At 63.0% G+C, this 55,842-nt stretch carries 54 protein-coding genes, 1 tRNA gene and 2 pseudogenes (1 of these 57 only partly in view); 31 read left to right on the top strand and 26 right to left on the bottom strand.

Annotation, left to right across the window (positions count from 1 at the left end):
• The 3 genes in view from FXB38_RS02945 to pxpB are tightly spaced (at most 28 nt apart) and all read right to left on the bottom strand, a layout consistent with a single transcriptional unit that may run on beyond the window.
• Positions 1 to 183 carry the 5' end (the start) of a LamB/YcsF family protein gene (locus FXB38_RS02945; RefSeq protein WP_148749274.1) on the bottom strand. 585 nt of this gene lie to the left of the window's left edge, so only the first 183 of its 768 coding nucleotides appear in the window; its start codon is at positions 181 to 183; its stop codon lies beyond the left edge, outside the window.
• Positions 184 to 211: 28 nt separating this feature from the next.
• Positions 212 to 1,249, bottom strand: coding sequence for a 5-oxoprolinase subunit C family protein (locus tag FXB38_RS02940; RefSeq protein ID WP_148749273.1), 1,038 nt, complete (start codon positions 1,247 to 1,249; stop codon positions 212 to 214).
• Positions 1,246 to 1,977 (bottom strand): 5-oxoprolinase subunit PxpB, encoded by a 732-nt coding sequence (pxpB, locus tag FXB38_RS02935; RefSeq protein ID WP_148749272.1) that lies wholly within the window; start codon positions 1,975 to 1,977, stop codon positions 1,246 to 1,248. The genes FXB38_RS02940 and pxpB overlap by 4 nt, the downstream gene beginning before the upstream one ends.
• 247 nt (positions 1,978 to 2,224) lie before the next feature.
• Between pxpB and FXB38_RS02930 the strand changes: the two genes are divergently transcribed.
• Together FXB38_RS02930 and FXB38_RS02925 are read left to right on the top strand one after the other, a co-directional pair.
• Positions 2,225 to 2,923 carry a ribonuclease activity regulator RraA gene (locus FXB38_RS02930; protein ID WP_148749271.1) on the top strand — a complete coding sequence of 233 codons (699 nt, stop codon included), beginning with the start codon at positions 2,225 to 2,227 and terminating at the stop codon, positions 2,921 to 2,923.
• A 19-nt stretch (positions 2,924 to 2,942) separates the two neighbouring features.
• Complete coding sequence (locus FXB38_RS02925) at positions 2,943 to 3,347, top strand: (R)-mandelonitrile lyase (RefSeq protein WP_148749270.1); 405 nt, start codon at positions 2,943 to 2,945, stop codon at positions 3,345 to 3,347.
• Here FXB38_RS02925 and FXB38_RS02920 read toward each other — a convergent pair whose 3' ends face one another.
• From FXB38_RS02920 to FXB38_RS02910, 3 genes are all read right to left on the bottom strand, one after another.
• Positions 3,348 to 3,704, bottom strand: coding sequence for a hypothetical protein (locus tag FXB38_RS02920; protein WP_148749269.1), 357 nt, complete (start codon positions 3,702 to 3,704; stop codon positions 3,348 to 3,350). It abuts the gene before it with no gap.
• Between the two features lie 90 nt (positions 3,705 to 3,794).
• Positions 3,795 to 4,700 carry a DUF2147 domain-containing protein gene (locus tag FXB38_RS02915; RefSeq protein ID WP_148749268.1) on the bottom strand — a complete coding sequence of 302 codons (906 nt, stop codon included), beginning with the start codon at positions 4,698 to 4,700 and terminating at the stop codon, positions 3,795 to 3,797.
• Positions 4,701 to 4,868: 168 nt separating this feature from the next.
• The gene (locus FXB38_RS02910) at positions 4,869 to 5,663 is read right to left on the bottom strand and encodes a transporter substrate-binding domain-containing protein (protein ID WP_187434625.1); all 795 of its coding nucleotides are present in this window, start codon (positions 5,661 to 5,663) and stop codon (positions 4,869 to 4,871) included.
• Positions 5,664 to 5,776: 113 nt separating this feature from the next.
• On the opposite strand from FXB38_RS02910, the gene FXB38_RS02905 reads away from it, so the two are divergent.
• Positions 5,777 to 6,274 (top strand): DUF1993 domain-containing protein, encoded by a 498-nt coding sequence (locus FXB38_RS02905; RefSeq protein WP_148749356.1) that lies wholly within the window; start codon positions 5,777 to 5,779, stop codon positions 6,272 to 6,274.
• Here FXB38_RS02905 and FXB38_RS42540 read toward each other — a convergent pair whose 3' ends face one another.
• From FXB38_RS42540 to FXB38_RS02875, 6 genes are all read right to left on the bottom strand, one after another.
• Complete coding sequence (locus tag FXB38_RS42540) at positions 6,275 to 6,760, bottom strand: hypothetical protein (protein WP_187434624.1); 486 nt, start codon at positions 6,758 to 6,760, stop codon at positions 6,275 to 6,277.
• 166 nt (positions 6,761 to 6,926) lie between these two features.
• Positions 6,927 to 7,916 (bottom strand): hydroxyacid dehydrogenase, encoded by a 990-nt coding sequence (locus tag FXB38_RS02895; protein WP_148749267.1) that lies wholly within the window; start codon positions 7,914 to 7,916, stop codon positions 6,927 to 6,929.
• Positions 7,917 to 7,950: 34 nt separating this feature from the next.
• On the bottom strand, positions 7,951 to 9,051 hold the full coding sequence (locus FXB38_RS02890; protein ID WP_148749266.1) for an ABC transporter ATP-binding protein: 1,101 nt from the start codon (positions 9,049 to 9,051) through the stop codon (positions 7,951 to 7,953).
• Positions 9,052 to 9,057: 6 nt separating this feature from the next.
• Entirely contained in the window at positions 9,058 to 9,963 is a 906-nt protein-coding gene (locus FXB38_RS02885) for a carbohydrate ABC transporter permease (protein ID WP_148749265.1), read from the bottom strand.
• Positions 9,963 to 10,904: a carbohydrate ABC transporter permease gene (locus tag FXB38_RS02880; RefSeq protein ID WP_148749264.1), complete on the bottom strand. Its 942-nt coding sequence runs from the start codon at positions 10,902 to 10,904 to the stop codon at positions 9,963 to 9,965. The genes FXB38_RS02885 and FXB38_RS02880 overlap by 1 nt, the downstream gene beginning before the upstream one ends.
• A gap of 145 nt (positions 10,905 to 11,049) precedes the next feature.
• Positions 11,050 to 12,390, bottom strand: coding sequence for an ABC transporter substrate-binding protein (locus FXB38_RS02875; RefSeq protein ID WP_148749263.1), 1,341 nt, complete (start codon positions 12,388 to 12,390; stop codon positions 11,050 to 11,052).
• A 483-nt stretch (positions 12,391 to 12,873) separates the two neighbouring features.
• Between FXB38_RS02875 and FXB38_RS02870 the strand changes: the two genes are divergently transcribed.
• Positions 12,874 to 13,686 (top strand): Spy/CpxP family protein refolding chaperone, encoded by an 813-nt coding sequence (locus tag FXB38_RS02870; protein ID WP_148749354.1) that lies wholly within the window; start codon positions 12,874 to 12,876, stop codon positions 13,684 to 13,686.
• A 111-nt stretch (positions 13,687 to 13,797) separates the two neighbouring features.
• Entirely contained in the window at positions 13,798 to 14,175 is a 378-nt protein-coding gene (locus FXB38_RS02865; protein ID WP_148749262.1) for a response regulator, read from the top strand.
• An 83-nt stretch (positions 14,176 to 14,258) separates the two neighbouring features.
• Here FXB38_RS02865 and FXB38_RS42535 read toward each other — a convergent pair whose 3' ends face one another.
• The 3 genes from FXB38_RS42535 to glk form a co-directional block, all read right to left on the bottom strand.
• Entirely contained in the window at positions 14,259 to 14,414 is a 156-nt protein-coding gene (locus FXB38_RS42535; RefSeq protein ID WP_187434623.1) for a hypothetical protein, read from the bottom strand.
• A 145-nt stretch (positions 14,415 to 14,559) separates the two neighbouring features.
• Positions 14,560 to 14,763 carry a hypothetical protein gene (locus FXB38_RS02860; protein WP_148749261.1) on the bottom strand — a complete coding sequence of 68 codons (204 nt, stop codon included), beginning with the start codon at positions 14,761 to 14,763 and terminating at the stop codon, positions 14,560 to 14,562.
• A 143-nt stretch (positions 14,764 to 14,906) separates the two neighbouring features.
• A complete protein-coding gene (gene glk / locus FXB38_RS02855; protein ID WP_148749353.1) occupies positions 14,907 to 15,875 on the bottom strand; it encodes a glucokinase in 969 nt (322 codons plus the stop codon).
• Positions 15,876 to 16,144: 269 nt separating this feature from the next.
• On the opposite strand from glk, the gene pncA reads away from it, so the two are divergent.
• From pncA to FXB38_RS02800, 9 genes are all read left to right on the top strand, one after another.
• Positions 16,145 to 16,771, top strand: a complete 627-nt coding sequence (pncA, locus tag FXB38_RS02850; protein WP_148749260.1) for a bifunctional nicotinamidase/pyrazinamidase — start codon at positions 16,145 to 16,147, stop codon at positions 16,769 to 16,771.
• Between the two features lie 13 nt (positions 16,772 to 16,784).
• Complete coding sequence (locus FXB38_RS02845; protein WP_148749259.1) at positions 16,785 to 17,903, top strand: alpha/beta fold hydrolase; 1,119 nt, start codon at positions 16,785 to 16,787, stop codon at positions 17,901 to 17,903.
• A gap of 138 nt (positions 17,904 to 18,041) precedes the next feature.
• Complete coding sequence (locus tag FXB38_RS02840; RefSeq protein WP_148749258.1) at positions 18,042 to 20,075, top strand: NAD(+) synthase; 2,034 nt, start codon at positions 18,042 to 18,044, stop codon at positions 20,073 to 20,075.
• A 630-nt stretch (positions 20,076 to 20,705) separates the two neighbouring features.
• Entirely contained in the window at positions 20,706 to 22,556 is a 1,851-nt protein-coding gene (ilvD, locus tag FXB38_RS02830) for a dihydroxy-acid dehydratase (RefSeq protein WP_148749256.1), read from the top strand.
• A gap of 236 nt (positions 22,557 to 22,792) precedes the next feature.
• On the top strand, positions 22,793 to 23,119 hold the full coding sequence (locus FXB38_RS02825) for a hypothetical protein (RefSeq protein WP_148749255.1): 327 nt from the start codon (positions 22,793 to 22,795) through the stop codon (positions 23,117 to 23,119).
• Positions 23,120 to 23,413: 294 nt separating this feature from the next.
• Positions 23,414 to 23,728, top strand: coding sequence for a hypothetical protein (locus tag FXB38_RS02820; protein WP_148749254.1), 315 nt, complete (start codon positions 23,414 to 23,416; stop codon positions 23,726 to 23,728).
• Between the two features lie 337 nt (positions 23,729 to 24,065).
• Positions 24,066 to 24,155: transfer RNA gene (locus tag FXB38_RS02810), tRNA-Ser, on the top strand.
• Between the two features lie 159 nt (positions 24,156 to 24,314).
• Positions 24,315 to 24,743: an Arm DNA-binding domain-containing protein gene (locus FXB38_RS02805; RefSeq protein ID WP_148749253.1), complete on the top strand. Its 429-nt coding sequence runs from the start codon at positions 24,315 to 24,317 to the stop codon at positions 24,741 to 24,743.
• Between the two features lie 5 nt (positions 24,744 to 24,748).
• A complete protein-coding gene (locus FXB38_RS02800; RefSeq protein WP_148749252.1) occupies positions 24,749 to 25,207 on the top strand; it encodes a hypothetical protein in 459 nt (152 codons plus the stop codon).
• A gap of 3 nt (positions 25,208 to 25,210) precedes the next feature.
• Here FXB38_RS02800 and FXB38_RS02795 read toward each other — a convergent pair whose 3' ends face one another.
• The 4 genes from FXB38_RS02795 to FXB38_RS42530 form a co-directional block, all read right to left on the bottom strand.
• Positions 25,211 to 25,792: a hypothetical protein gene (locus tag FXB38_RS02795; protein WP_148749251.1), complete on the bottom strand. Its 582-nt coding sequence runs from the start codon at positions 25,790 to 25,792 to the stop codon at positions 25,211 to 25,213.
• Between the two features lie 1,089 nt (positions 25,793 to 26,881).
• Positions 26,882 to 27,094 carry a hypothetical protein gene (locus FXB38_RS02785; protein WP_187434622.1) on the bottom strand — a complete coding sequence of 71 codons (213 nt, stop codon included), beginning with the start codon at positions 27,092 to 27,094 and terminating at the stop codon, positions 26,882 to 26,884.
• Positions 27,095 to 27,310: 216 nt separating this feature from the next.
• Positions 27,311 to 27,526 (bottom strand): hypothetical protein, encoded by a 216-nt coding sequence (locus FXB38_RS02780; protein WP_148749248.1) that lies wholly within the window; start codon positions 27,524 to 27,526, stop codon positions 27,311 to 27,313.
• Positions 27,527 to 27,611: 85 nt separating this feature from the next.
• The gene (locus FXB38_RS42530; protein WP_187434621.1) at positions 27,612 to 27,956 is read right to left on the bottom strand and encodes a DUF6894 family protein; all 345 of its coding nucleotides are present in this window, start codon (positions 27,954 to 27,956) and stop codon (positions 27,612 to 27,614) included.
• Between the two features lie 2,103 nt (positions 27,957 to 30,059).
• Between FXB38_RS42530 and FXB38_RS02765 the strand changes: the two genes are divergently transcribed.
• Positions 30,060 to 30,803 (top strand): DUF7168 domain-containing protein, encoded by a 744-nt coding sequence (locus FXB38_RS02765; RefSeq protein WP_148749246.1) that lies wholly within the window; start codon positions 30,060 to 30,062, stop codon positions 30,801 to 30,803.
• Positions 30,804 to 31,074: 271 nt separating this feature from the next.
• Here FXB38_RS02765 and FXB38_RS02760 read toward each other — a convergent pair whose 3' ends face one another.
• Both FXB38_RS02760 and FXB38_RS02755 read right to left on the bottom strand, forming a co-directional pair.
• A complete protein-coding gene (locus FXB38_RS02760; RefSeq protein WP_148749245.1) occupies positions 31,075 to 31,374 on the bottom strand; it encodes a hypothetical protein in 300 nt (99 codons plus the stop codon).
• Between the two features lie 1,122 nt (positions 31,375 to 32,496).
• Positions 32,497 to 32,694 (bottom strand): hypothetical protein, encoded by a 198-nt coding sequence (locus FXB38_RS02755; RefSeq protein WP_148749244.1) that lies wholly within the window; start codon positions 32,692 to 32,694, stop codon positions 32,497 to 32,499.
• Positions 32,695 to 33,220: 526 nt separating this feature from the next.
• On the opposite strand from FXB38_RS02755, the gene FXB38_RS02750 reads away from it, so the two are divergent.
• The 3 genes from FXB38_RS02750 to FXB38_RS02735 all read left to right on the top strand — a co-directional run bounded on the left by FXB38_RS02750 (position 33,221) and on the right by FXB38_RS02735 (position 35,441).
• Complete coding sequence (locus FXB38_RS02750) at positions 33,221 to 33,412, top strand: hypothetical protein (RefSeq protein WP_148749352.1); 192 nt, start codon at positions 33,221 to 33,223, stop codon at positions 33,410 to 33,412.
• Positions 33,413 to 33,434: 22 nt separating this feature from the next.
• Positions 33,435 to 33,761, top strand: coding sequence for a DUF1476 domain-containing protein (locus FXB38_RS02745; protein ID WP_148749243.1), 327 nt, complete (start codon positions 33,435 to 33,437; stop codon positions 33,759 to 33,761).
• A gap of 756 nt (positions 33,762 to 34,517) precedes the next feature.
• Positions 34,518 to 35,441, top strand: a complete 924-nt coding sequence (locus tag FXB38_RS02735) for a septal ring lytic transglycosylase RlpA family protein (RefSeq protein ID WP_148749242.1) — start codon at positions 34,518 to 34,520, stop codon at positions 35,439 to 35,441.
• A gap of 21 nt (positions 35,442 to 35,462) precedes the next feature.
• Here the strand turns inward: FXB38_RS02735 and FXB38_RS02730 are convergent, their stop codons facing one another.
• Positions 35,463 to 36,419, bottom strand: coding sequence for an alpha/beta fold hydrolase (locus FXB38_RS02730; protein WP_148749241.1), 957 nt, complete (start codon positions 36,417 to 36,419; stop codon positions 35,463 to 35,465).
• A gap of 153 nt (positions 36,420 to 36,572) precedes the next feature.
• On the opposite strand from FXB38_RS02730, the gene FXB38_RS02725 reads away from it, so the two are divergent.
• The 9 genes from FXB38_RS02725 to FXB38_RS02685 all read left to right on the top strand — a co-directional run bounded on the left by FXB38_RS02725 (position 36,573) and on the right by FXB38_RS02685 (position 46,275).
• Positions 36,573 to 37,835: a D-alanyl-D-alanine carboxypeptidase family protein gene (locus FXB38_RS02725; protein ID WP_148749240.1), complete on the top strand. Its 1,263-nt coding sequence runs from the start codon at positions 36,573 to 36,575 to the stop codon at positions 37,833 to 37,835.
• A gap of 2 nt (positions 37,836 to 37,837) precedes the next feature.
• Complete coding sequence (gene tmk, locus FXB38_RS02720; RefSeq protein WP_148749239.1) at positions 37,838 to 38,524, top strand: dTMP kinase; 687 nt, start codon at positions 37,838 to 37,840, stop codon at positions 38,522 to 38,524.
• The gene (locus FXB38_RS02715) at positions 38,521 to 39,567 is read left to right on the top strand and encodes a DNA polymerase III subunit delta' (RefSeq protein ID WP_148749238.1); all 1,047 of its coding nucleotides are present in this window, start codon (positions 38,521 to 38,523) and stop codon (positions 39,565 to 39,567) included. The genes tmk and FXB38_RS02715 overlap by 4 nt, the downstream gene beginning before the upstream one ends.
• Positions 39,568 to 39,614: 47 nt before the next feature.
• Positions 39,615 to 41,585, top strand: a complete 1,971-nt coding sequence (gene metG, locus FXB38_RS02710) for a methionine--tRNA ligase (protein WP_148749237.1) — start codon at positions 39,615 to 39,617, stop codon at positions 41,583 to 41,585.
• 12 nt (positions 41,586 to 41,597) lie between these two features.
• Positions 41,598 to 42,374 (top strand): TatD family hydrolase, encoded by a 777-nt coding sequence (locus tag FXB38_RS02705; RefSeq protein ID WP_148749236.1) that lies wholly within the window; start codon positions 41,598 to 41,600, stop codon positions 42,372 to 42,374.
• A gap of 13 nt (positions 42,375 to 42,387) precedes the next feature.
• A complete protein-coding gene (locus tag FXB38_RS02700; RefSeq protein WP_148749235.1) occupies positions 42,388 to 43,185 on the top strand; it encodes an MBL fold metallo-hydrolase in 798 nt (265 codons plus the stop codon).
• A 150-nt stretch (positions 43,186 to 43,335) separates the two neighbouring features.
• Entirely contained in the window at positions 43,336 to 43,941 is a 606-nt protein-coding gene (locus tag FXB38_RS02695; protein ID WP_148749234.1) for a TRAP transporter small permease, read from the top strand.
• Between the two features lie 2 nt (positions 43,942 to 43,943).
• Positions 43,944 to 45,257 carry a TRAP transporter large permease gene (locus tag FXB38_RS02690; RefSeq protein ID WP_148749233.1) on the top strand — a complete coding sequence of 438 codons (1,314 nt, stop codon included), beginning with the start codon at positions 43,944 to 43,946 and terminating at the stop codon, positions 45,255 to 45,257.
• Between the two features lie 40 nt (positions 45,258 to 45,297).
• Positions 45,298 to 46,275 (top strand): TRAP transporter substrate-binding protein, encoded by a 978-nt coding sequence (locus tag FXB38_RS02685; protein WP_148749232.1) that lies wholly within the window; start codon positions 45,298 to 45,300, stop codon positions 46,273 to 46,275.
• A gap of 81 nt (positions 46,276 to 46,356) precedes the next feature.
• On the opposite strand, the gene FXB38_RS02680 is transcribed toward FXB38_RS02685, so the two are convergent.
• The 4 genes from FXB38_RS02680 to FXB38_RS02665 form a co-directional block, all read right to left on the bottom strand.
• Complete coding sequence (locus FXB38_RS02680; protein WP_148749231.1) at positions 46,357 to 47,757, bottom strand: autotransporter outer membrane beta-barrel domain-containing protein; 1,401 nt, start codon at positions 47,755 to 47,757, stop codon at positions 46,357 to 46,359.
• A gap of 242 nt (positions 47,758 to 47,999) precedes the next feature.
• On the bottom strand, positions 48,000 to 49,310 hold the full coding sequence (locus FXB38_RS02675; RefSeq protein WP_148749230.1) for an AMP-binding protein: 1,311 nt from the start codon (positions 49,308 to 49,310) through the stop codon (positions 48,000 to 48,002).
• A 22-nt stretch (positions 49,311 to 49,332) separates the two neighbouring features.
• Complete coding sequence (locus FXB38_RS02670; RefSeq protein ID WP_148749229.1) at positions 49,333 to 51,222, bottom strand: TRAP transporter large permease; 1,890 nt, start codon at positions 51,220 to 51,222, stop codon at positions 49,333 to 49,335.
• A 15-nt stretch (positions 51,223 to 51,237) separates the two neighbouring features.
• Positions 51,238 to 52,269: a TRAP transporter substrate-binding protein gene (locus FXB38_RS02665; RefSeq protein ID WP_148749228.1), complete on the bottom strand. Its 1,032-nt coding sequence runs from the start codon at positions 52,267 to 52,269 to the stop codon at positions 51,238 to 51,240.
• A 1,959-nt stretch (positions 52,270 to 54,228) separates the two neighbouring features.
• On the opposite strand from FXB38_RS02665, the pseudogene parS reads away from it, so the two are divergent.
• The 4 genes and pseudogenes from parS to FXB38_RS43425 all read left to right on the top strand — a co-directional run.
• Positions 54,229 to 54,713: pseudogene (gene parS, locus FXB38_RS02660) on the top strand (type II RES/Xre toxin-antitoxin system antitoxin).
• A pseudogene (locus FXB38_RS02655) lies at positions 54,710 to 54,955 on the top strand (RES family NAD+ phosphorylase); the annotation flags it as partial. The pseudogenes parS and FXB38_RS02655, both read left to right, overlap by 4 nt.
• A gap of 327 nt (positions 54,956 to 55,282) precedes the next feature.
• Entirely contained in the window at positions 55,283 to 55,492 is a 210-nt protein-coding gene (locus tag FXB38_RS02650; protein ID WP_430640154.1) for a hypothetical protein, read from the top strand.
• Between the two features lie 147 nt (positions 55,493 to 55,639).
• A partial coding sequence (locus FXB38_RS43425; protein ID WP_210250857.1) for a hypothetical protein occupies positions 55,640 to 55,842 on the top strand: 203 nt, incomplete at its 3' end.

The raw sequence follows: 55,842 nt of genomic DNA, 5'->3' as shown, positions 1-55,842 counted from the left end.
GCCGACGGAGACACCGCGCGCTTTCGCCAGCTCGACCGTCCGCCGCATGATGTCGGGGTCGCCGGCATGGAAGCCGCAGGCGACGTTGACCGAGCTAGCGAGGTCGATCATGGCGGCGTCGTTGCCCATCTCCCACGCGCCAAAACCTTCGCCGAGGTCGCAATTGAGATCGATCGTCTTCATGGTTGCTCTCCGCCTTTGGTCTTGTTGTCTAAGGCTCGGCCGTCACCTGCCAGGTCCCGGCATCCATCGCGCTCACCGCATAGCCCGCGACGTTGGCATCGCTGAGCGCCTCGATGTTGAGCTCGACCGTGTCGGACGAGCGCAGGCGATCGGGCAGGGTGCGGATCAGCTGTTGAAATTTGCGTGCCTCCTCCTGCGCCTCGGCCATGGGGACGGCCTTGAAGCGGAACGCCGTTCCGGCCGAGGTCTGGGCGAGCCGCCCGATATCGGCCGTGATCACGGTTGCGATCTTGGGATAGCCGCCGGAGGTGCCGCGATCCATCATCAGCGCGATCGGGGCGCCGTTGCCGGGCACCTGGATGCTGCCGTTGACGGTGCCGTCGGAGACGATGTTGTGGCCGTGCAGATGCTTGATCGCGGGACCTTCGAGCCGGTAGCCCATGCGATCGGAGGTCGCCGAGATCTTCCACTCGCTGTCGAGGAACAGCGCCTTGTTGGCGTCATCGAACTCGTCGTCCTGCGGCCCCAGCACGACGCGGATCGGACCGCTCACAGGCTTCGGCATTTCGATCCGCAATTCCGGCGCGCCGCTCGCGGCATCGACCGTGAGCTCATCGCCGGCCTGGAGCGGGCGCGGGTAGGGACTGCCGAGACCGGCGCGGGCATTGACCGCGAGGCTGCCGAACACCAGCTCGCCCTTGATGGCGCCTTCGATCGCGAGATAAGTGAATGCGCCGCCGCGGGCGAAACCCAGCGTCAGTGTCTCGCCGTCCTTCAGCGTGACGGATGTCTCCATGGCCACCGGCCGCCCGGCGACGTCGGCGTTGCGCGGTGCGCCCGCGATGGCGAGGCGCACGGCGCCATCCTTGGCCGTGAACGTGGCGCCGAACGGGCCGATCTCGACCGCGGCAGCGAGCGGCTCGTTGCCGACCAGCGTGTTCGCCGCCGCCAGCGCCAGCCGGTCCATCGCGCCGCTGACCGTCAGGCCATAGCGCTGCGCGCCGTAGCGTCCACCGTCCTGGACGGAGCTTGCCGGTCCAATGCTGGCGACGATGAGCCGGCTCATGCGTCTACCCGCTCGGCGATGATCTCGCCGGCTTCCGCGGCGCGGTCCTGCTCCTCGAACGTCTTGTGGTCGATGGCAAAAAACGTCACGCGATCACCGGGTTCGGTCAGGAAGGTCGGATTCCGGTGGAGCTGGTAGGTTCTGACCGGCGTGCGGCCAAGCAGGTGCCAGCCGCTGGGCGCTGCCAGGCACTGGATCCCGGCCTGGATGCCGCCGATCGAGATCGTGCCGGCAGGCGTCAACAGCCGCGGGTTCTGCCGCCGTGACATGTGCAGCGATTTGTCGAGGCCGCTGAGATAAGACCAGCCCGGCGTGAAGCCGATCATGGCAACGCGATAGTCGCCGCCGGCGTGACGGGCGACGATGTCGTCGGGCGTGGTGTTCAGCGCTTTCGCGACATCCTCGAGGTCGATGCCGTGCTCGCCGCCATAGGCGACGGGAATGCGCCAGCGCCGCGCCTTGGTCGACGGCGGCAGCGGCCGGCCAGCGATCGGGAGCAGCTTTTCGCACAGCGCGTCAAACCCGATCTTGCCCGGATCGTAATGCACCAGCAGCGAGCGATAGGTCGGGATGGTCTCGGAGATGCCCTCGATGGGTGTGGCCAGCAGCGTCTTGTCAAGCGCGAGCACGCGCTCGTTTGCGGCGTCGTCAATGGTGCGGCTGAACTCGACCGTGACGGCGCTGTCGCCATTGGGCAGAAGGCGGGGCGGGGGAAGCGTCGCGGCCATGAGATGTCGACATCGGGCCTTTGGAAAAGCGCGGGCTCGGCCTTGAGTTCCGCATCACCCTGCTTCGCGTAAATGCGCCCGCAAGTCCAATAAATTAATGCAAGGGGTCGCGATAAAGCCTTGTTATCGCGTCGCATAACAGCCCGGCTGGGCCGCGTTCTTGTCAGGGCTTTGGGCCTTGACGGCAGGCGCGCGGCTCGCAAGATGCGCGCGTTCTTTCCCGCCCATCCGGAGCTCGTCTGTTTCCATGTCGCTGTCCCTCGAAGCCCGCAAGACCCTCGCCGGCATCACCACTGCCACCATCACCACGGTCCTGCTGAAGAAGGGCCTGCGCAATGTGTGGATGCGCGGCGCGCGTCCGCTGCGCCCGGGCCTGCCGCGCCTGGTGGGCCCTGCCTTCACGCTGCGCTTCGTCCCGGCGCGCGAGGATCTGGCGACGCCGGAATCCTGGTCGTCACCGATCTCGACCCGCACCGCGATCGAGGCGATGCCGGAAGGCTGCATCGCCGTGGTCGACGCCATGGGCATTACTGACGCCGGCATCTTCGGCGACATTCTCTGCGCCCGCATGATGAAGCGCGGCGTCACCGCGCTCGTCACCGATGGCGTCGTGCGTGACGTCGAGGGCACGCTCGGCACCCATCTTCCGGTGTGGTGCGACGGCTATGCCGCGCCGCCGTCGGTTGCGGGCCTCACCTTCGTCGGCTGGGGTGAGCCGATCGGCTGCGGCGGCGTCGCCGTGTTCCCGAACGACATCGTGGTCGCCGACCAGGACGGCTGCGTGCTGATCCCGCAGGCGATGCTCGAACACGTGCTCAATGAAGGCGTCGAGCAGGAGCGGATGGAAGCCTGGATCGTCAACGAGGTGAACAACGGCGCGGCGCTGCCGGGCCTCTATCCCATGAACGCCGAGACCAAGGCGCGCTACGCCGCCAGCAAGAAGTAACAGGAAACGAGGACCCCCAATGGATATCACGCTCGCAGGCACGCGACCGACCCGCCGCGCGCCCAAGGAACACTTCACCGGCACCGTGCTGCAGGACCCCATCAACATGGCGCCTGCGCCGGCGCGGCTGAACGTCTCGCGCGTCTCGTTCGAGCCGGGCGCCCGCACCAACTGGCATCATCATCCGCTCGGGCAGACGCTCTACGTGATTTCGGGTGTCGGCCGCGTCCAGACCAAGGGCGGCCCGGTCCAGGAAATCCGTCCCGGCGACACCGTGTGGATCCCGCCGGGTGAAGTGCACTGGCACGGCGCCTCGCCAGGCAACAGCATGTGCCACATCGCCATGCAGGAAGCGCTCGACGGGGTGTTCTCGACGTGGCTCGAGCCGGTGACGGACGCCGAATACGGCGTGGCGGTCGGCTGATTACATCCGCTCAGCGGTCCACGTTCCTGTGCACAGGGCGCCGCGCCAGGTGCCGGAGCCGGAGGTGCCGCTGAGCCGGCCGAAGCCGACGGCGTGCTTGATACCCGTGCTCAGCGTGACGTTGATGGCGCCGGCATCCGCGACGCGGCCGGACGCCGTCACGGCTGCGCTGCTCGAGGCGATCTGACCGTTGTTGATCCCGATCGCGACTGTCGCGCCGTTGGCGCAGGTCTCGCTCGATGACGCGATGCGGACATTCCATGCGCCGTCGAAAGTCGAGCCCGCGGCATCCGCCTGCGCGAGCGGGACAACGATGGCGATAATGGTGGCGAAGAGTGCTGTGCGAAATCCGTTCATGACGCGCCCCTTGGGGTTGACCATGCGGGGGATCGTGTCACGGGTGCGGAACCGGCGATGTGAGGGCCGTCACGCGCGCGAGGTGCGAGCCTAGTTCACACGCGTCCAGGTCTGGCCGCCGCAGAACATGCCGCCGAAGGCGCAGCCCTGCACGCGCAGGCGGTCGCCTCCCTTCAGCGCGATCGTCGAGTCGTAGGTCGAGCCGGTGTTGGGATCGAGGATGCGGCCGGACCATTTCTGGTCCTTGTTCTGATCCTTACCGGGCTTCATGTTGATCAGGACCTGTTCGCCGTTCTGGTTCGATTTGCTGTCGACCGAATAGCCGCAGAGGTTATTGCCGCACTGCTCGATGCGGACCTTGCCTTCCTTCTCCTCGGTAAGCCAGACGCCGAGCGGTGAATTGAGATCGCGCGTGGGCGCTGCTGCCGGAACCGGCGGCGCGACGGCGGCGGCCTGAACGGGCGCGGGGGCAGGCGCCGGAGCCGGAGCAGTTGGCGCGGGCGGTGCCGGAGGTGCTGCTGCGACGGTCGGAGCCGGCGGCGGAGGCGGTGCGGGCGGTACCGCGGCAACCGCCGGGGCAGCGCTTGGAGCCGGTTGAGGCGGCGGCACCATCGCATCTTCGGTCGGTGCGTTGTTTGCCGTGGCGGCCGGAGGTGGCGGCGCGGCGGGAAGCGGTGCCGCGGCTGCGGGGGGAGGTGCCGCAGGAGCTTGTTCCACTGCGGGCGGCGCTACGATTGGAGCAGGCGCCGGAGCCGGGGCAGCCGGTGTTTGCGGATCGACCTTAGCCTGCTGCGGCGCCTGCTGGTCCGGCTTCGTGTCGTTCTTCTTGGCCTTCTTGGCCTTGCCTTGACCGCTGTTGTCGTAGACGCCGGGAATCTGCACCGTGCCGCGGTCCGGATCGATGCGGATGGTGCGCCCGCCATATTCGAAAGTGTACTGCGCCTGCGCAGCCGTGCTCGCCAAAAGGAATGCGGCCGTGGCCAACAGCTTCCTCATTTCCATCTCCCGAACAGGTGGTCCCCGCACCGAGGCTTACGCCCCGCCGCGATCGCGAAAAGTGATCTAGATCACTGTTTCTCGGTATGAGTCGCCTTCCGACGGTTCCGGGTTCAATAGACCCGGAGCCAGCCCAAAGTTTGACCGGGCAAGCGACAGGAACGCGAGTTAGTCGAACCAGGCGGCGTAGATCTTCTTGTAGCTGCCGTCCTCCATGGAGATGTGCAGCCACTGGTCGACGAAAGCCTTCAGCGCAACGTCGGGCTGGAGCCAGTAGGCCTTCTCCGAGAAGTCGAACGGTTTTTCGGGGTGCACCGCGCAGAGCACGCCTGAATGCTGCTTCTGCTGATAGCGGGTCTCGGAGGCGTCCGTCATCATCAGATCGGTGTTGCCCTTGGCGATCTCGTCGAAAATCGCGGTGTTGTCGGGGAAGACGGTAATGTCGGCGTCCTTGACGTTGGCGCGCGCGAAACGCTCATTGGTCCCGCCGGGATTGACGATGACGCGGGTGCCCTTCTTGTCGATATCGGCGATGCTCTGGTACTTGCCGGCGTCGGCGCAGCGCGCGATCGGCGTCTTGCCCTCGCGCATGATCGGCATCGTGAAATAGCCCTTCTTCTGGCGGTCGAGCGTGACCGAGACGCCGCCCATCGCGATGTCGAACTGGTCGGACTCGAAATCCTTCATCAGCTTCGGCCAGGCGGTGGCTACGTATTCGACCTTGACGCCGAGCGCCTTGCCCAGCGCCTCCGCCATGTCGACGTCAAAACCGGAGAACTGCTGCGTGGCCTTGTCCAGGTAGGTGAAGGGCTTGTAGTCGCCGGTCATGCCGACGCGCAACGTGCCGCGCTTGATGATCTCGTCGAGGCGCGAGGGCGCCGGCTGCTGCGCGTGCGCCGACAGGTTTGCCAGCAACATCACGGTCAAGGCCGCCAGGATTCGAACGGTTATTCGAACGGTCATCTCTTTTCCACCTATGCCCAAGCTGTCATTGTGCAGCTCTTGAACGTGGATTTAGACCAGATGCCAGTTTCTGGCGAGGCGGAATTGAAGGGAATCTTGAAGTGACGATCTCGATGTACGAGGCCTCGGTCGGCCTGTTCGTGCCTTACCTGCGCAACCTTTCCGCCCTGCTCGACAAGGGCGTTGCCTGTGCGGAGACCCGCAAGTTCAATCCGGCGGTCCTGCTCGGCATGCGCATGGCGCCGAACATGTACGATCTGGCGCAGCAGATCGGCGAGGCCTGCCGCCACGCCACCGTCGCTCCGGCCTTGCTGGCGCAGTGCGAGCCGGTCGCGCTGCCGCCGCTGGAGCACGACATGGCCGGGCTTCAGGCGCGGATCGCCACCTCAATCGAATTCATTGAAAGCCTGCCGCGCGCCGAGATCGATGCGGCCGCGGAGCTGAAGGTCTTCTTCAGGCTCAAGAATGGGACCGAGCTGCCCTTTACCGGGCGGACGCTGCTGCTCACCAACAGCGTCCCGCAATTCTTCTTCCACGTCACGACCGCGTACGACCTGCTGCGGCACGCGGGCGTCGAGCTCGTGAAGAAGGATTTCCTGGGAAGGAAGTAATTACGCTTCGCCCTTGCGCTCGTAGTCGGCGAGCGAGCTGCGGCCGGCGATCTCGCTGCGCAGCAGCTCGAAGCGCCGATGGGCCTCGTTCTCGTGTTCGTCGACGAAATGCACGGCGGCCTCGCTGGTCATCGGGCCGCTGACCACGGGGGCGGACTGCTCGCCGATGGTTTCGTGCACGTAGTATTGGCCGTCGTCGCCGCGATGGACCGCCCATTTCAGGCGGATCGCCACCATCGGCCCGGGACCGACCTTGCTGTAGCCGTCGGCGTCGGTGTGGTCGGGCACCAGCGGCTGCTCCTCGACCACCGGATGCTCGTCGGAGGCTCGATGATCGTCGGAGGCATGATGCTCGTCTGCGACCGCATAGTCATCGGCAGCCACCGTTTCCGTCTCGGTGTCGCGGACGACGAGAACGGGCTCGGGGTGCTCGAAAATGCTCGCGATGGTCGCCAGCGCTTGGTCGGTCGGGTCGATCTCTGACAAGGTCCATCCTCCAGCTCGACGCGGCCGGCAAAGTCTGTCCCACTGCCGCCGCGGCCGGATACATTACGCGGGTTTGATTAAGGCTGAGTTGGGGCCCGATCTGCGCCAAAATGGGACGCATTCTGGCCATCCGAAGGCGGGCGGTGTGGCCGCCTTCGGATTCACCTCAGCCCAGCACGTCCTGGTTGATGATGTTCTGCCGGATCGGATCGCCGTCCAGTACACTCAGGATGTTGCGCGCGGTCTGCTCGCTCATGCGGCTCACCGCCTCGACGGTGACGCCCGCCACGTGCGGGGCCATGATGACGTTGGGCAGCGCGAACAGTACATTGCTGACCGGCGGCGGTTCGACTTCGAACACGTCGATGCCGGCACCGGCGAGCTTGCCGGAGACGAGCGCGTCGTAAAGCGCGGCCTCCTTCACGATGCCGCCGCGCGCAGTGTTGATGAGACAGGATTTTGCCTTCATCCGGCCGATCCGCGCCGCATCGAACAGGCCGATGGTTTCCGGCGTCTTCGGGCAGTGGAGGGTGACGAAATCTGCGTTGGGCAGCGCCGCGTCGAGATCCGCGACCGGCTCGCAGCCGGCGGCCTTGATGTCGGCGGCTCCCTTGTAGGGATCATAGACCTCCACCTTCATCTCCATCGCCAGGCAGCGCTTGGCGGTGCGGGTGCCGATGCGGCCGAAGCCGACGATCAGCACGGTCTTGCCGTAGAGGTCGAACGGCAGCATGGCGAGGCGGTTGGCCCATTGGCCGTCCTTGACGCAGGCGTGCATTTCATTCGCGCGCTTGGCCAGCGTCAGCATCATGAACAGGGCTTGTTCGGCGACGGACGGTGAATTGGCGCTGCCCGCGACCATCAGCGGCACCTTGCGGCGGGAGAGGGCGGGCACGTCGACGGCGTCGTAGCCGACGCCGATCCGGGTCACCACCTTCATGTCCTGGGAAGCTTGGAGCTCCGTCTCGCCGAAGGCCGTGGCACCCAGCGCCACGCCGTGGACCGGCGCATGGCTCTTGAGCAAGGCCTCGAAATCCTTGGCGGAGATCAGGTTCGGAAACTCGACGAGCTCGATATCGTCCCGCCGGGTGAGGAGGGCGCGTGCCCCTTGCGACAAAGTTTGTGTAACGAAAATCTTCTTCTTGTTGGTCGCCATTGCTCCCCGCCTGCTTGCGTTTCTTGAAGCGGCGTCACAGTACGACGCCGGTCTCCTCGTTTAGCAGGTGCATGTTATTGAGGTCCATCGCCAAACGCATGGGAGCCCCGTCCTTGGCGCCGGCATTGGGATTGACGCGGCCGCAGACCGGCGTGCCGTCGAGCCCGAAATAGACCAGCGTCTCCATCCCCATCGGCTCGGTCACGTCGAGCACGGTATCGAAGCTCTCGATGCCGGGATCCAGATGCGCGTGCGCCTCGGTGAGATGCTCCGGCCGGACCCCGAGCAGGAGCTTGTCGGTACGCGGCAACGCGTTGTAGCGCGCGGCGCGCGCCGGCGGCAGCGCAAAGGCGATGCGGTCGGTCAGGCGGATCTGCAGCGTGCTGCCGGCATCTTCCAGCCGGCACGGGATGAAGTTCATTGCGGGCGAGCCGATAAAACCTGCGACAAAGCGCGTCGCCGGCTTGTGGTAGAGCTCGTTCGGCGTGCCGATCTGCTCGATGCGACCCTTGTTCATCACCACCACGCGGTCGGCCAGCGTCATCGCCTCGACCTGGTCGTGGGTGACGTAGACGGTGGTGGTGCGCACCTTCTGGTGCACCTTCTTGATCTCGATCCGCATCTGCACCCGCAGCTTGGCGTCGAGATTGGACAGCGGCTCGTCGAACAGGAAGACCTTTGGATTGCGCACGATGGCGCGCCCCATGGCGACGCGCTGGCGCTGTCCGCCGGAGAGCTGCTTGGGCTTGCGGTCGATCAGATCGGTGATGTCCAGGAGACGTGCGGCTTCCGTCACCCGCGCCTTGATCTCGGCCTTGGGATAATGCTTCAGCCGCAGTCCGAACGACATGTTCTCGGCGACCGTCATGTGCGGGTAGAGCGCGTAGTTCTGGAACACCATGGCGATGTCGCGGTCCTTGGGCGGCACGTCGTTGACGATGTCGCCGCCGATCATGATGTCGCCGTCGCTGATATCCTCGAGTCCCGCGATCATGCGCAGCGTTGTCGACTTGCCGCAGCCGGAGGGCCCGACCAGCACGATGAACTCATGGTCGGCGATATCAAGGTCGATACCGCGCACGGCCTCGACATCGTCGTAACGCTTGACCACCTTCCGCAATGCAACGTCAGCCATGAACATTCAACCCTTTGTCGCGCCGGCGGTCAGGCCGGCAATGTAGTAATCCATCAGGAAGGCGTAGATGACGAGCGGCGGCGCCGCGCCGAGCAGTGCGCCGGTCATGATCTGACCCCAGTTGAAGACGTCACCCTTGATCAACGTGGTGGTGATGCCGACCGGCAACACGAGCTGGTCGATCGACGTCGTGAACACCAGGGGATAGAGGAACTGGGCCCATGACACGGTGAAGGCGAAGATCGTCGCCGCGATCAACCCGGGCAGCGCCACCGGAATGAAGATCCGCAGCAGGGTCTGGAGCCAGGAAGCGCCGTCGATGATCGCGGCCTCATCGAGCTCCTTCGGGATCGAGGCGAAGTAGCCGATCATGATCCAGGTGCAGAACGGCACGGTCAGCGTCGGATAGATGAACACCAGCACGTACCAGCGGTTCAGCAGCGTGATGCCGGTGAAGTCCTGGATCACCGCCAGCATCTTGAACAGCGGAATGAACAGGAGGCTGTCCGGGATGAGGTACGTGAGAAAGACGCCAGTCGCGAGCGTCGCCGAGCCCCAGAACTTCATCCGCGCCAACGCGAACGCCGCGGGGATGCTGATCAGCATGGTGACGATCACGACCACGATCGAGATGATCGACGAGTTCCAGAAGAACCGCAGGAACTGGTTCGAGGTCAGGAGCTCGACATAGTTCGACAAAGTGGGGTGAAACACCCACCACGGATTGGTCGCCGCCGAAATCTCCGCGCTGCTCTTGAGCGAGGTGATCAGCATGTAGACCGGCGGCGTCAGGAAGAAGATCGCAAACAGCACCAGGAAGAAATAGGACCAGCGCAGCGCCCAGATACGGTCCCGGCTCATGCTGCCGAGCTTGCGAGTTGGTCCAGCCTTGTCGATTACGAGCGTGCTCATCAGGCTTCGTTCCCACGTTTATTGACATCGCGCAGGATGAAGATCGCTGCGACGGCAAGGATCGGCACCATGAACAGCGAGACGCAGGCGCCGAGCGGGATATCGTTGCTCTGGATGCCGACCTGGAACGCCCAGGTGGCGAACAGATGCGTCCGGTCCAGCGGACCGCCCGAGGTCAGGATGCGCACGATGTCGAAATTGGCGAAGGTGACGATCAGCGAGAATAGCGTCGTGATGGCGATGATGTTGCGCATCATCGGCAGCGTGACGTACCACATCTTCTGCCACCAGTTGGCGCCGTCGATGGCGGCGGCCTCGTAGAGCTGGTCAGGCACCGATTTCAGCGCGGCGAGATACATGATCAGGAAGAACGGCGCGCCGTACCAGACATTGACGAGAATCACGGAGAAGCGCGCCCAGAAGGTGTCACCGAGCCAGGGGATCGGACCGACGCCGAAGAAGGAGAGCGTGTAGTTGAAGGCGCTGTAGGAGGGATCGAACAGCCAGAGCCAGGCCAGCGTGCTCATCGCCGGCGGAATCACCCAGGGCACCAGCAGCATGCCGCGCCATTTGCGCTGCTTCTTGCCCGGAATGTTGTGGACGAAATGCGCGACGATGAAGCCGATCAGCGCCTTGAAGAATACGGCGGTGATCGCAAAGATGCAGGACTGCCTCACCACCATCCAGAACGTCTCGCGCTTGAACAGGAAGGTGAAGTTGCCGAGGCCGACGAATTTCGTCATCGCCTTGTTCAGTGTCGCCAGGTAGAGCGAATAGAAGGCAGGATAGAGCACGAGCAGCGCGATCAGGAGGATCAGCGGCAGCGTCAGGAAGAACGCCACGGACGATTTCCGACCCAGCACATTACGCAGGCTCGCATTCTTTTTGCGGGGGCTTGCGGCACGAGCGCGGCGACCTTGCTCTACGACGACATCGGCCATGAATCTGACTTTCTGGTCAAACTTTCTGAGGGACGTTCAACGGTGAAGCTGGCGAGCGGTCGGCCTCAGGAACATGCGGACGGAACGAAAGCGCGCCTTGGCGGCTCACGCCCGAAAGCGCGAACCGCCATGGCACACACCCGGCTCAGGTCCGCATGAAGCCCTCGCACTCGCCCTCGGCCCAGGCGAGCGCCGTGTCCATCTTCTCGCCCTGCGCAAAGCGCAGCGCCATCTTGGTCAGCGTCGCCTGGAAATAGATCTGCTGGGCGATCTTCGGCGGCGCCGGCGACGCTGCGATCGACATCGTCTGCTGCTTGTAGGGATCCGGATAGTGGAAGAGCGTGCCCTTCGGCGGCCCTTCCTCGGCCCAGGTCTTGAATTTCGTCATGTTCGCGTAGGCCGGGAGATCGTAGCCGCCGCTCGCCGCGACGAATTTTTCAATCGCCGCCGGCGAGGACAGATGGATGAGCAGGCTCTTGGCCGCCTCCTTGTTCTTCCCGAAGCTCCAGACGCCCCAGAAATAGGGCAGGAACGGCGCAAAGCGTCCCTTCGGGCCGGCTGGGAAGCCGTGCGTCCAGCATTGCTCGGCGACCTGCGGTGCGTCGCGCTTGGCGACGGCCCAGGCGCTTGGCGGGTTGAGGATCATCGCGCCGCGGCCCGAGATCAGCCATTTGTTGTTGGAGGCGTCATCCCAGGACGGCGCATCCGTTGGCAGCACGGCGATCAGCTTCTTGTAGAATTCGAGCGCTTGCCGCACCTCGTCGGTCTTGACCGTGACATCGCCCTTGGCGTTGACGAGCTCGGCGCCGAACGACTGGAAGATCGCCCCCGCCGTGTCGACGCTGTCGGTGGTTTCGCCGAGACCGATGCCGAACGGGAAGCCGGCCTTATGGCAGGCTTCCGCCGCCTTCAGGAACGTCTCCATCGTCCAGTTGTCGGCTTTCGGCGGGCTGCCGGCCGGATACATCTCCTGCACGTCGATGCCCGCATGCTTCTTCATGAGATCGATGCGGGAGCAGGGACCCTTGATCTGGCTTCCTGGCGTCGCGGGCACGGCGAGCCATTTGCCGCCCGACTGTCCCAGATATTTGACGGTGCCGTTGACCTCGCCATTCTGCTTGATGAGCGGCTCCATGACGTCGTTGAGCGGCTCGAGATTTTCTGAATAGGCGTGCGGCCACCAGCTCGGCATCTGGAGAATGTCATGACCGGACTTGGCCTGCGCTTCGGCCGCTGCGGTCAGCTCAATCTTCTTGTTGTTGCTGGTGATGTAGTCGATCGAAACCTCGACCTTCTCCTTGTCGGCCCATTCCTTGACGAGCGCGGTGGAGGCGTCGTTGGCGTTGGGCACCCAGTGGTCCCAGAAGCCGATCGAGAGCTTGCCGGCGGCGTAAGCGCCTCGGACATAGGGCGCCGCGATCAACGCCGTGGAGGACATTGCAGTGGCTGCCACAAATTGACGTCGTGTCAGTGTCTTGCGTGACATCTCGTTTCCTCGCCTTGGTGTGTTTTATTATTCTTTCGTTTCCTCTGACTTTCCTGAGTTTGTTTTTTGATTTTGTTGTTGGACGTTTCTTGTTGGCGTCGTTATCCCCGGGCGGCTAATCACGCGCGGGACACGGCTAATTGGTAGCGCGATCAGATCATGATTGATTACGTCTGTCGAGAAAGCCGAACGTCTCACTCTCTAGAACTAACGTTGTGTAGGGAAAGGCTGCGGCGTGCGCCGAGCATGAGCCAAGCATGAGCTACCGCTGCTCTTATTGCGACGCACACTTCGGAGTGCGACAGCTGGGGACGATCCGTGCGCAATTACGCCGCAGTTCCGAATAAGCCTGCATAACCGCTTCGCGCCAAAGGCCTTTCAAACGGGGACAGCGATGGTCCGCGCCTAGACCTCGGCGCCGCGAAAACGATAGAGTTGCAACCGGCAGGAGGCCTGCCGTTTCCAGAGGGCAAGCAGATCGAGATGAAGACCCAGAAGATCAACCCGGCGCCGCCTGCGCGGCTTCGCCTGCGACGATGGCTCGCGCTCGGCTCCGTTGTGACAGTGCTGATCGGCGCGGCCGCAGTTGCGAATGCACAAGGTCTGGTCAAGGGCGTTCAGGACGGCGCTGCGGCCGGTAACAAGGCGGCAGGTCCCGTCGGTGGCGTTCTCGGCGGCGCCATCGGCGGCGTGGTCGGCGTCTTCACCGGTGTGCTCGGCGTCGGGAACAACAATGGTCAGGCGCCGGCTGCCAAGGACGGGAGCAAGGACGCATCCAAGGATGCGAAGGACTCAAAGCAGCCGGGCGCCGCCAAGGACAAGGATGCCAAGAGCGCGAAAGCCGGCAAGGGCGCCAAGGCGGGCAAGGAGGCCAAGAACGCTCCAGCGGATACCGGGGATAAGGACGTTACGGTCCTGACCCAGCCCGGCGCGCCGCAACTGACCGCCGACCAGATTGTCTCCAACAGCGATTCCTACATCGAGCGGATCAAGACCGAGCTGAACCTCACGCCCGATCAGGAGAAGCACTGGTTCGGCTTCTCGAGCGCGATGCACTATCTCGGGCATAACGGCGCCGAGCGGCTCAATCTGCGGATCGAGCGCGCCAAGCGGGATCCGCCCGACGACATCATCGAGCAGATGCGCAACGAGGCGCAATTCCTGATCGACCGCGCCTCCGATCAGCGCAACGTCGCCGACGCCGCCGAACCGTTGTTCTCGAGCCTCGACGACAAGCAGAAGCAGGTTTTCATCCAGGAGATGGTGCGCCTCAGCCATGAGCGCGGCCTGGATTGATCAAGCTTGAGTCGGATTGCATGCATTGGTGGAATTTGAAGGCCACGAATTCGTGAATCCTTCTCGCAAATGGGGTATGCTTAGCTGCGCAAGGCGGCTGAGAGGTTGATAATGGCGGACAGGCTCTCCGTTTTCCTGGTCGAAGACGAGGCGTTGATCCGGATGATGATGGCTGACATGGTGGAGGAGCTTGGTCACCATGTCGTCGCGGAAGCGGACAATGTGCGCGATGCGAGCGCCTTTGCGATGACGGCGCAGTACGATTTCGCGATCCTCGACATCAATCTGATGGGTGTTTACGTCGATCCGGTCGCCGATCTGATCGAGCGCCGCGGCAAGCCGTTCTTGTTCGCGACGGGCTATGGGCCGGAATTGCTGCCGTCACTGCTGCGGCGCCGGCCGATCCTGCGCAAGCCGATTGCGCTCGACCAGCTCAGGATCATGATCGACTCGCTGTTTCCCGATACGCCCGCGAAGGCCCCCCACTGACACTGTCAACGATCGCGACATCGCCCAACGAAAATGGCCGCCCGACAGGGGCGGACATTTAGGACGAAAGAGTCGTCAGTGTCTCAGATCAGGCCTGCGCTGAGGTCAACGCCGTGCGCCATCAGGCCGAACGAGGCGATGAGCCCCATGCCGCAGAAGATGATAATGGCTTTAAGAGAATAGTCAGTCGACCGGGTCTGGACGGCAGCCGGCATTTCGGCGAGCGAAATCATGCTCATGTTCATTCCCCCTGTGTTGATCCTGAATTGCATCAGGTGAGGGAACTCTTAGAGCAAAGAGTTTGACATAGGCTTGCGAGAGATCGTTAACGGAATCGCAACCGATCGCGGACTCGTTGGCCGGGCGACAGGGGGCCTGCAAGCCTTAGTTGCGGCCGGCATTTAGCACCGTGGCGATGGTGTGGGCCGTCATGGCGGCGCGGTCGGAGGCGCGCTGGGCGGCCAACCGGTCCCGGGCCTTCTCTTCGATCAACAGCTCGATCAGCGCCATGCGCTTGTCGTCATCGTCTGCCTCGGTCAGCAGCCGGTGATAGCGGTGATAGTCGAAGCCCACATCCTGCTTACGCATGTCACGCCCCCGTACCTACGCCACACACTCCTTGAATTGTTTCTCATCGGAAACAACAGGGCAAGCACGATCCTGCGTGGAACCGCGCGAGTGCTGCAATCAGCTGTGAATTGCTTAACGGAGGGTACGAGGTCCGGCGCGCCTCAATCCAGATTGTGGTCGGCGAACATCTTCAGGCCGACGAAGCTTGCATCGGGCTTCATGACGAGACGGGTCGGGATATTGCGCAAATAGTCCTGGAAGCGCCCTTTGGCTTCGAAACGCGCGCGGAACGCTGAAGCCGAAAGGAATTCCGGAAAGCGCGGCACGATCCCGCCGGCAATGTAGACGCCGCCTCTGGCGCCGAAGGTCACCGCGAGGTTGCCGGCAACCGAGCCGAGGATGGCGCAAAACATCTCCAGCGTGGCACGGCTGAGCTCGCAAGTCCCGTCCAGCGCCGCCTTGGTGACCGCCGCCGCATCGCGTTGGGGCACCTGGGCTTCATCGACCTCGGCCATCGCTTCGTAGAGGGACTGCATCCCCGAGCCGGAGAGGGCGCCGCGCTCGATGGAGACATGGCCGAAGCGCCGGCGCATGGCGGCGATGACGCGCTCCTCGCGCTCGGTCTCAGCCGGCAGGGTGGCATGACCGGCCTCCGTGACGACGGCCAGCCGGGAGCCATGGCGCTCGACCAGGCAGGAGACGCCGAAACCCGTCCCGGGCCCGACCACCAGCAGCGGCTCCCCGGACATGCCATCCTGTCCGCCGAGCGGAATCAGGTCGGCCGGCTGCAAGGCGGGCAGGGACCAGGCCACCACCTCGAAATCGTTGAGCACGTGGGCGCTGTCGAAGCCGAGCGCCGACTGAAGCTCGTTGCCGTCGATCACCCAGGGGCTGTTGGTCATGACGCAGCGGTTATTGGTGACGGGACCGGCGACGGCGAGGACGGCCCTGACCGGCTTCTCGCTGTCGGCCCGCCGCAGCACGTCGGCGATGGCTTCGCGGACCGTCGGATGGTCGGCGACCTTCACATAGTCGATCGGTCCGATCTGCTCGCCATTGCTCAGCGCGAAGCGCGCATTGGTACCGCCGATATCGGCGAGAAGAATGTTTCCTGTCTTGCCGATACTCATGACCATTTGGCTACCTTAGCCTTGCAGGCTTTGGGAACCCTTTCCTCCACGCCTTCGCCGCGATCCGTATGTCGCGGATATCAGAGATTCCGCCCTCGCGTACAGCTAGTCAACACGGACGAGGCCAAAGCGTTGCATCCAGGAGCATCAGCCGGCCGTTCGCGCGACATCGTTGTAGGGTGTCGGAGGTTGCGAAGCGGCGCGGGAAGATCGACATTGATGACAGCGGCGGCGCCCGTTGCGCCGGACGGACGACATGGGGCCTTGCGATGAAGATAACCGACCGCGACGTGCTGCTGGCGATCGACGTGCAGAACGATTTCTGCACGGGCGGGGCGCTCGCCGTTCCCGGCGGAGAGAAGGTCGTCCCCGCCATCAACCGGATCGCCCAAAAATTCGCCAATGTGGTGCTGACGCAGGACTGGCACCCGGGCGACCACGTCTCCTTCGCGCCGAACCATGCTGGCCGCCAGCCGTTCCAGACCATCGAGCTCGACTACGGCACCCAGGTGCTCTGGCCGGCGCATTGCGTCCAGGGCACGGCCGGCGCCGAATTCCATCGGGAGCTTGAGGTCACCCGCGCGAACCTTGTGGTGCGCAAGGGTTTCCGCCGCGGGATCGATTCGTATTCGGCGCTGTTCGAGAACGACCACAGGACGCCGACCGGTTTGCTCGGCTATCTCAGGGAGCGCGAGCTGAAGACGGTTTTCGTCGCCGGCCTGGCGCTCGATTTCTGCGTCCGTTTTTCCGCGGAGGATGCGCGCAAGGCGGGGTTCGAGGTTGCCGTGATCGAGGACGCCTGCCGTGGCATCGACCTCGACGGCTCGGTCGCAGCGACCCATCACAGCTTCAGGGAGCTCGGCATCTCCGTGGTCAGCCTGGAGGCGTTTTTGTGAGGATGATGCGGTAATGGCGGCGGGGAAGAGCGGTCAACAGCCCGGTGGAGCGGGGCGCGGTTCCGATGACCCCGTGCTGTGGCCGTTTGCGGCGGCACGTCTCGCCATGGACGCCTGCTTCTGGTGGCTGGAGCGCGGCCCGGCGGAGCAGGGCGAGGGCGACCTTCCCTGGACCACACGCGGCATCGTGGCGCTGGAGCTCGCCACTATGCGGCTGCGCGATTGTTCGCGGACGCGATCCGGTCAGCCGGCTCTGGTCTGCGCGCCCTATGCGCTGCATCGGGCCTTGATTGCCGATTTTGCACCCGGTCACAGCGTGGTGCAGTCGCTGCAGCAGGGCGGCCTCGAACGAATCTATCTCACCGACTGGCGCTCCGCCACGCCCGACATGCGCTATCTCTCGATCGACAGCTATCTCGGCGATCTCAACGTCGCCATCGACGAGATCGGCGCGCCGGTCGATCTGGTCGGCCTGTGCCAGGGCGGCTGGCTGTCGCTGCTCTATGCGGCGCGGTTTCCGGCCAAGGTGCGGCGGCTGGTGCTGGCCGGTGCGCCGGTCGACCTTTCGATCGAGTCCAGGCTGTCGCAACTCGCCCGCAACGCGCCCGGGATCGTCTACGACCAGCTCGTCGCGCGCGGCGGCGGCAATGTCAGCGGCGAGGAGATGCTGCGGGTCTGGTCGAAGGCGCCCTGCCGTGACGACGTCGCGGCGTCGTTGCAGAAAGACCTCTCGGACGCGGAGGGCGCGGCCCTGCTCGCGCGCTTCGAGCGCTGGAACACCGAGACGCTCGACCTGCCGGGCACCTATTATCTCCAGATCGTCAACTGGATCTTTCGAGAGAACCGGATCGCGTCAGGCAATTTCACGGCACTCGGCCGCGCGATCGACCTGAAGGACGTCAAGGCGCCGGTCTTTCTGCTGGCCGGGCTCGACGACGATGTCGTGCCGGCCACGCAGGCACTCGCGACCGCCAGCCTCATCGGTACGCCGCCGGCTTTCGTCGCAGCGGCCTCCGAGCCGAGCAACCATCTCGGGCTGTTCATGGGCGCGCGGACCCATGCGCACGCGTGGCCCCGGATCGCGGAATGGCTGCGCAACGACCTCTCCGGCGTGCTCGCGCGCAGCGCGTGATTCTGCCAAAAAAGCCGGCCGGCGAAGCTGCAAAGCGGTTATGCATGATGGCGGATGGCCTGCACGGGGCGCGGTCGATGGGCTACATAGAGTCCAGCGCCGGCGGCCGGTCCGGCAAGATTTAAGGTCCTTTGCCCGATGAGCTTCCACTCGATCTACGCCCACGGGTTTGCGCGCGTTGCGGCCTGCGTCACCACCTCCCATGTGGCCGATCCCGCGGCCAATGCGAGGGCGGTCATGGCGGCGGCAAAAACCTGCGACGCGCAATCGGTCGCGGTGGCCGTGTTTCCCGAGCTGTGCCTGTCCGGCTATGCGATCGAAGATCTCGTCAAGCAGGATCCGCTGCTCGACGCCGTCGAGCGCGGGCTTGTGTCGATCGTCGAGGCCTCCACGGCGCTGATGACCGTGCTGATCGTCGGCGCACCGCTGCGCTTTGGCAATCGCATCTACAATTGCGCCGCCGTCATTCACCGCGGCAGCATTTTGGGAGTGGTGCCCAAGAGCTATCTGCCGACCTATCGCGAATTCTACGAGGGCCGCCATTTCGCCTCCGGCGCCGGCATCGCCGGCGAGGCGGTCGCTATCGGCAAGCTCCACGCGCCATTCGGCACCGACCTGCTGTTTGCCGCCGAGGATGTCCCAGGCCTCACCATCGGCGTCGAGATCTGCGAGGACATGTGGATCCCGGTGACGCCCGCCTCCGAGCTCGCATTGGCCGGCGCGAGCGTGCTGATCAATCTGTCGGGCAGCCCGATCACGATCGGCCGGGCGCGTTCGCGCGCGCTGCTGTGCCAGTCGACCTCGGCGCGCTGCCTTGCGGCCTATGTCTATTGCGCCGCCGGGGCAGGGGAATCCACCACCGACCTCGCCTGGGATGGCCAGACCTCGATCTACGAGAACGGCGTGCTGCTGGCCGAGGGCGAGCGATTCCGGCAGGCGGGCCAGATCACGCTGGCCGACGTCGACCTCGACCTGCTGAGACAGGAGCGCGCCCTGATGGGCACGTTCGACGACAATCGCCGGCAGCGCGAGGGCCGTTTCCGCAAAGTTAGCTTCACCCTGAAGCCGCCTGCGGCCGACATCGGCTTCCTGCGCAAGGTCGAGCGCTTCCCGTTCGTGCCGAGCGATGAAAGCCTGCTCGAGCAGGATTGCTACGAGGCCTACAACATCCAGGTCGCAGGCCTGGTGCAGCGCATGCGCGCGACCGGCACCAAGCGCGTCGTGATCGGCGTATCGGGCGGTCTTGATTCCACCCATGCGCTGATCGTCGCCGCCAAGGCCGTCGATCTCTTGGGCCTGCCGCGCGAGAATATTTTGGCCTACACCATGCCGGGCTTTGCCACCGGCAGCGAGAGCAAGACCAATGCGCTGGCGCTGATGAAGGCGTTGCAGACGAGTTGGCAGGAGCTCGACATCCGCACCACCGCCACGCAGATGCTGAAAGACATCGGCCATCCCTTCGGCACTGGCGAGAAGGTCTACGACGTCACCTTCGAGAATGTGCAGGCAGGCCTGCGCACCGACTATCTGTTCCGGCTCGCCAACCACCATGGCGGCATCGTGATCGGCACCGGCGATCTCTCCGAGCTCGCGCTCGGCTGGTGCACCTATGGCGTCGGCGACCAGATGGCGCATTACAATGTCAACGCCGGCGTGCCGAAGACGCTGATCCAGCATCTGATCCGCTGGGTGATCGCCTCGAAGCAATTCAGCGGTGACGTGAACGGGACGCTGGCCTCGATCCTGTCGGCCGAGATCTCGCCGGAGCTGGTCCCAGTCAAGCCGGGCGAGAAGCCGCAGAGCACCGAGGCCTCCATCGGGCCCTACGAGCTGCAGGATTTCAACCTGTTCTACACACTGCGCTTCGGCCTGCGGCCGTCCAAGATCGCCTTCATGGCGTTCCAGGCCTGGAAGGACGTCGCCAAGGGCGAATGGCCGCCGGCATTTCCGGCCGACAAGCGCCGCGCCTATGATCTTCCGGAAATTCGGCGCTGGCTTGAAGTGTTCCTGCGCCGCTTCTTCGCCTTCAGCCAGTTCAAGCGCTCGGCGATGCCGAACGGACCGAAGGTCTCGGCCGGCGGATCGCTGTCGCCGCGCGGCGACTGGCGTGCGCCGTCGGATTCGAGTGCTGCGGCCTGGCTCGAGGATCTCGAGCGGAACGTGCCGAAGTAAGCGGAGAGCGCAGTCCAGAACGACTTCGCGCCGCACGGCTCACAGAGCCGGCGGCGCGAAATTGCGTTCGATGAAGAAAGCACGAGGTCCGGAGTGCCTAGGAGTCCGGACCTCGTAACCTTGCCCCAGCCTTTGATCCCCCGCCCCAGATGGTCCCCCAACCCCGTGGTGCGCGATCAGAGGGTGATGCCCTTGGAAGGCCGCCGATCGATGTCCCGCGATGTACGCGAGACAGGGTTAGGACTCCATTCCGGTTCACTACGGATTTAATCGCGCTTGATTTTGCGCGCGGATGCATGCGCCTGAAAGCAGCAAGGTGCGACTGGTTCCGCGATCGGCTCGATCCGACTTTGCAGTAACTGCTTCGTCATGGCCGGGCTTGTCCCGGCCATCCACGACCTTTTCGGCGGCATCAAGAACGTGGATGCCCGGGACAAGCCCGGGCATGACGGCTGAGATTGCCTGTGCCCACGCGCCGGAAGCAGGGGAGGCCTGCGATAGACCAATCCGAGGCTTTCAAAGGCAAGTTCTCGTTGCGCCCGCCCGGCCCGTGCGCTATCCGGCCGGAAAGGCCTGAGGCGGCTTCGATATTTCCCGCCCGGCCGGCCAAACCCGAGGACGGAAACCGCCATGCCAGCCTATCGCTCCCGCACCACCACCCACGGCCGCAACATGGCGGGCGCCCGCGGCCTCTGGCGCGCGACGGGCATGAAGGATGGCGATTTCGGCAAGCCGATCATCGCGGTCGTCAACTCCTTCACGCAGTTCGTGCCCGGCCACGTCCATCTCAAGGACCTCGGCCAGCTGGTCGCCCGCGAGATCGAGCAGGCCGGCGGCGTGGCCAAGGAGTTCAACACCATCGCGGTCGATGACGGCATCGCCATGGGCCATGACGGCATGCTCTACAGCCTGCCGTCGCGCGAGCTGATCGCCGACAGCGTCGAGTACATGGCCAACGCGCACTGCGCCGACGGGCTCGTCTGCATCTCCAATTGCGACAAGATCACGCCCGGCATGCTGATGGCCGCACTTCGGCTCAACATCCCCGCCGTGTTCATCTCGGGCGGCCCGATGGAGGCCGGCAAGGTCAAGCTGCAGGGCAAGACCAAGGCCGTCGATCTCATCGATGCCATGGTCGCCGCGGCCGATAGCAAGGTCAGCGACGAGGACGTCAAGGTGATCGAGCGCTCGGCGTGCCCGACCTGCGGCTCCTGCTCGGGCATGTTCACCGCGAACTCGATGAACTGCCTGACCGAGGCGCTCGGCCTGGCGCTGCCCGGCAACGGCACGGTGGTCGCGACCCACGCCGATCGCAAACGCCTGTTCGTCGAGGCCGGTCACACCATCGTCGATCTCGTCCGCCGCTACTACGAGCAGGACGACGCCTCTGTGCTGCCGCGCAACGTCGCGAACTTCAAGGCGTTCGAGAACGCCATGACGCTCGACATTGCGATGGGCGGCTCGACCAACACCGTGCTGCATCTGCTCGCCGCCGCCCATGAAGGGCAGGTCGCGTTCACCATGCAGGATATCGACCGGCTGTCGCGCCGCGTGCCTGTGCTGTGCAAGGTTGCACCATCAGTTGCCGACGTGCATGTCGAGGACGTGCATCGCGCAGGCGGCATCATGGGCATCCTGGGCGAGCTCGATCGCGCCGGCCTGATCGACACCTCGGTCTCGACCGTGCACGCGCCGACCATGAACGAGGCGCTGGAGCGCTGGGACATCAAGCGCTCGAAAAGCGAGGCGGTGCGTACCTTTTTCCGTGCCTCGCCCGGCGGCATCCCGACCCAGGTCGCCTTCAGCCAGGAGCGCCGCTACGACGAGCTCGATGCCGACCGTGAGAAAGGCGTCGTCCGCAATCTCGCGCACGCCTTCAGCAAGGACGGCGGCCTCGCCGTGCTCTACGGCAACCTCGCGCAGGACGGCTGCATCGTGAAGACTGCGGGCGTCGATGCCTCGATCCTGAAATTCTCTGGCCCCGCCCGCGTGTTCGAGAGCCAGGACGCGGCCGTCGAGGGCATTCTGGGCGGCAAGGTTGTCGCCGGCGAGATCGTGGTCATCATCTACGAAGGCCCGCGCGGCGGCCCCGGCATGCAGGAGATGCTGTATCCGACCAGCTATCTGAAATCGATGGGCCTCGGCAAAGCCTGCGCGCTCGTCACCGACGGACGCTTCTCGGGCGGCTCTTCGGGTCTGTCCATCGGCCATCTCTCGCCGGAAGCGGCCGAAGGCGGCAACATCGGTCTGGTTCGCACCGGCGATCGTATCGCCATCGACATTCCGAACCGCAGCATCAACATCGAGGTTTCTGACGAGGAGCTCGCTGCGCGCCGTCTCGCCGAAGACGCCAAGGGCGACGCCGCCTGGCAGCCCGCAGCCCGCAAGCGCAACGTCTCGACCGCGCTGCAGGCCTACGCTGCGCTCACCACCAGCGCCGCGCGCGGCGCCGTGCGCGAAGTGAAGCGGCGCACGAAGTAGGCGCGTCTTGCGCGGGCCCGATCGCAAACGTCGCGGTCGTGCATGGTCAACAAGTTCTGAACGGCCGGTGAAAGCCGGCCGTTCGCATTAAGGATGCCCCGACGAACTTCGGCAGCCATGGGTTTTGCGGCGTATACTGCGGCGACCTTCGCAAATCCATTTCGGGCAACTGGGGCGCTACCACAATGTCTCGTACTCTTGCTGTCGTTTTCTCAACAGTCGTCGCTGCCATTGCCATGACGACCGCAGCCTCCGCCGGCTGCTACAATTGCTACGCGCCGCCGCAGCCGTGCACGACCTGCTATCAGCAGCAATACGTCGCGCCGCAATACCGCGCCGTCGACGAGACCGTGATGGTGTCGCCAGGTGCGACGGTCGCGCATCGCACGCCGGCGCAGTACCGCACCGTGATGGTGCCGCAGACCGTGATGGTGGCGCCGCCGAGCGTCCAGTACGAGCAAATCCCGCCGCAATACGCCACGCGCCAGCGTGTCGAGATGGTCTCGCCGGGCTATTCCTATTACGCCCCGGTCGCGCCTCGCTGCGGCAATTGCGGCTACTGAGGCAACGCAACAACAACCGTTGCAACAAACAGACTTCGCGCGGTGCCCCCAAAAGGCGCCGCGTTTTCTTTTGCGGGCGAAGCCAAACGAGGCCCGGAAATAGAGGTGACTCCAACCGGGCCTCGCGACCGGCGACGCCCTGGGAGGTGTCACCAGTCCTGATCGAGGCTAGAGGACCAAACTGACGCGCACCTGACAGATCGTCCGATCAGCGTCATATCCAACTCACGCCCGGCTGCATTGCTACCGCAATCGGCGCGGTGTTATGCTCGTCGCAGAACGGGGAGTTTCTCGATGCACAAAATCGCCGTCGCCGTCTTGCTTGCCCTGATGGCCGCCCCCGCGCTGGCGGAGGAACATATGCTAGGGCCTGGCGAAGAGCCCAAGGCGAAGACGGCGACACAGAAGGCGGACGATGAGCGGGCTGCGCGCGCCTATCAACGCTCCCTCAACAATGTTCCGGACCAGAAGGCGGTCGATCCGTGGGGAACTGCCCGCGGCGATGATGCGTCGAAGAAGTCGGCCGCGCCGGCCAAGCCGGTTGTGAAGCAGTCATCCAAGGCCAAGAGCGGCAGCACCGCCAACAAGAGCGGCAGCACCGCCAATTAGCAAAGATGCGTGAAACGGCGGGCTCCCTTCGTCCGCACACGACGCGCAGTAGCCCGCGTGCGCTCCGACCTACCAGTAATCGACAATTTGATACCGGCCGGCGCCTTGTTTCGATGGCGGCATGCCTCGCCCTGTCCGCCATACGCCTACGCACGCCGATGGCAGGCCACTCTATTCACACCTGATGCCGAACATGCAGGTGGGGCAGCCGCAGCGGTTGACGACGCCATGCGAGCCGCCATAAAGAAGCGCACCGACGACGTTGGGTAGCAAAGCGGTAGCAGAGTCCTCGAATGGTCTCTGCGAAGCGGCGAAAAGCCTAGCAATTTCAAGTCTTGGAAGGGTGGCCGAGTGGTTTAAGGCACCGGTCTTGAAAACCGGCGTGCCCGCAAGGGTACCGTGGGTTCGAATCCCACCCCTTCCGCCACCATCTCATCTTCACTCATCTCTCCACGTCTTAGTGCTGCGCGCAAGCGGCTGGTTTTGCGTGACTTTCTGCCTTATCTGATCTAAATGTCTCCTCCGAACTCTACCCCAATCTACGGTTTTGACGTGGGGTAAGACGTGGGTTTTGGAGGACACTTTTATGGGCGCGCTCCACGTTTTGACGGCTCTTCAGGTCAAGAATGCTGGGCCGGGCGCGAAGCTTTCGGATGGCGGCGGATTACGTCTTGACGTTGATCCACGCGGGGGCCGCTCGTGGGTGTTTCGGTACAAATCCCCCATCAGCGGCAAAGAGCGCTACATGGGTTTGGGCGCGGCTCCGAACAGCAGCGCCGACGCGGCGCGCAAGAGCCTTGCGGAGGCGCGAGAGGCGGCTGACAGAGTTCGGAAATTGCTCCGGGAGGGCAAAGACCCCATCGAGCATAGGAACGAGCTGCGCACCGCAGCCAAGGTGGAAGCCGCAAAGGCTATCAGCTTCAAGGACTACGCCGAGCAGTACATTACCACGCACGAAGCCGGGTGGAAAAATCCCAAGCACCGCCAGCAGTGGCGCAACTCGCTTCGCGACTAGAGAAGATGACCATCGCCAATATATCGGACGATCTGGAGAGAGGCGTGCTGTCGGCTCTGCTCAAGCCCGGCGATCTCATCCTGGTGCAGGGACTGCACAGCTTCGCGAAGCAGAACTCGGTAGACAAGGGAGCGGGGCAGACGACGGATGGCATCAGGAGGGCAAACAACGTGAGCGTCGAGTTCACTTTCGACCGGTTCGAGGCCACATCATCTTCAGCCCACGGTCGCTGGGTATCTGGCAGCGTGGACGTGAGCAGCATTGTTCGGGTTGGCACGATCACGTCCGAAAGCGGCAAGCTGCGGATACAGGGGACCGTCCTCGCTATCGCGATGGGGTTCTCTGGATTCAAGACGCGCGAATATGCCACCTTCCCATACCGCACGGGCGTCTATCGAGTAGACGACCATTTCGGCGAAGACGATGACTCTTGGCTGGATGACGATGATGACGGCGAGGAGTGAGCCTCACTTCTCGATCAGGCTGATGGTGTAGTTGGTCTGCTCGATCGTATCGAACAGCTTCAGGTCGGATTTCTCCAGCAACTGCTTGAACAGGTCGTCCATGTCCTTGTAGGCCGTCATGATTGGCTCGTGGGTCAGCGCCTTCTGCCAGTCGGCTTTCAGGTTATCGATGATGTTCTGCTGGTCAGGCGTGGCGCTGGTCACGTTGTCGTAACGGATTTCGGCCGGTTTGCCGTGAGCGAGTGTGTCTCGCAGGTTCTTCATGGTCCGGAATGAACTCAGCGGCCGGGTCTCCCAGACAATCGGCATCTTGAAGGCGTTGAAAACCACGGCGACCTTGCTCTCGATTGGGTCGCGCTCGATATAACCCTTGACGCACTTCATGCCGAAGAAATTGATGTGGGCCTCGTTGGTGAACGCGATCGAGGTCGCGCAAGCCAGATAGTCGAAGGCTATGCCGGTTCTGTCGCCGGATTCGATCTTCTTCTCAATCTGGCGTTTGAACCAGTAAGCCGAATTCGCGAGATGGTTATGCAGGTAGACGTCAGCCTTGCCGGTTACCTTGGCCTTGAGATCCTTGTCCATTTCCCGCCCCCTTAGACCCCGCCAAGCCAACTTGGCCGTATTCTGCGCAAAGTCTAGCCTCCGGCTTAAATCCGGAGGCTGCGTGACAGGCATCGTAGCCACTTTCAAAGCGTTGTCACTGGACGAGATGATCTCCGCTTTGCTGGCGGCAGCCGACTACGCTAGGCACCTCCAATTGCAGGCCGAGAAAGGCAAAGCCCTAGGGTTCAACCGAGCGAGAGAAAGGCCCGTCGCATCCGCAGTCGTCTGGCTGAGGCCGAGATGGCCGATAGCGGCTCTCGTCTGTGGAAGCTCCCATCATGCTGGCTCCTGAGCACCCAAAGCGATAACACCTTCTCGCGCGCGGCTTGGTTGTTCGAGGCAAGCGCTTCGCCTAAAGCTCCGACCGTGCATTGTCTGCAGCGGACCTAGAAGGGCTTCGAATCAAGCCGGTTGACAGGACACCCCTTGTCTTATCCTAACGTCACCCTCCCGAGGGAGGGGGTGAGCTATTGGGCCCTGGTCCTCGCATCGGCGAGGATATCCACTCCTCCACATCAGAACGACGATCGTATTGAAGTCCCGATCGAATTCTTATGAGCGATGAGGTTCGCTTCGACAAGCTACGGTGCGAACCTACGTATCACCGACCGGCGATTACGGTCGTATGCGTTTCTCGATATCCGCCATCGTTGTGGCGAACGCTTCGCGCAGCTGCTCCGCGTGAGCTGCGCTCTCCGGTTCACTGAGATATGCAATCTTAATCAGCAGCCTGTTCAACAGATATGTGATCTGCAGATTTTCCGAGTGCCGGGAGCGCAGCGCCGTGATCTGCCGGCGCATCTCGGCAAGGTCGAGAGTCTCGTGTTTCGGTGACCTCTTCAAAACGACACTCGCGCGTGTGGCCAGCGAACGAAGCCAACGCGCCGAGTATGATGGCGCGAAGGCTTCGCCTGGGTGGACCCGGACGGGGCAATGTCCGGTGCGCAAAGCTAACGCTCCAATGCGCCGCCGCAATCACAGTCTCAAATTAAGATTGATGTCCGCGCTGCGGGTTAATTCTGGAACTGGTCAGGCTTGGTCTGCTCACGATGCTTCTGCTGGGTGATATTAATTCTGTTTCGCCGCGATGCTCGCAGGTTCATCCAAAGCAGCACCAAGCCTGCTATGATGAAGAAGACTGTCAGGAAGTTCAGCAAAAGCGGGATCATGAGAACCGATCTCGATTCTGATTCGCGGTCGATGCATGGCGCCTGTGGCCTGTTGAAAATCTGGCGTGTGTTGCAACCCGCGATATCCAGCGGCACCTTTTACGTTCATCATAGCCTTCATCCGGTCAGTAACCAGCGAGACCGGCGAGGCTCTGCGGGTTGCACAACCACGTATGAGCGCCGTAAGAATCGCTTTATGATCAGCTCAGCCAAACCTCTCGGGGGAAGCGGGGAATGGTCAGGCCCGGCGCGCCTCGCCGGACGCAGGTGTGCTGGGCCGCGATTGCTCATAAGTCGAACTCGCCGGTACATGCTGCCGCGCCTTTTTTCACTCGGGATCAAGGTACGGAACGGCGAAGTTTTCGCAGATCGAGGCAAAGGCCTTTTTTGCTTCAGCATTCTCAAAGCAAAAGCGCTTGCCCCTGTCAGCTTGCTCGATCCACCAGCCAATCTTGCTTTCCCGCGCAATAGTTGATGCTTCTGCGCGGAGTTGATCCAGTTGCCTGCCGTAGGCTCGTACAATCAAACAATTGGTTTCGGCCATGGAAATACCTCTGAAAGAACATCAAACAAAAATGCACAGGCCCCGTTGTTTCGCAAGGTTCTTCGTCGCGTGACTTAGGCGCTGCTCAACGGCTAGTCACGATGAGCGGGGAGGCGACGGACAAGCGACGGTCCTGACCGCTCCTCGGTTCATGCTGGCGGGCCTTGTCATTCAGGGAAAGGCCGCGCTGCATTATGTCGCGAGACTGAAGACTGACGGACAAGGGAAGTCTGCCCGCCAATGCCAGGCTGTCAGTAACCTGCACTCGCCATTCATTATCCTGCCACATCGGACCTTCTGGTTCTTCTTTGAGAATTTGGCGGCTCAATTCGATCACTGTTGCTTCTGCAGCGTCGATATCCGGTAGCTCCAGCCCGACGTCATCTAAGACAGAAATGCCCCCGTGGACATGAAAGAAGAATCGAGTCATCCAGGCGCTCCCTCCAAGAGCCGCGGCGAACGCACGCGTCTCAGTCCGCCAATGTGGGGACCAGATAAATAGACCCGCGGTGAAAGCTGGATGGCGAACCTTTTTTGAGCGAGATGAATGTCTCTTGCGGAGGTAGTTGGGTCAGAACGACAGCTGCCGAACTTCCCCTGGCCGCAGCACATCTGGTTTCACGCGTAAGCGGTGCTCCAAGAGCTTAATGACGCGGACATGGCGGACTACTTGCGCGACCGCGTCCGTCGCGTTGTCTGGCGGCACCGCTGCCACCCAGTACGACCTTCTTCCATCGGACGTAACGACCGCGGCGATGGGTAAGCGGACCATCATCAAAGAAATCCTTACTGAAAGTCCCAGCTGTAGGTTTTAGGATTTGGTGTTTCAAGCGGTGCGAGCAATTATGGTTAGTGCCGGTGACCCCGAGAATGACTCGGTCGCGCCAATCCGGTGCGTTGAGACAATCCTTTCCAGCCGCAGCCGAACGAAGCGCCCCGAATGTTCCGAACCAATCTCGCTTCCCTCGACGACCGCTGCGACGCCGTCCGCACGCTTGCTATAGCCCCTCTGAATCTTCTTGCGCCCGTGCAGGCAAAGCAGCGCAGATCGTCTCAATGCTTCGCGAGCACGCGGATGTGTCGCCAGCGAGTTGAGGGGCCAATCTGTCTGGACAAACTTGGGTCTGAGCACTGGATGCTATAGGTTCCCACTAAGTCCCTGGTCCCAAATGAGTCGGGGGATTTCCGTGGGTATCTTTTTACTCTCGCTTGCAGCCTGCGTTGTTGGGGGTCTTCTCTTAATAGCATTCCACCCATAGGGCCGACAGCGGACGCAACAGTTGCCTTGAAGCCTCAGCCCAGTGCGATGTTAAGGCTTTCGGCTGGATGTTTTTGACTGTGCGCAGTTGAGCGCGTTCAACTCCATGGCTGGAGACGAACGTGATCACTTGGCTGCTGGTCCTCCTCATGGCGGTTAGCGTTGCAATCCTGATCGCTCACGCGATTGATGCAATGCGTTCCTGAGGCTCCGCCTCAGAAGGAATAGATTTGCGCCTCGCTGTCGCCGTGAGGTTCGACAGCTTCTCTGCAAGTGTCCGATGCGGATTGGGAGTCCGATCGTGGGCGTTACACCGGACCTATCCACACCCCCGACGCCAGTAGTCCTACCAACGATAGCACGACGAAACACCTTGCCGCCGCGCCCAGGCAAAAGGTCGCTCCACGCCATTCATGAGCGGGAGGCGTGTCCCGATTGGACAGCATCGGCTCGCGGTCATTGCCCAGAGGCGGTCAACCCGTATATTTCCCAAGTGCCGGCGAAGCCGAACCGTTGGGCCGAACAGGAGGTCCAGCGCAGGGAGAGCGCAATGGGCGGCCGATCAGTTAGCGGACCTCGGCTTCCATCCGTATGTGTCGTGCGGAATTCCACCCGTGATGTCGAGGTCTTTGTCGTCTGAAATGCGCCAAGCCAACAAGCCGAAATAGGCGGTGAGCAGCAAACCTGTCACGATCAAAAGACCTATTGAAAGCCGACCCACTTACGTGCTCCGCAATTCAGCCGCAAGCAGCTGATGGCTTGTGTCAGATTCGAAAAATACAGACCGGCTGACCTAACGGCGCTTTTCCCCAGACAAGGCGGATCAGGACAAGGCAGCGCGGCCCGCCGCGGTAATCCTGTATTCGACCTCACCCGAGGGGAGTGGTCCGGCCTCGACGAATCCTGCGCCGGTGTATCCGCCTTGCTCCGGCTAGCGATTGGACAGATGCTGGTCTGCCGAGCATTCGGATGACCTGACGATCGTATGCTCCGCCGGAGTCTGATCGGCCGCATGGGGCGATATCACGGGATCGACGAACTCGCGCGCATGGAGCGCATCTGCCTGGAGCTGACGGAGGAGAGCAGGATGCCCGGCGGAACAGCGCGAGTTGGCCGCAAACTACGGTCGCGAGGCCGCGAAAAGGACTGTGGCTAGGACCGTAGATTGCGAGCGGCGCGTGCGGAAAAAGTGTGCAATATCAGCAAGGTTGACAAGACACCCCTTCCGCCATACGACCGGGGTATGTCGGTCGGGCTTTCCCGGGCAGGTGATCGGTGAATCAGACGTTCAATCCGGCCACGCTCGACAAGCTGAAGCTTCGCATTCAGGCATTGCGCGCCAAGACCATCGCCAACGGCTGCACGGAGGACGAGGCGCTGTCGGCTGCCGCCAAGGTTGCCGAGCTGTTGGATCGCCACGATTTGTCGCTCTCCGACATCGAGCTGCGCGCCTCGCCGTGCGAGCGGAGGGTCTACGAGACCCATCGCAAGAAGCGAATTCCTCTGGACGACTGCATCGGCGCGATCGCTCATTTCTGCGATTGTCGGGTCTGGCGCGAGAAGAACGCGGCCAGCGAGAACAGCTATGTGTTCTTCGGTCTCGGCGCGGATGTCGAGGTCGCGCATTATCTGGCCGAATTAATCGACGGCGCCGTGCGCGCCGAGCTTGGCCGCTTCAAGACCTCGATCGACTACGCCCGGTTCCGGCACCAGCAGCGGCATCTGGCCAATGCCTCCTTCGCGCTCGGGATGGTGGCGTCGATCGCGCACAGGCTGGTGGCGATCAAGGCTGGTCGCGATCAGGTCAACGAAGGCACCGGCCGCGGGCTGGTCGTCCTCAAGACCTCGGTGGTCGATGCAGAGTTCGACAAGCTCGACCTCAAGCTCCGGACCCAGCGCAGCAGCGGCCGGATGGTGTCGATGACGGCCTATGAAGCCGGCGGCGCCGCGGGAGCGTCGCTGGCTATCAACCCCGGCCTTGGCGGGGCGCAGTCAGGGACCGCATCCAAGGGAAGCTGATGGCATCGGGGAGGGGCGCGGCTTCAGCCGGAGCTGAGAGCATTAATCAGCTGCCCTCTGTCGTCACTGCTGCCAGTGCTAGTAAAGTGCAGCGTCACCGAAATTACGTAATCGAGTCTTCCGCAGTTACGCTGCGCGATGAGTTGTTATAGGGGCCTCCCTTGTGGATGATTGGTCTGCAGCGTTCCACGACAGCGGCTAACTCTGGTATCGAAACAAAAACCCGCGGCGGATTTCTCCCCGCGGGTTCGAACCTTCTTAGGAAGGCGCCTTACAAGCCCCCGTGCGGCTTGGCGGGCGGCCCGCTCTTACTTCCCGGCAAGCCCGCAATCTCTGCCGTGTCCTGATTCTTGATGGCCGGGTTCGCCTGGTCCTTCGCCGCAGTGGAACCAACTGTCATCCCTCGATGCACAGCGGGACCATTCTTGTTTCCAGCAAAGCCTGGAATCCCGGCGCCCGAGTTCTGCGCACTCGGAACCGAAACCGAGAGGTCCAGCCGGCCGGTTTGCGGCGCCGCCATCGCAGACGACGTTGCGAGCGCGATGACGATTGCGCTTGCTATGAGCTTCATGTCTGTCTCCAGTAGCTGCGCCCCACAACGGTCGAACGTCAGCCGCCAGCTGCGGTTTCTGCATTGACGGAATTTAAGATATCACACGTGCTGCGTGAATTGATCTATGGGGCGTTGGAACACGGCCATAGGCAGGGAGCGGCATGATGGCAGTTGAAGAGAGGGACCTCAATAACAGGGGGCACTAAGCTCGGGGCAAACTCGGCGTGTTGCAGAAGTCGCACGAGATCATCAAGTACGTTCTTATTACGCAGAAAGGACGGCACTGGCACCGGTCCGCCAACGTTTCGCGGCGCTGATGTTCGGCCCGACTTCGAGCGCGACAACAGCAGCTTGCATCAAGGCTATCGAAAGAGGAGGTGACCGAAGGATTTGAGCAGCCTTACTCCAACTCGATTGTGTCGACCCGGAAGCACGGCAAGCATCTGTAAGCATGTACTGCTGGCAGGTTTGCAATCTGTGGCAGTGTCGCAAGATAATCCATCGGCCGCCCGCACTTATTGCAGATGAGGATAGGTGGAATGTCCCTCGTTCGGCCGTCGGCCATTACCCAGCGCTCACGCTCACAGGCGTGGCAGCATAGTTTTGGACGATGCTGATCACAGCCCCGGTGAACTACTGAGGATTATCGGAATTTGGCAAAGGCCCCGCCAGCGCGAACCGGCCGCCCAGCCTTTACCGCCTCAGCCGTCGGCGGTGCGTCATCCAGCCGTTGCGGGGCGCCCTTCTGTACAATTGGTGCGGGGCTACGCCTCAGTCGTCCCAGAGGCGCTTGCCGCACGGGCATTCGAACATGTGAGTGATGTCTCCACTGTCAGAGTCCACCACCGTTCGTACAAGCTTCATTTTCTGGCCGCAGATTCGGCAGGGTTTGCTTGAGTTGTCCTCGACAACGCAAATCTTCTCGGCGCGAAATATTTCCATGAGTCTCGCCCCCATCCGAGGTGACCTAGTGGAGATTACAAACCTACTGAAGCGGGGAAATTGGAAGAAGTCGGTACGAAGCCGCGACGCATTTACGCCTGTACACGGACCAAATCAAGACGCGCCAGCTATCCTGACGACCTTTTTGGGTACCTCATTAGATGGGCCCAATAGTGGGACGGAGCGATGTTCATCCTCTTACAAGCTTGGGCTGATGTAGTCCCTGTGCAAAACGGTAGGTCGTTTGGCACCATCGAACAGAATGGTGATGCCGGTCGTCCGAGAGCTTGTGGCGACAACGATGCCAGCCTTGCCAGCCAATTCCGGGCAACGAATTGTTCCGAGGTCGCTGAGCTTGAAACGCGCGCCGACCGCAATCTCTGTTCTCAAATCCATGGTTGCGCCTCCAAAAAGAGACAGATCGCAATGAAATGGGATACCCCGAGTAGCAAACTTCTTCAGAAATACCGCTAATCATACGCGGCAATTGTTTCAGGACCGTTTCATCGTCCGAGATTTGCGTTGCGTGGGAGACGGGTTCGCCTGCGTTTCGCGGAGGACGCTCCGAACGTGGAAGAGTTGCCCTGGGCTCGGCTCATCTCGCGCCCGGCCTTGACGTACCCTCGTTGCCGCTTCCCGTGCCACGCATCGAAAGCAGTCTTGATCTCCGCGCCCCGGGCGACCAATTCTGCTCATGCTGGTATCAGCAGACGGACACGTGATTTTTGATTTCGGAATAATCGCATTTTGCCACTGTTTTGCCCGACGCGTCAAATGGTTTTTGCGGGAATGCCTGGCGTCGGCGCACAAGTCCTTGATCCAACAGGCATGGGCTACTGTGCATGGGGTTGTTTTCGATCTTTCGGCATGTCCGGCCGGCGCGCCACACGGAACTTTTTCCTCATCGTCGCGTTCTCTTGCCATGACAGAAGATCTTTCCTTCCGACGCAAACCGCTGACCCCTGAACAGCGCCAGGCGCGCGATGCGGCGCGCCGCGTCGAGGCCGAGAAGGCCATGCGCGACCACGAGGCCGCGCAGAAGGCGTTTTATGAGAATCGGGAACGGCTGAAGGCCGAGCGGCTGGCCCGAGAGGCGGCCGCGGCCAAGGTCTGACGGCCAACGGGACCGATCGGTCATGACCACGTTCGACAAGCGCGAGCAGGGCTTCGAGGCCAAATTCGCCCACGACGAGGAGCTCATGTTCAAGGCCGCAGCCCGGTCCAACAAGCTGCTCGGGCTCTGGGCCGCTGGTCAGCTCGGACTCAGCGCCGATGCGGCAGCAGCTTACGCGACGGCGCTTGTCACGGACAATCTGGCCAACCAGACGATGACCTTGAGCAAGGTATCGAGCGATCTCGCGGCGAAGGGGATTTCGCGCGAGCAGGTCGCGCAGAAGCTTCAGGAATGCCTGCACCAGGCGCTGGCGCAGGTCGCAGCCGCAGCGAGCAAAGCCGGCGATTGATCACTTCACTCGGCCTGCCTGCACTCGGCCTGCCTGAACGCGGTGGCGTCGCTGAACTTGTCGACGACGACGATGCCAGAGACTACGAAGGTTACGAGGATTAGCCGAAGGCCAGGGCGACGAGGCTCGAGCAGAGCAGGACCAGACCGCCTGCGGTCAGTGCCAGAAAGCCGTCGGACACGAGGTCATGTTTGCGCATGGGACACCTGCCGCTCTCGTCCTTGATGCTCGATCGGATTGATTAAGATTGTCCGAACCTACCGCCATGAAGAGGTGATGCAATGTCGCCCGCGCGTGCCGTCAGGCCCTCGTGCGGTAGCCTTCAAACGCGTGGGCCAAAAAGATCCCCGCGCTTACCAGACCCATCAGTGCCGAAACCGTCTCGATCATCGTTAAATTCCAATCCCGCCCCTGCAGCTGAGAAAACGCGGGCGGCCTTGCACAGTCAAAAGAATTCCAGTGAAGCCGGCGACAATGGGGGTGGAGTGAGCTTTTGGCGCAACAGCTTGTGCGGGTCTGGCACAAAGGAGGCGGTGCCGAAGCCCTCGCGCTCCGTAGATCAGCGGAGAATGCCAAACGTCCTGTTTACCATCCCGGCGCGAACACTGTGGGCTCCCCATTTCCGCCGTGTTCGGGTTGCGTTATCGTTACCGCCTCTGAGACGGTGGTGGGCCGCCTCGGAGCTTGAGGTCCGGAAGGCACTCCCTGCAGGCAAGCGGGTTGGGGCCGGCTCCGGCGAAATGGTATTTGGGGCGAATGGGAATCCGACGGTCAGATTCGGTGGTGCGGGCGGCGCGGAGCGTCGCGGCGGTCGCCACCTGCCTGGCGCTCGCCAATTGCGCCTCGTCCAACAAGTTCGCCAGCCGGGTCGATCCCAAATACGGCGTGTCCTCGAGCCCGCGAGTCGTGGCCTGGGGCGATCCCGTCCCCAAGGGCGGCGGCACCTATCGCGTCGGCAAGCCCTATATGGTTGCAGGCCGGACCTACGTGCCGGAGGAGGACGTCAACTATCGCGCCGAGGGCCTGGCGTCCTGGTACGGTGACGATTTCCATGGCCGCCAGACCGCTAATGGCGAAGTGTTCGACATGGGCTCGCTGACGGCGGCACATCCGACCCTGCCGATGCCGTCCTATGCGCGGGTCACCAACCTGTCGAACGGCAAGTCGCTGGTCGTCCGCGTCAATGACCGCGGGCCCTATCACGGCAACCGCCTCATCGACGTCTCGAACAAGGCCGCTGAACTGCTTGAATTCAAAGGCAATGGCGTTGCCAGGGTCCGCGTCGAATATGTCGGCCGGGCGCCGCTCGAAGGCTCCGACGACCGCCAGCTGATGGCGACCTTGCGCACCGGTGTTCCCGCGCCGTCGCCCTCGATGGTCCGGGTCGCCTCGGCGCGGCCGTTCGTGCCGGAGCTGTCGTCGAGCCGCGGCGCCATCCGGGGCGATGTCCCGATGCCGGAGGGGCGGCCGTATTCGCTCGGCAACACCTCGGCCGACGTCGCCTCGATCAATGCGACCTCGGAGATGTCGGCCTCGAGCCGCAGCCGGGGCCGCGCGTTCCAGAATGCTCGCCAGGTATCCTATGACGAGGACGGCCGCTATGCCGCCGGGAGCGCTGCGGCTTCCGGTGACGGCGCCGCCGAAGCCCGCAGCATCCTGACCGGCCGCGGCCTCTACTGATCCCGGAATACGAGGCGCCCCCTAGCGCGACGCCGCGTCGCGCAGGAAGCTCACGAGCGCGGCGTTGACCTCGTTCGGCCGCTCCTGCTGCACCCAATGGCCGGCGCCCTCGATGATCAGTTTGCGCGTCAGGTTAGGCAGCACGCGCTCCAGCTCGTTGACGCGCTTGGCGCCGATCAGGCCGGTGATGACGGCGTCCTGCGCACCTGCGATGAAAAGCGAGGGCTGCTGGATCTGCGCGTCCTGCCAGGGCGCGGTCAGCTCCCAATTGCGATCGAGGTTGCGATACCAGTTCAGCCCGCCGCGGAATCCCGACTTGCGGAAGGCTTCGGTGAAATAGGCGAGATCGGCCTCGCTCAGCCACGCCGGCAGCGGCTCCTCGGTGCTGGCTTGGCCGAGAAAGCCCTTGCCCTCCTGCACGAACATCGCCGCGTTCGGATCGGCAAGTCCACGCCCGCCGAGCACGATACGCATGGTGCGGGCGACGTCATGCTCGAACTCGGCCTCGGCGACGCCGGGCGCCTGAAAGTACTGCCAGTAGAAATTGGTGATGCCGCCCTGGCGCAGCAGCTCGAGCGGCCTGCCGCGTCCGCGGAATGGCGGCGGCACGCTCAGGCCGGCAACGGCCGTAAAGATATCGGGGCGGAACAGCGCCGCATGCCAGGCGACCGGCGCACCCCAGTCGTGGCCGACCACCATCGCCTTGGTCGCGCCGAGCGCCTGGACCAGGCCGACGACGTCGCCTACCAGGTCGAAGATCGAATAGGCGGTCACGTCAGGCGGCGCCGCACTCTGGCCGTAGCCGCGCATGTCCGGGGCCACGACATGAAAGCCTGCAGCCGCGAGCACCGGGATCTGGTGCCGCCAGGAATAGGATAGTTCCGGCCAGCCATGGCACAGCACCACCAGCGGCCCCTGGCCGGCCTCGCGGATGAAGAGATCGATCCCGTTGGCCTTGATCACGCGCGTGGTGGACATCGCTTTTCCGCCTTGTTTCAGGGGTTTGGTCGAGAAACATGAGATGTCACGATAGGGACGCGAGGAGAATCGTGCAATCTCGCAGGCAAGCACCGATCCTCATGTTGTTCGCACCGGTGCCAACTGTTAGAACGCCGCTCTCAGGGCTTCGCCATGGCATTTCGTCTCATCTCGCTCGGTCATACCGGATTGTCGGCCGGAGCACTGGCGCGCGGGCTGGTCGCGGCGGCGATTGCGGTGAGCCTCAGCTGGGGCGGGGTGCTCTACGCCGCCAACCAGAGCGTCCAGGGCGCCAAGAAAACCGAAGATGCAGGCTTTGACGGCGACGCCCCCACCGCGATCCTGATCGAGGCCTCCAGCGGCAGCGTGCTGTTCGAGAAGAACGCCGACGAGCTGCGCGCGCCCTCCAGCATGATGAAGCTCGTGACCGCGGAGGTCGTGTTCAACGCGATCAAGAAGGGCGACATCAAGCTGACCGACGAATACCGGATCAGCGAGAACGCCTGGCGCAAAGGCGGCGCGCCCTCCGGTGGCTCGACCATGTTTGCGGCCATCAACAGCAAGGTTTCGGTCGATGACCTCCTGCACGGCGCGATCATCCAGAGCGGCAACGATGCCTGCATCGCGCTCGCCGAAGGCATCGCCGGCAACGAGCGGATCTTTGCATCCGACTTCATGACCAAGCGCGCCCGCGAGCTCGGCATGGCCAAATCGACCTTCGCCAACTCCAATGGCTTGCCCGACCCCGGCAACAAGATGACGGTGCGCGAGCTCGGCATGCTCGCCCGCCACATCATCCTGGACTTCCCCGAGTTCTACAAACTGTTCGGCGAGAAGGAGTTCACCTGGAACAAGATCCGCCAGCCCAACCGCAATCCGCTGCTCAATTCGATGGAAGGCGCTGACGGCCTGAAGACTGGCTACACCAAGGAAGGCGGCTACGGCATGGTCGGCTCGGCCGTGCAGAACGGCACGCGACTGATCGTCGTCGTCAACGGGCTTGAGGATAGCGAGGATCGCGCCACCGAAGCCAAGAAGATGCTGGAATGGGGCTTTCGCAATTTCGAGACCCGCACGCTGATCGCGGCCGACCAGCCGGTCGGCTATGCCAAGGTGTTTGGCGGCGAGAGCCGTTCGGTGAAGCTCGTTGCGAAAGAGCCGGTGAAGGTGATGGTGCACAAGAGCGGCGGCGACAAGCTGATCGCGCGCATCATCTATAGCGGTCCGGTCCGCGCGCCGGTTCAGGAGGGGCAGCGGGTAGGCGTGGTCAGGGTCTGGCGCGGCGGCAATATCGCGGTGGAGACGCCGGTCTATGCGGCCGAGGCAATCGGCACCGGGTCGACCGTGCGGCGCGCGATCGACGGGGCCAGCGAGCTCGTGATCGGCATGTTCCGCGCAGGCGCCGAGAAGCTCTGATCATGAGTGAGAGCACGGGACAGCGGCCGTCCGGACGCGGACGCTTTATCACCTTTGAAGGAGGCGAGGGGACCGGCAAGTCGACGCAGATCAAGAAGCTCGCCGACCGGCTCAAAGCGGCCAAGTTGCGCACGCTCGTCACGCGCGAGCCGGGCGGCTCGCCCGGCGCCGAGATCATGCGCCATCTGGTGCTGTCGGGGATGGGCAAGCTGCTCGGGCCCGAAGCCGAGACGCTGCTGTTTGCCGCCGCACGCGACGACCATGTCCGCACATTGATCGAGCCCGCGCTCAAGCAGGGCATTTGGGTGCTGTGCGATCGTTTCGCAGACTCAACGCGGGCCTATCAGGGCAGCCTCGGCAGCGTGCCCGCCGGTTTGATCAACGCCATGCAGCGGGTCACGATCGGCGATCTCAAGCCGGACCTCACCTTCATCCTGGACCTGCCGGTCGAGATCGGCCTGGCACGCGCGGCGGCGCGGCGCGGCAGCGGCACGCCTGACAGGTTCGAGGGCGAGAAGCTCGCCTTCCACCAAGGCCTGCGCGAGGCCTATCGCAAGATCGCCGCGGATGATCCCGCACGCTGCGTGCTGATCGACGCCAATTCCGATCCTGATACGGTTGCCGAACGCGTCTGGACCGCGCTGCGCGACCGCCTCCTGCCGACGCCCGCATCGGTGATCTCGGCATGAGCCCGCGTCAGGTCGAGCGTGAATCCGCCATTCCGCATCCGCGCGAGACAAGCCTTCTGTTCGGCCATCGCGAGGCCGAGACCGCGCTGCTCACCGCCTACCGCAGCGGGCGTATTCCGCACGCCTGGCTGATCGGCGGGCCGCAGGGCATAGGCAAGGCGACGCTGGCCTATCGTATGGCGCGCTTCGTGCTCGCTCGCGGCCAGCCGCTGGCGCCCGCCGTGCAGGGCGCCGAGGATCTCGCGATCGATCCTGATGACGCGGTGGCGCGGCAAGTTGCGGCGAGCTCGCATGGCGGTCTCTTGACGCTGGAGCGCACCGCCAACGACCGTGGCGTGATGCGGACGGTCATCACCGTCGACGAGACGCGCGAGACCATCGCGTTCTTCGGCTCGACTGCGGCTGCGGAAGGTTGGCGTGTCTGCATTGTCGACACCGTTGACGAGCTCAATCCCAATGCGGCGAACGCGCTGCTGAAAATCCTCGAGGAACCACCCCAGCAATCGCTGTTCCTGCTGGTCAGCCACGCGCCCGCACGCGTGCTCGCCACGATCCAGTCGCGTTGCCGCAAGCTGCGCTTGCGCTCGCTCACGACCGACGAGGTGATTGCCGCAGCCGCGACGGCCGCCGACCTCGCTCCGACCGATCTCGCGTTGCGCGAGGCGGCGGAGGCCTCCGAAGGCAGCGTTGCACGGGCACTGACCCTCCTTGGCGGTGATGCGCTAAAACTCCAACAGCGGACGGCGGCACTGCTGGCACGTCTGCCGCAAGTGGATCCGCGCGAATTGCACACGCTCGGCGAATCCCTTGGCACCAGCGACCGCGTCGCGCTTGCGGCCTTCATCGACGGCATCGATCGCTGGATCGCCGAACGCCTCCATTCCGACGATGCCAATGCCAACCAGAACCTGCCGCGCCTTGCGCGCCTAGCTGAGGTATGGGAAAAGATCGTCCGCGCCGCGCGCGACACCGAAACCTACAATCTGGAGCGAAAGCCCTTGGTTTTCTCGGTGTTCGGCTGGCTCGCGGACGCAACGCGCTAGGCGCAGGTACGTTTCCAAATTCTGAGAAGCTGGTAAAGGAATTCGTGGTGGCAGCGCGAGCTAAGAAAATCGCCAAGGGCAAGAGCAGCAAGAAGAACGCTGCCAAGAAGGCCGCGAAGGCGCTCGCGCGCAAAGCGGCCAAGAAGGTCAAGACGACCAGGAAGGCTACCACCAAGAAGGGCACTGCGAAGACGGCCAAGAAGGCCGGCAAGAAAGCTGCGAAGAAGCAGGTCGTCGCCAAGAAAGCCGCGACAAAGAAAGCCGCGACAAAGAAGGCCGCCAAAAAACCCGCCAAGGCTCCGGCGAAGAAGGCGGCAAAGAGGGCGAGGGCGACCGCGCCCGCCGTGATCGCCGCGCCGACTCCAGTCGCCACCCCCCCGAAGGCCGTGAAGCCCAAAGCGACGAAACCAAAGGCGCCGCCTGCACCGAAGCCGGTGGCCGCCCCGAAGCCGGCAGCGCCGGTTGCCGCGCCCGCGCGTGACAACGTCTTCTACATCTCAACCGCGATCGCCTATCCGAACGGTAACCCGCATATCGGTCACGCCTATGAGGCGATCTCGGCCGACGTGCTGGCGCGCTTTGCGCGGCTCGACGGCAAGGACGTGTTCTTCCTGACCGGCACGGACGAGCACGGCCAGAAGATGGTTCAGACCGCGCAGAACGAGGGACTCACCCCGTCTGCGCTCGCAACCCGTAACGCCGACCGCTTCAGGGAGATGGACCAGCGCCTGAACGTGTCGTTCGACCGCTTCATCCGCACGACTGAAGAACAGCACCACCGCTCCAGCCAGGAGATCTGGCGGCGCATGGAAGCGAACGGCGACATTTATCTCGACAGCTATTCCGGCTGGTACTCGGTGCGCGATGAAGCCTATTACGCCGAGGACGAGACACGCCTGAACGACGACGGCATGCGCCTTGGCCCGCAAGGCACGCCGGTCGAATGGGTCGAGGAGGAGAGCTACTTCTTTCGTCTGTCGGCCTATCAGGACAAGCTGCTCAAGCTCTATGAGGAGCACCGGGAGTTCATCGGCCCGGACGCGCGCCGGAACGAGGTCGTCAGCTTCGTCAAGGGCGGCCTGCGGGATCTCTCGATCTCACGCACCACCTTCGACTGGGGCGTGAAAGTGCCCGGTGCCGAAGATCATGTGATGTATGTGTGGGTCGACGCGTTGACCAACTACATCACCGGTGTCGGCTTCCCCGACGAGAGCGACACGAACTGGCGCTACTGGCCGGCGGACGTGCATATCATTGGCAAGGACATCATCCGCTTCCACGCGGTGTACTGGCCGGCATTCCTGATGTCGGCTGGCATCTCGCTGCCGAAGCGGGTCTATGCCCATGGCTTCCTGTTCAGCAGGGGCGAGAAGATGTCGAAGTCGGTCGGCAATGTCGTCGATCCCTTCAACCTCGCCGACCAGTATGGCGTCGACCAGATGCGCTATTTTTTCCTGCGCGAGGTCTCTTACGGCCAGGACGGCAACTACAACCATGAAGCCATCGTCGCGCGCATCAATGCCGATCTCGCCAACGATCTCGGCAACCTTGCGCAACGCTCGCTGTCGATGATCGCCAAGCAATTCGGCGGCGTGCTGCCGGAGCCGGGCGAGTTCAGCGACAGCGACAAGGCGATTTTGGCGATGGCCGACGGCATGATCGCCGCGTCGCGTGAGGCGATGGCGACGCAGCAGATCCATCACTGGCTCAATGCCGTGTGGGCCGTGGTCGCCGAGGCCAACCGCTATTTCGCGGGCGAGGCGCCGTGGGCGCTGGCCAAGACCGATCCGGCGCGACAGAAGACGGTGCTCTACGTCACCGCCGAAGTCGTGCGCCAGATCGCGATCCTGGTCCAGCCGGCGATGCCGACCGCATCGGGCTTGCTGCTCGACAGCCTCGGCATCCCCGCGGACGAGCGCAATTTTGCGATGCTCGGCGGTGACAAGCGGATCGCTGCTGAATCGACGCTGCCGGCGCCGACGCCGGCGTTCCCGCGCTACATCGAGCCGGCGGCCTGAGGCGTTCGAACGATGCTGGTCGACAGTCACTGCCATCTGGATTTTCCTGACTTTGCGGAGGATCTCGACGGGATCGTGTCGCGTGCCCGCGCGGCCGGGATCGGCCGCATGGTCACGATCTCGACGCGGGTGCGGAAGCTCGATCAGCTTCTCGCCATCGCCGGGCGTTACGACGACGTCTATTGCTCGGTCGGCACTCATCCGCACAATGCGGACGAGGAAGACGGCATTGCGCCGGACGAGTTGATCGCGCTGACGCGGCATCCGAAGGTGGTCGCGCTCGGCGAAGCCGGGCTCGACTATTTCTACGACGACGGCTCGCCGGAGGCGCAGGCGAGGGGCTTTCGTGCCCACATCGCGGCGGCCCGCGCCACCGGCCTGCCGCTGGTGATCCACACCCGCGAGGCGGATGAGGATTGCGCGCGCATCCTGCAAGAGGAGGCGGCACGCGGACCGTTTCGCGCCGTGCTGCATTGTTACACCGGCGGGCGCGAGCTGGCTCTGAAGGCGGTGTCGCTCGGGCTCTACATCGGCTTCACGGGCATCCTGACCTTCAAGAAGTCGGATGCCTTGCGCGCGCTCGCGGCCGAACTGCCGGCTGACCGTATTCTGATTGAAACAGATTCGCCCTACCTTGCGCCGGGCAAGTTCCGGGGCAAGCGCAACGAGCCGGCCTATGTGGTCGAGGTCGCAAAAGTGCTCGCCGAGACGCGCGGCGTGTCGCTCGAAGAGATCTCACGCCAGACCAGCGAAAACTTCTTCCACCTGTTCTCCAAGGTGAAAGCTTGAGGTTCTGATCCGCATGACGCTGACGCTGACGATCCTGGGGTGCGGCTCTTCCGCCGGCGTACCGCGCCCGGCCCTCGGCTGGGGCGCCTGCGATCCCAACAATCCCAAGAACCGCCGCCGCCGCTGCTCGCTGCTGGTCGAACAGACCTCGAATCACGGCACCACACGCGTCGTGATCGACACCTCGCCGGACCTGCGCGAGCAGTTGATCTCGACCGATGTCGACCACATCGACGCAGTGTTCCTGACGCACGAGCATGCCGACCAGACCCATGGCATGGACGATCTGCGCTCGGTTGTGATCCATATGCGCAGGCGCATCCCGGTCTATTTCAATCAATCGACCGCGAAAGATATCATGGCGCGGTTCTCCTATTGCTTCATCTCGCCAGAGGGCAGCGACTATCCGCCGATCCTGACGCGGCATTCGATCGAGGCAGGCGGGAGCCAGATCATCATTGGCAAGGGCGGGAACGTGACAATGACCGCCTTCCTGGTCCAGCACGGCAACATTCCCGCGCTCGGCTATCGCATCGGCAATGCCGCCTACACGCCCGACCTCAACGACATTCCGCCCGAGAGCTTTGGCGCCCTGGAAAACCTCGATCTCTGGATCGTCGATGGCCTGCGCTACACCCCGCATGTCAGCCATTTCAGCATCAACGACGCGCTGTCCTGGATCGAGCGCTTCAAGCCGAAACGTGCCATCATCACCAACATGACCGCCGACGTCGATTACGAGGTGATCCGGCAATCGCTGCCATCAGGCGTAGTGCCGGCCTATGACGGGCTGCGGCTGGAGACTCACTGAGCCCATCCAGCGGAAATTTTTCCGCAGGCCGGCATGCTCCTTGCTTTCGCGAGCCCTGTCGTGTTGGTCTAACGTCTCAAAGACAGGCGTCGGATGGAGGCGATAATCAAGCGAGGCTGGCGATATCGCCGAGCTTGATTGAGCCGCAATATGAGGATGGGGGCCGGGTTGGCAGAGCACGGCGACGACGTAACAGCTGTTGGACCTGTCCGACGTATTCTGGATCTGCTCTACCTCGGTGCGGGTTACGCTGCCGGCGTCTTTCTGTTCGCGATCTTCGCCATCATGATGGTCATGTCGATCGGGCGGCAGTTTGCGCTTAACATCCCGGCCGGCGATGATTTTGCATCGTGGTGCATGGCCGCGATGGCGTTTCTGGGCCTCGCCCACACCTTCAAGCGCGGCGAGATGATCCGGGTCGGCCTGCTGCTCGAGCGCTTGCACGGGCGAAGCAAGCAGGTGGCGGAGATCGTGGCGCTCGGCATTGCAACGGCCTTCGTTCTCTACTTCACCCGACATGCCGTGCAGATGACTTACGATTCCTGGCGCTTCAACGACGTGGCGCAGGGCGTCGTTGCGCTTCCTCTCTGGATTCCCCAGCTCGGCTTTGCCGGCGGTCTTGCGATCCTGTCGATCGCGTTGATCGACGAAATGGTCAGTGTCGTCGGCGGCAACCGTCCAAGCTACGAGAAGAGTTCCCCGGACGAGACGCCGGACGAATTCATCGAACGTATCTCGCAAGGCGGCGGCGGTTGACCATGGCCAATCTTGGCATGATCGAGCTGTCGTTCATCCTCCTCGGGGTCATGATCCTGCTGCTGGGAAGCGGCATCTGGATCGCCGTTTCGCTTGGGCTCGTCGGCTTCGTGGCGATGGCGCTGACCACGAGCCTGCCGCTAGGGTCGGTGCTTGCGACCACCACCTGGAGCGCAAGCGCGTCCTGGACGCTGGCGGCATTGCCGCTGTTCATCTGGATGGGCGAGATATTATTCCGAACAAAACTGTCGGAGGAGATGTTCCGCGGACTTTCGCCCTGGGTTCAGTGGCTGCCGGGGCGCCTGACCCATGTCAATGTCATCGGCTGCGGCATCTTTGCAGCTGTGTCGGGCTCCTCTGCCGCGACCTGCGCAACCATTGGCAAGATCGCACTGCCGGAGCTCGACAAGCGCGGCTACGACAAGGGGCTCAGCCTTGGGTCGCTGGCCGGCTCCGGCACGCTCGGCTTGCTGATCCCGCCGTCGATCCCGATGGTCGTCTACGCGGTGACGGCGAACGTGTCCGTGCTTCAGGTGTTCCTTGGCGGCTTCCTGCCGGGCGTGCTCGTGATGGTGCTCTATTCCGGCTACATCATCATCTGGTCGCTACTCAATCCAAAAAAGATTCCGCCGCGCGACCCACCGATGCCGTTTCGCCGGAAGCTGCAAGAGTCCGCCAAGCTCGTCCCGTGCCTGCTTCTGATCCTGGCCGTCTTCCTCTCGCTCGTGCTGGGTTTTGCGACCGCGACTGAATGTGCCGCCTGGGGCGTTACCGGCGCGCTGCTGCTGGCGTGGTGGAGCGGCACGCTCACGCGCAAGACCTTCTTCGAAAGCATCATGAGCGCGACGCGCCTGACCTGCATGATTATGCTGATCCTGGCAGGCGCTGCCTATACGACGGCCGCGATGGCCTATACCGGTATCCCGGCGGCGCTTGCCACCTGGGTCCAGGGACAGCAGCTCACGCCCGGCATGCTCGCGCTGTATCTGAGCATCATGTACATCATTCTCGGGTGCCTGATTGACGGCATCTCGATGATCGTGCTGACTGCGGTCATCGTGCTACCGATGGTCAAGCAGGCCGGGCTCGATCTGGTCTGGTTCGGCGTCTACCTCATCATTCACGTGGAGATGGCGCAAATTACGCCGCCGGTCGGCTTCAACCTGTTCGTGCTCCAGAACATGAGCGGCCGCGATACGTTCACTGTGGCGCGTGCGGCGTTCCCCTTCTTCGTCCTGCTGCTGGCCGCCGTATTCATCATCACCGAATATCCGCAGATTGTGCTGTTCCTGCCCAAGCTCGCCTTTCCCGATTGATCGCACCCGGCTTTCGAAATTGACCGTGAGGAGAAGTACGATGACGCTTCATTTGCTCCGCGCAGGCCTGATTGCAGGCGCCGTGTTGGCCGCTGGGCCGGCCTTTTCCCAGACGAAATGGAATCTGCCGGCAGCATACCCGTCGGACAATCCGCACTCGGAAAATCTGGTTGCCTTTGCCAAGGACGTCGAAGCAGCCACGTCGGGAAAGCTCCTGATCACCGTTCATCCGAACGCTTCGCTGTTCAAGGCACCCGACATCAAGCGCGCGGTCGTGACCGGGCAGGCGCAAATGGGTGAGCTGCTGCTTTCAATTCACGAAAACGAGGATCCCGTCTTCGGGATCGACGTCGTGCCGTTTCTCGCGACCAGTTTCGCGGAGTCGATGAAGCTGTATCAGGCCTCGAAGCCGGCAATCGCGAAGAAACTCGATGCGCAGGGCATCAAGCTGCTCTTCGCCGTACCCTGGGCGCCGCAAGGAGTCTATGTCAACAAGCCGCTCGCCACGATCGAGGATATGAAGGGATTGAAATGGCGCGCCTACAACGTCGGAACGGCGCGCATCGGCGAGCTGGTCGGCGCGCAGTCGGTCACGATCCAGGCGGCCGAGCTTCCACAAGCGCTTGCGACCGGCGTGGTGAATTCCTTCATGTCGTCTGGCGGCACGGGTTACGATTCCAAGGCTTGGGAATCCCTCAAGTATTTCTATGACGTGCAGGCCTGGATTCCGAAGGACTACACCTTCGTCAACAAGGCTGCGTTCGAGGCGCTCGACAAGCCCACGCAGGACGCCATCCTCAAGGCCGCAGCCGCTGCGGAAACACGCGGCTGGAAGGCCTGGGAAGACAAGGCCAATTGGTACATCGACCAGCTCAAAGCCAAGGGTATGATCGTTGAGCCGCCCAGTCCGGCGCTGAAGGCCGGTTTCCAGAAAATCGGCGAGCAGCTCACCGCCGACTGGCTCAAGAAAACAGGCGCTGACGGCCAGGCATTGATCGACGCCTACAGGAAGATGTGAGGACGGGGAGGACTTTCGTCCGCCGCGTGCGAGCGGGCGGAAGTCTCCTGCACGTTCGCTTCCATCGCCAAGATGGCGAGATCACCAAGTGTAACGCAGGACAGCCTTGCCGGTATAGGAGCGTACAAGGCTCGATAGCTCGCTGTCGACATTTGCTGCGGCCGACCATCCGTTGAGCGCTCGCAGCTCGAGCGACACGCCCGTCAGCGCCGAGTTCGGCGCAATCGCGGTGCTGCCTATGACGAAGCCTTGAGGGGATACGGCCTGGAGCACCGCCGGCATCGATTGCGTCGCGCTGAAATCATGTGCCCAGGCAAGACGTCCACGCAAGTCGAGGAGGCCTCCAGCGAGCAGGAACGACGTGCCGGCGCGCAGGCCGAGCTCGCTGCGGCTGTCGGTGAAGCTGTTGCTGCCGGAGGTCGTCGCGGATGGGTCGGCCGCGTAAGCCGGCTGGCCGGGGTTGGTGGCCAGGCGAAACATGGTGATCTGGCCGGCCGCATAAGGCGTGACGCCGAGCCATGGCGTTGCAATCCGGTAGCCGCTTTCGATACGGCCGGAATAGGCATTGGCGTTGATGGCTGGGGCGAGTTGATCGCCGCCGGCCGGCGTCACCTGATGATCGCTGGTGATGGCCTGCCAGCCATAGGCCAGCGCGGTCGCGACATAGGCCGCGCCGATCGTGTGCCTGACGAAGGTGCCGGCCTGGAACAGGTCGGAGCGGCCGCTGGACAAATTGCTGGCAAAGCCGGTGCCGCCGCCGGCGAGCGCAAAACCCACCCGCGTCTGCGGCGAGAGCGAGTAGTCGGCGCCAACCGCCGTGGCAAAGCTCCGGCTGACCGAGCCGTTGCCGCCAGTCGTCATCTGCGAGCCACCGATACCTGAGGCCCAGATGCGCCAGTGCGGAGCCGCGAGCGATGGTTTGCCGTAGATCGCCTCATAGGCTTCCCGCCCAATGCCGCCATGCGTGCGGTCGTTACCGGGATCGGCATAGGCCGAAAGTTCCGAGTCGAATTCGGGTCGACCGATGCCACGCCCGTCGATGGCTGGATCCAGCAGGGTCTGCGTGAATTGCGTCATCGCCAGGAACGTGGCTTGCGCCGTCTCGGTCTGCGACGAAGCAGCAGCGGAGCCACCGCCAAACGCCTGCCGCATGCCGAACCTGCCTGCGGCGGCGAGACCTGGAGCCTCGGCGTTCCAGCCATAGTTCGGCTGCATCCCGGGGCCGCCACCATTTCCATTGCCGTAGGGCACGCCGCCAAGAGCCGAGGCTTGCGGCGGGGGGCCGAGCATCTGGCCACCCGTGCCAGCAAAATTATTGCCGCCGCCGAAATTGCCAAAGCCGCCGCCAGTTGCGTTCGGACCGGGATAGCCAAAATTCTCGGAGCCTGCGAAAGCGCCGTACTCACGCACGACCTGGGCATGCGCCGCGCGCGGCAGCAGCAATCCGGCCGTCAATAGCAGCAGCGCCAGACGCGCACGCACGTCTGTGCTCACGACACCAACCGCATGACGCGCCCCAACCGCGCCGGTCGCCGGCCGCGCTGCCTGCGCGGCGAATCAGGTGGAAACAGCGAATCCGACGGGAGAGAAACGTAAATGCGTCTCTAATATTTTCCAATCTTTTCCTGTGATGTCCTGATGTCGTCGAACAGTCACAATCGTTTCGGGACGACGCGCGATCGTTGCGGCCCGTGTTTCTACATGTGTCTGAAACCGGAACGCACTCAGGCTGTAATCGCCTTGGCCGAGCCGACCTCGTTGCGCAGCAGGAATTTCTGGATCTTGCCCGTCGACGTCTTCGGGATCGGTCCGAACACGACGGCCTTCGGCGTCTTGAAGCCGCTCATATGCGAACGGCAGAAGGCGATGATGTCGGCCTCACGCGGCACCTCCTGCATGGTCTGCGGATTGATGACCGTGACGCCTTCCTCGAGCGGGTAGGGCACACCCTGCCGCCGCTTCATGCGCGCCCGTTCGGGCGCTGGAAGCTCATCCCAGCCGGGCTGCTCGGCGCAGACGGAGGCGGGGCCGTAGACCTCGGTCAGGCCATAGACGTGCGTGAGCTTGATGCCGATGTTTTCCGCACCCTCCAGCACCGCGACTGGCGGCGCGGCGCCTGCGATCAGGCCGACGACGCGGCGGGCCGCGTTGGCTTTGGGTGCGTCGGGCGCATTGATCAGCGTGTTGTAGACGATCGGCGCGCCGCACATGTGGGTGACGCCGTGGGCTTTGATCAGATCGAAGATCCTGCTCGGCTCGACCTTGCGCAGGCAGACATTGATGCCGGCGGCCGCCGCGATGGTCCAGGGGAAGCACCAGCCGTTGCAATGGAACATCGGCAGCGTCCAGAGATAGACCGGATGCTGGCCGAGTTGGCCTGCGAGGATGTTGCTGACGGCGTTGAGATACGCGCCGCGATGATGCGTGACGACGCCCTTTGGATTGCCTGTCGTACCGGAGGTATAGCTCAGCGCGATCGCGTCCCATTCGTCCTCGGGCGGAATCGCCGTGAAGCCGGGATCGCCTTGCGCAACCGCCGCTTCATATTCGATCTCGCCGATGCGCTTGCCGCCCTTGAAGACGGCATCGTCGACGTCGATCACGAATGGCTTTGGCCCGCTCATCTGCGCCAGCGCATCGGTGATCACGCTCGAAAACTCGGGATCGACCAGAATGATCTTGGCGCCGCCATGGTCGAGCTGAAACGCGATCGAGGGCGCGTCGAGACGGATGTTGAGCGCATTGAGCACGGCGCCCGTCATGGGCACTGCGAAGTGCGCCTCGTTCATCGCCGGGACGTTCGGCAGCATCGCCGCGACGGTGTCGCCAACGCCGATGCCCTTGCCGGCAAGATAAGAGGCAAAGCGCTTGCAGCGCTCGTAAGTCTGGGCCCACGTGAAGCTGCGGCCTTCGTAGACGGTGCTGACGTGATCGGGATAGACGGCGGCGCTGCGCGCGAGGAAGCTCAGCGGGCTCAGCGGCACATAATTGGCGGGGGTTTTGTCCAGGCCAATATTGTACTGGCTCTCACGCATCGACACCCTCCTTCACACCGCCTTACAGGAATCCGATCGAGATCCACGGGAAGACCGCGACGATGATCAATCCCACCAGCAGCGCCAGCAGATAACCCCAGATCGGCCTGATGCCCTCAGCCGGATCGACGCGTCCGATGGCGCAGGCGGCATAATAGCCGACGCCGAAGGGCGGGGCGAATAATCCGATGCCCATGGCGAGAATGATCACCATCGCGTAGTGGACCTCGTGCACCCCGACGGCACGCGCAATCGGAAACAACAGCGGCCCGAACAGCACGATCGCCGGGATTCCCTCCAGCACGCTGCCGAGGATGGTGAAGGCCAGGATCGAGACGGCGATGAAGGCCGCCGGTCCCCCGGGCAATCCCGTCATGGCTGATGCCAGCGAGCGCGAGAACCCGGACTGGGTCAGACCCCAGGCCATGCCGGTGGCCGTGCCGATGATCAGGAGGATCGCGCCCGACAGCGCCGCGGTCTCGACCAGCATCGGAAACAGCCGCCGCCAGTCGAAGCGGCGGTAGACGAGGAGGCCGACGAGGGCGCCATAGACGATGCCGATGGTGGAGACTTCGGTGGCGGTGGCGATGCCTTCGACCACGGCGTAGCGGATCACGAAGGGCAGTGCGAGCGCGGGCAGGGCGATGACGAAGGTCTTGCCGATCTCGCTGCCCGTGGCGCGGCGGACATGACTCATATCCTCGTGACGGTAGCGCCACCACACCAGCATGCAGAGCGTGACCGCAAGCACCACGCCGGGCAGGAGGCCGCCGGTGAACAGCGCCGCGATGGAGACGCCGGTGACCGAGCCGATCGTGATCAGCACGAGGCTCGGTGGGATGGTCTCGGTTTGGGCGCCAGTTGCCGCAAGGAGCGCTACGAGATCGCCGGGCTTGGCGCCGCGCTGCTTCATCTCCGGGAACAGCACGGGCGCGACCGCGGCCATGTCGGCGGCCTTGGCGCCGGAAATGCCTGAGACCAGATACATGGCGCCTACCAGCACGTAGTGCAGCCCGCCGCGGACATGGCCGAGCAGGCTCGCCAGGAACGCCACCATGGCCCGCGCCATGCCGGTCATCTCGATCAGGAGGCCCAGGAACACGAACAGCGGCACCGAGAGCAGGATGAGGTGGCTCATGCCCTCGTCCATCCGCCCGACCAGCACCATGACCGGCGTACGCGTGGTCAGCGCCAGATAGCCGAAGATCGCCAGCCCAAAGCCGAACGCAATGGGAACGCCGGCAAAGACGCAGAAGCCGGCGACGCCGACGAAAAAGATGACGAGGTTGAGATTGCCCAGGGGTCGCAACGACGGCTCCGCCAGCCAGAACAAACCGATCACGACGGCGACCGACAGCACGGCGGCCACGACCGTCCGGTAGTCCGCCGCGCGCAGCAGCCGCAGCAAGGCAAACGCCGCCATCAGGCAGATCCCGACCGGGAGCGCAGCGGCGCGCCACATGTTCGAGATCTGGAGCGCCGGCGTGGTGATGTAGCTCTCTTCGTAGGCGTAGTCGTAGGACGGCCAGACGATCAGCGCCAGGAACGCAAGCGCGGCACAGGTCGCGACGAGGTCGAGATAGGCCCGCATCGCCGGCCTGGCGCTCGCGACGATCGCTGTCATGCGCATGTGCTCGGAGCGGCGGAACGCCACCGCCGCGCCCAGCATAGCCAGCCACAGGAACAGGATCGAGGCGAGCTCGTCGGACCAGATCAGCGGCCGGTGGAGACCGTAGCGCGCCACCACGCCGGCAAACAGGATCACGATCTCGGCGACCACCAGGATGGCTGCCGGGATTTCGACGATAAGGCCGAGGATGCGCTCCAGCGAAGCCAGCAACGAAGGTCGGCGAGGGGACTGCACAGCCACCTCGCCCACCACTTCGGTCACCTCAACCTCGATATGAGCCATGACGGCCTGGATGGGTTACGATAGCTTGCCGACGGCCTTTTCCAGGAGCTCCCAGGGCTGCTCGCCGTATTTGCCTTTCCACTCGGCATAGAAGCCGGCGGCGCGCAGCTTGTCGCGGAACGGCGCGACCGTGGGCTGGTTGAAGGTCAGGCCCTTAGCCGCGAGCTCCTGCTGGAGATTGGCGTTCAGCTTGGCCGTGTCCACACGCTCGTTGACGGCGGCGGCATTGATGTTCTTGGCGACGACGGTGCGCACGTCCGCCGGCAGCTTTTCCCACGCGCGGCGGTTGGCCAGGAACCAGAAGCCGTCCCACATATGGTTGGTCAGCGAGCAGAACTTCTGCACCTCATAGAGCTTTGCGGTCGAGATGATGGCCAGCGGGTTCTCCTGGCCCTCGACGATCTTGGTCTGGAGCGCCGAATAGACCTCGCTGAAATTGATCGAGGCGGGCGCGGCATCGAACGCCTTGAACATCGAGGTCCATAGCGGCGACACCGGCACGCGAATCTTGAAGCCCTTGAGATCGTCCGGGCCCGTGATCGGCTTGCTCGACGACGTTGTCTGGCGGAAGCCGTTGTCCCAGATCTTGTCCATGACCTCGAGGCCGGCTTTCTTGATCTCGCCGCGGACATAGCCGCCGAGGTCGCCGTCCATGGCCTTCCAGACCGTGTCGTAGTCCGGGAATGCGAAGCCGATGCCGTTGATCGATGCCGCCGGCACCAGCGTTGCCAGGATCAGGCCGGACAACGTGAAGAACTCGACGCCGCCAGAACGGATCTGGCTCAGCATGTCGGTGTCGGAACCGAGCTGGTTGTTCGGAAAGATCTGGAGGTCGAACTTGCCATTGGTCTCGCTCTTGATCGCGGCCGCCATCTCCTTGGCGCGTACGTTCAGCGGATGGGTGTCAGGCAGGTTGTTGGCATATTTGTAGGAGAACTCGGCGGCCTGGGCACGGGCCACATAAGGCGCGCTGACGCCGCCAAAGACGGCGGTCGCGGCGGAGGCCTTGAGAAGCGTGCGGCGGGAAAAACGCGTTGAAAAGACCATGGGTCTGCTTCCTCGGAAGTTTGTTTTTGTTGTGAGACGCAAACCTATACAGACGTCTGGTCGGCAGTCATCTGCGATCTCGCGAAGCTCGCTTATTGCAGCCGGACAAGGTCGCGGCAATATCGGCTTTCGGCAGATGGGCTGGATTCAAAAACCGGAAAACAACCCCATGCACAGTAGCCGTCCAAGGGCCTGAGGGGCGGATCGAGAACGGCGCCGGAGCGAAGGCGCGGTGCCAGCAATTCCGCCTAAATGTCTGATCTAATTGAATATAATATATTCCATAATATACCTTATGCGAATTACGGGATAACCAAGCCAAGCTGCCTGTAAATGCTGTAGCGCTCACCACAATCCTGCATTCCATTCACACCATTCCTGCACGCGATCCCTCCGGTCCTCTTGCCGGGCCCCTTAGCAGGCCAATCAGAGCTCCACGTCCCCAATGTCTTATGCGAAGCTCACGGTTTGCGAGCGCATCGAGCGTTTGGCAAACATAGACGGCTAAGTTTCGGGACAGACGGTCTCCAGCATGAAAATGGAGAATGGCGCCACTTTCGGCGAATTCGCCGTGTTGAGGGCGCTGAAGGCCAAAGGTGGAGAAGCCCCCTTCTCCGAATTGGCAAAGATTGAACTGCGAGGCATCGCGCTAATCCTTGGCCGAATGCTGTCGCCGCGGTCGCGTCAGAAAGGCGTGTCCGGCCGCCAGGCCGGCCCTTGTTCGTCGCCACTTCGTCGGACCGGCGGTTCATTTTCGCCTGACCAGGTCTGGGTGGAAGGGTGCTGAATATAGCGGGCCGTGGACGCGGTTTGCCGGTAAAACCTTACTCGAATGGACGCCAGATATTGTCGAGGGTTTTGGCGTTGAGGGAGGTACGCGGACGCTCGTAGCGTCGTTTTCGGCCTCAATGGTGTCGATTGACGTGGCTGGCATCTACAAGACCAATCCGACCCGAGAGGACTGGAACACCTTTCGAACTGAGATAAAGCGACATTATCGGCTGCAGGTGCCCCACGAGGCGCTACCCGACCAATTGCGCTGGCCGCCAGGGTTTGCCGCCGCTGGCAAAGAACGGCGCGCTACGAGATGGCCCAGCTGTGCGGTGGCCTCTCTGAGAAAGAGCGAATGCGACAAGAGTATCCAATCCGTCACAGGACCACCAGGTCAGTTTCGATCCAGGCATGTGAAGGAGATGACTACATCGCGGCGATTGTTGAAATCGATCGAGCCACATGCCGGCGAATCCATTCAATCGCTCGCAATTCGGCTCGCGCCGCTTGCGCTCGTCACCCCGGACGAGCTTCTGCGATTAGGGTTGGGGCATGCCGCGGGCCTTTCGTCTTTGCCAACCGACAAGAGCGCAATCGATTTTCTTGCGGATCTGGGCGTCTTCAACCTCGATGATGCAAGGAGTCGCGGTGTTCTGCCGGGGACCATCGGATGCGTTATTTATAAACGTGAGGTGCCGTTCGACTGGATCAACTTGGAAGTGCGTCGGCTCGCCCCCGGAGTTCTGATCGATGATGGCGGGACACCCTTTCACCGTATGGCCTGGCAGCTGAACGCCCTCGATTGCGATCTAGACACTGGAGAAGCTTTGCTCGAGCGGTGCCCTCAATGCGGCAAACTTTTGAGATGGAGCAATATTCAATCTATCGCGAATTGCGGGAATTGCCGCTTCGATATTCGTTGCGCCCCGTTACGATATGTTCCGGCCGATCACCTTTCGTCAGCGCGTAGGATGTCCTCATTCTTGTTGCGCTCTGGCCCGCCCCTGCCCGAGCCCTTCGATCACTTGAACGATGTTAGTGTATGCCACGCGATGGAATGGTTTGCATACTTTGTGAGTAGCGTCTCCTTTGGAAAGCACCTCCGAGCGAGCTGTCAAAACGCAGGCATATGCTTGATAAATTGCGACATTTGGCACATGCTAGGTGACACGTGACGCGAGAGCTAGCATGACTGCCGCAGCCGAGAAACCGGCTCCAAAGGAGCCAGGCAATGATCTGCAGAAGGTGGCCGATCTGCTCGGCGGGCCGCGCATCCTGTCGCGCCGGATTACAAGCGCCCTCGATGCCCACGAACTGCTGCTGGACGGACTGCCAGGCTCTGCGTTGACCCACACCTCGTCCGTCACCTCATCTTCATTCAAACGGACTCGCTGGAAAAAGCCTTCGGAATGAGCCTTCGCACCTTTCAGCGACGCAAGGACGCTCCGGACAAGCCGCTCAGCCAGGAGCAAAGTGGGCGGACCTGGAAGTTTGCCGAAATCCTGGCCAAGGCGACGGAGGTGTTCGGTTCGCAGGAAGAAGCAGAGCAGTGGCTCGAGCGTCCGGCCATCGGTCTTGACCAGCGTCGCCCGATCGACCTGCTTGCGACTCCGGCGGGCGTCGAGCTCGTTGAACAGTACCTCACACGCCTTGCATACGGCGTCTATGCATGACGCCTTCTGTAGAGCCATTGGGAGGCGGCAAGCTCATCGCTTGGCGCGTCGATCAGGCGCGCTTTGCGTCGACCTGGGATAGTGGCGAAGGCGCATTCCAGGTCAGCGGACGGTGGAACAGCAAAAGCGTTCGCGTCGTGTATTGCGCGCTTGATCCAGCGACCGCGATACTCGAAGTGCCGGTTCACAAAGGCTTCAATGCGCTGGCCACTCTGCCGCACATACTGACCACTCCCCTCCTCTAATTGGCGATGCAACGAGGCCGAACCGCTTGGAGGGATTCGACTTCGCAGAAGGTTAGTTGTGCGCATAGCAGCCAATGCCGGCAGAGATTGTGAACTGGTTCACAGATCGCAAAAAAGCTCGCGCGCCGCCCCCTCGAGTATTGCTTGTTTCTGTCATCGAAGTCCGACAGAATTAGAAGGCCGGGATTTAAAGCCCCGGCCGAGGATTACCGGCGTCGCGGAGCGAAGATACTCCGCTCAAGCGACATCTAGGAATGTTGCCTCGGGGTCGCCTCACCCCCGTGAAGCAAAAAGGAATGATATCGTAGCCGTCAAAGGAAGACGATGATGATTGACGACCAGTTGGCGCGTGCACATCGCAACAATATTCGACGCTATCGTCACTTATTGCAAACCAGCCTGACAGAGTTCGAGCGCCAGTTTGTAGAGAGGCGCTTGAACGAAGAACAATCAAAGCTGGAGGTATTGGTCAGCTCGTTCTCAAACGAAGCGCACCTCGAGCGATCACGAGCCCCGGACAGCCGCTTGGCTTAGGTCGCTTCAAGCGCTGCCGCGCCTACTGTGTTGTGCCCACCAATGCACTGCCTCGAGGTTATCTCCGCGGCGATAGCCGGCGCGATCTTAGACGTTGCTGCACGTCCGTGCAGCGTCCCGATCAGACGACTTTAAGGGTGGCGTGCGATGCACGCTGTCAGCTTCGGCCATCTTGAGAAACGTTCTTTGATCGCTCGCCTTCACCGCGTCCTCGACACGGCGGCCGGCAACGGCAGCGAGAATGGCAAGATGGTGATCGATCGTGCCGGACAAATCGGTCTGTCCCGGCATGAAGCGATGGTGGATGTAGCCGATGCATCGAGGTTTGGGTGTCATTCGGCCTGCAATAT

The organism is Bradyrhizobium cytisi (genome assembly GCF_008123515.1).
In the GTDB taxonomy this organism is placed as follows: domain Bacteria; phylum Pseudomonadota; class Alphaproteobacteria; order Rhizobiales; family Xanthobacteraceae; genus Bradyrhizobium; species Bradyrhizobium cytisi.
Note: the sequence above shows the minus strand (reverse complement) of the source record. Positions and strands in the feature narration are given on the sequence as shown.

Excerpts from the sequence above, each read along its gene's own strand:
- FXB38_RS02795 (WP_148749251.1), bottom strand. The coding sequence starts at position 25,792 with ATGGACAAGGATCTCAAGGCCAAGGTAACCGGCAAGGCTGACGTCTAC.
- FXB38_RS02920 (WP_148749269.1), bottom strand. The coding sequence starts at position 3,704 with ATGAACGGATTTCGCACAGCACTCTTCGCCACCATTATCGCCATCGTT.
- FXB38_RS02685 (WP_148749232.1), top strand. The coding sequence starts at position 45,298 with ATGACGCTTCATTTGCTCCGCGCAGGCCTGATTGCAGGCGCCGTGTTG.
- FXB38_RS02780 (WP_148749248.1), bottom strand. The coding sequence starts at position 27,526 with ATGGCCGAAACCAATTGTTTGATTGTACGAGCCTACGGCAGGCAACTG.
- pncA (WP_148749260.1), top strand. The coding sequence starts at position 16,145 with ATGAAGATAACCGACCGCGACGTGCTGCTGGCGATCGACGTGCAGAAC.
- FXB38_RS02760 (WP_148749245.1), bottom strand. The coding sequence starts at position 31,374 with ATGAAGCTCATAGCAAGCGCAATCGTCATCGCGCTCGCAACGTCGTCT.
- FXB38_RS02800 (WP_148749252.1), top strand. The coding sequence starts at position 24,749 with ATGACCATCGCCAATATATCGGACGATCTGGAGAGAGGCGTGCTGTCG.
- FXB38_RS02875 (WP_148749263.1), bottom strand. The coding sequence starts at position 12,390 with ATGTCACGCAAGACACTGACACGACGTCAATTTGTGGCAGCCACTGCA.
- FXB38_RS42535 (WP_187434623.1), bottom strand. The coding sequence starts at position 14,414 with ATGAGCATGATTTCGCTCGCCGAAATGCCGGCTGCCGTCCAGACCCGG.
- FXB38_RS02750 (WP_148749352.1), top strand. The coding sequence starts at position 33,221 with ATGACAGAAGATCTTTCCTTCCGACGCAAACCGCTGACCCCTGAACAG.
- FXB38_RS02880 (WP_148749264.1), bottom strand. The coding sequence starts at position 10,904 with ATGGCCGATGTCGTCGTAGAGCAAGGTCGCCGCGCTCGTGCCGCAAGC.
- FXB38_RS02925 (WP_148749270.1), top strand. The coding sequence starts at position 2,943 with ATGGATATCACGCTCGCAGGCACGCGACCGACCCGCCGCGCGCCCAAG.
- FXB38_RS02885 (WP_148749265.1), bottom strand. The coding sequence starts at position 9,963 with ATGAGCACGCTCGTAATCGACAAGGCTGGACCAACTCGCAAGCTCGGC.
- FXB38_RS02730 (WP_148749241.1), bottom strand. The coding sequence starts at position 36,419 with ATGTCCACCACGCGCGTGATCAAGGCCAACGGGATCGATCTCTTCATC.
- FXB38_RS02890 (WP_148749266.1), bottom strand. The coding sequence starts at position 9,051 with ATGGCTGACGTTGCATTGCGGAAGGTGGTCAAGCGTTACGACGATGTC.
- FXB38_RS02665 (WP_148749228.1), bottom strand. The coding sequence starts at position 52,269 with ATGGTCTTTTCAACGCGTTTTTCCCGCCGCACGCTTCTCAAGGCCTCC.
- FXB38_RS02915 (WP_148749268.1), bottom strand. The coding sequence starts at position 4,700 with ATGAGGAAGCTGTTGGCCACGGCCGCATTCCTTTTGGCGAGCACGGCT.
- FXB38_RS02735 (WP_148749242.1), top strand. The coding sequence starts at position 34,518 with ATGGGAATCCGACGGTCAGATTCGGTGGTGCGGGCGGCGCGGAGCGTC.
- FXB38_RS02860 (WP_148749261.1), bottom strand. The coding sequence starts at position 14,763 with ATGCGTAAGCAGGATGTGGGCTTCGACTATCACCGCTATCACCGGCTG.
- FXB38_RS02895 (WP_148749267.1), bottom strand. The coding sequence starts at position 7,916 with ATGGCGACCAACAAGAAGAAGATTTTCGTTACACAAACTTTGTCGCAA.
- FXB38_RS02725 (WP_148749240.1), top strand. The coding sequence starts at position 36,573 with ATGGCATTTCGTCTCATCTCGCTCGGTCATACCGGATTGTCGGCCGGA.
- pxpB (WP_148749272.1), bottom strand. The coding sequence starts at position 1,977 with ATGGCCGCGACGCTTCCCCCGCCCCGCCTTCTGCCCAATGGCGACAGC.
- FXB38_RS02695 (WP_148749234.1), top strand. The coding sequence starts at position 43,336 with ATGAGGATGGGGGCCGGGTTGGCAGAGCACGGCGACGACGTAACAGCT.
- FXB38_RS42530 (WP_187434621.1), bottom strand. The coding sequence starts at position 27,956 with ATGACTCGATTCTTCTTTCATGTCCACGGGGGCATTTCTGTCTTAGAT.
- FXB38_RS02745 (WP_148749243.1), top strand. The coding sequence starts at position 33,435 with ATGACCACGTTCGACAAGCGCGAGCAGGGCTTCGAGGCCAAATTCGCC.
- FXB38_RS02865 (WP_148749262.1), top strand. The coding sequence starts at position 13,798 with ATGGCGGACAGGCTCTCCGTTTTCCTGGTCGAAGACGAGGCGTTGATC.
- FXB38_RS02820 (WP_148749254.1), top strand. The coding sequence starts at position 23,414 with ATGCACAAAATCGCCGTCGCCGTCTTGCTTGCCCTGATGGCCGCCCCC.
- FXB38_RS02805 (WP_148749253.1), top strand. The coding sequence starts at position 24,315 with ATGGGCGCGCTCCACGTTTTGACGGCTCTTCAGGTCAAGAATGCTGGG.
- FXB38_RS02705 (WP_148749236.1), top strand. The coding sequence starts at position 41,598 with ATGCTGGTCGACAGTCACTGCCATCTGGATTTTCCTGACTTTGCGGAG.
- glk (WP_148749353.1), bottom strand. The coding sequence starts at position 15,875 with ATGAGTATCGGCAAGACAGGAAACATTCTTCTCGCCGATATCGGCGGT.
- FXB38_RS02690 (WP_148749233.1), top strand. The coding sequence starts at position 43,944 with ATGGCCAATCTTGGCATGATCGAGCTGTCGTTCATCCTCCTCGGGGTC.
- FXB38_RS02910 (WP_187434625.1), bottom strand. The coding sequence starts at position 5,663 with ATGACCGTTCGAATAACCGTTCGAATCCTGGCGGCCTTGACCGTGATG.
- FXB38_RS02715 (WP_148749238.1), top strand. The coding sequence starts at position 38,521 with ATGAGCCCGCGTCAGGTCGAGCGTGAATCCGCCATTCCGCATCCGCGC.
- FXB38_RS02755 (WP_148749244.1), bottom strand. The coding sequence starts at position 32,694 with ATGGATTTGAGAACAGAGATTGCGGTCGGCGCGCGTTTCAAGCTCAGC.
- FXB38_RS02845 (WP_148749259.1), top strand. The coding sequence starts at position 16,785 with ATGGCGGCGGGGAAGAGCGGTCAACAGCCCGGTGGAGCGGGGCGCGGT.
- FXB38_RS02940 (WP_148749273.1), bottom strand. The coding sequence starts at position 1,249 with ATGAGCCGGCTCATCGTCGCCAGCATTGGACCGGCAAGCTCCGTCCAG.
- FXB38_RS02825 (WP_148749255.1), top strand. The coding sequence starts at position 22,793 with ATGACGACCGCAGCCTCCGCCGGCTGCTACAATTGCTACGCGCCGCCG.
- FXB38_RS02930 (WP_148749271.1), top strand. The coding sequence starts at position 2,225 with ATGTCGCTGTCCCTCGAAGCCCGCAAGACCCTCGCCGGCATCACCACT.
- tmk (WP_148749239.1), top strand. The coding sequence starts at position 37,838 with ATGAGTGAGAGCACGGGACAGCGGCCGTCCGGACGCGGACGCTTTATC.
- FXB38_RS02675 (WP_148749230.1), bottom strand. The coding sequence starts at position 49,310 with ATGCGTGAGAGCCAGTACAATATTGGCCTGGACAAAACCCCCGCCAAT.
- FXB38_RS02670 (WP_148749229.1), bottom strand. The coding sequence starts at position 51,222 with ATGGCTCATATCGAGGTTGAGGTGACCGAAGTGGTGGGCGAGGTGGCT.
- ilvD (WP_148749256.1), top strand. The coding sequence starts at position 20,706 with ATGCCAGCCTATCGCTCCCGCACCACCACCCACGGCCGCAACATGGCG.
- FXB38_RS02905 (WP_148749356.1), top strand. The coding sequence starts at position 5,777 with ATGTACGAGGCCTCGGTCGGCCTGTTCGTGCCTTACCTGCGCAACCTT.
- FXB38_RS02650 (WP_430640154.1), top strand. The coding sequence starts at position 55,283 with ATGATGATTGACGACCAGTTGGCGCGTGCACATCGCAACAATATTCGA.
- FXB38_RS02785 (WP_187434622.1), bottom strand. The coding sequence starts at position 27,094 with ATGATGAACGTAAAAGGTGCCGCTGGATATCGCGGGTTGCAACACACG.
- FXB38_RS02840 (WP_148749258.1), top strand. The coding sequence starts at position 18,042 with ATGAGCTTCCACTCGATCTACGCCCACGGGTTTGCGCGCGTTGCGGCC.
- FXB38_RS02700 (WP_148749235.1), top strand. The coding sequence starts at position 42,388 with ATGACGCTGACGCTGACGATCCTGGGGTGCGGCTCTTCCGCCGGCGTA.
- FXB38_RS02870 (WP_148749354.1), top strand. The coding sequence starts at position 12,874 with ATGAAGACCCAGAAGATCAACCCGGCGCCGCCTGCGCGGCTTCGCCTG.